Source organism: Candidatus Dependentiae bacterium (assembly GCA_003511165.1).
GTDB lineage: Bacteria > Babelota > Babeliae > Babelales > UBA12411 > UBA12411.
Genome location: DOJW01000007.1, coordinates 1 through 57,671 on the forward strand (window position 1 = coordinate 1; position 57,671 = coordinate 57,671).

A 57,671-nucleotide genomic window follows, 5' to 3' on the forward strand; every position below is an offset into this window, starting at 1 on the left:
TAATTATCGAGTTCGCGTTAATTATCATTTTTTAAGGAGTTCGCACCCATTCGACTCCGTTTACTAGAAGCTCACTTCGCTCAGGGCGAACGGATTGCGAATATTTGACTTTCTCATGGTTTAGTTTTGAATTACAAGAATAGTTTCAGAAGAGGTCTAATGAAAATTATTTATAGAGATTATAAATAAATAAAAATGGGAAGATACAGCTGCCAATTTTTCTCGTTGCTTCCTTCCGGACCTGGCGAATTAAAAAATCGCACACTTACCTTCCCAATTTTCTGGTGGAGAGAGAGGGATTCGAACCCTCGATGCACCTTTCGATGCATACAAGATTTCCAATCGTGCGCCTTCAGCCACTCGGCCATCTCTCCACGGTAAATTTCAATTAACCTTTAGAGGTTGTTCTTTTTCTTACAGGAGCTGTTGGTCTTGTTGTCTTTTTTCTTTCTTTAGAAGATTCGTCTTCATCACCGATGATTCCTGCTTGAATTAGCTCTTTTTGAAGATTTTCATCTATTGTTGGAGCTGCTGCAACTTCAACTGCAACTGTTTCTACGGGTGTTGTAGCTTTTTTAGATTTTGCTCGGCTTTCTTCAATTTTGGCTTGATTATTTAGTTCGTATTCTTCATGACCTGCTTTTACTGCTTGGCCAAGATAATTAATGATGACGTCGATTGATTTGGTAGCATCATCATTTGCTGGAATTACAAAATTTATGCCTGCAGGATCTGTGTTTGTATCGATCATAGCAACGACTGGAATTCCAAGGCTTAAAGCTTCCTTAATAGCAGCTCTTTCTTTTTGAGCATCAATTACGACTACTGCGCCTGGTTTGCTTGTTAAATTTAAAATTCCACCAACATTCTTTTCTAAACGTGCGATTTCTTTTTGGATTACGCTGGCTTCTTTTTTGGTAAATCTTGAAGCAGATTTATTTAGAGCATCTCTTAGATGTAATAAGCGAGTAATAGCTTTTTTAATTTCGCTAAAATTGCTTAATGTTCCGCCTACCCATCTGTGTACTACATAAGGCATCTTTAATTCTGCGGCAGTAGATATGATTGTTTTTTGAGCAGCTTTTTTAGTACCTACCCATAGAACTAATTTTCCTTCGCTTGTAACTTGCTTCAAAAAATCAGCAGATCTTTGTAGCAAAATTGCAGTTTTGGAAATATCTATTAAATGAATTTTGTTTTTTGCGCCCCAGATGAAAGGAGCCATTTTTGGAGACCATTTACATGTTTTGTGTCCGAAATGAACACCTGCTTTGAGCAGTTCTTTGATATCGATCATTTTTATCCTTAAATTAGGGTTACACCTGTTATCTCTTGGGCCTTCTTCTTTTTTGAAGTTACCACCCTACAAAAGAGATAAGTTTTTTACTAAAAGTTATTTAATTTTACCAAAAAAGTTAAAGATCACAAGATATTTGTTTATAAGGCTTTTTTATTAAGAAGCATCTTTTTCTAACTGACTTCCAATAACTTCATCTGCATCAATTGTATTTTTATATTTTTCGCCAACCATTTTTGCTACGAATCCCCAAACAAGCGCAAGTGTAATGATAATAGGATACGCAATTGGGCCCTGCGAAACAATGTTGATAGTTGAGCCTGAAAGTTTTGAAAAACTTCTACCCATGGAGTCGATCCATGCTTTTGATTTGTATTTGATATCTTTTACCGTAGGGATATAAAGCATTTCTCTAATAGGCATATTGAAGCCGTAGTTTAAAGCGCGCAAAATTACCATGATGACAAAAAATAGTATAAGTGATGAATTGATAAATAACGCAGCTACAGCTAAACCTATTGTGACTAGTGGCGGTATTAAAAGGCATCGCTTGACACCGAGTAATTTGGGAAGTGTTGTTGTGCCAAAAAGTGCAAACAATAGGCCCAAACCTTGAAATGCTGCTGTGTAATAAAAATTAAAATGAGTCATATCTACTACACGATTGTTTTTGGCAAGTGAAATCAAACAATTCATTCTGTAGTCGAGAACTGCTGAGGTAAGCTCATATCCAAAAACCATGATAAATATTCCGAAAACGTAAGGTTCGGATATCATCAAGGAAATACCTTCCCAGCTACCACGCATGAAATGTTTTGCTTTGTGATACATTTTTTTTGCAAAACAGATTTCTTTGTCTATCAAATGTTCTTCAATTATATCTTGTTTATGTTCTTCTTTGCTTTTTGCTTTTTCAAATTGGTAAGCAGCTTCATATCCATGAAGTTTATATCCAGGGATTTTCTTTTTTAAGAGTAAAATTGTTAGGGCGCCAAGTATAAGAAATATCGAGGTTGTGATTATTAACATGCTGATAGAGTCTGTAGAGTTAAAGTTTTCAGTTTGACCTAGCCAATGTGCTCCGAATAGTGGTGTTAAAACTCCTGCAATATTTGATCCTGTAATTAAAAATCCATATCCTTTTTTTGCAGAGTCAGGGGAGCTTATTGAGTTGGTAAAAGACCAGAACGCGCCGACCACAAATGCTTGGTATTGGTCTAAATAAAAATAAAATGCCCAGCCTAATATTCGACAAGGACTTGTGACGGTATTTGATAATCCATAAACGGGATGCATGAAAAAGTATGCAAATACAAAATTTATAGCTGCGTAAGAAAATAAGAACATTGTTAAAATTTTGTATCGACGTAAGCTGTCTACAAGTTTGGAATAAGCTACTATGCTAATAATTAGAAATGGAATTTCAGCCCATCGTATGTACGGTTGCCAATATTTTCCGACCGTTGCAAAGAAAATTGGATTTTTCAGAGGTTTTAATATTGAAAATGTTCCAATTATAAAAATGTAACAAATTGATAGTAGAGTAGTTTTTAATATTTCGTATCTATTGGTTTGGTACCATAACTTTAGTTTATGTAACATTAGCTTCCTAATTTTTATCAAAGCAGCTTGTAAAGAAAGAGCTTAATAGATTTATATTTTATTTTAAAGCTTCTTTTTCTAAATCGCTTCCAATTACGTCATTAGATTTTATAGTTTTTGCATATTTATTACCTACAAAATTAGCAACTAATCCACATATACCTGCGACTACAATGATAATAGGATATGCAATAGGTCCTTTGGAAACGATATTGACGGTTGAGCCGGTTAATTTTGATAAACTTCTACCCATAGAATCGATCCATGCTTTTGATTTATATTTGATATCTTTTACCGTAGGAATATAAAGCATTTCTCGAATTGGTTGATTGAAGCCATAATTTATAGCTCTTAAGATCACCATGATGATGAAAAATAGGGAAAGCGTTGGATTTATTATTAAAAGAGCTGCAGCGAGTCCTACAATAGTTATAGGTGGAATGAGTAAGCATTTTTTAAGGCCAAGTAATTTTGGGAGAGTTGTCGTGCCGAAAAGGGCGAATAATAAACCCAAACCTTGGAATGCTGCTGTATAATAAAGTTGGTATTGAGACATATCTACAACGCGATTATCTTTTGCTAAGGAAATTAGCAAATTCATTCGATAATCCAATATAGAAGATGTAACTTCGTATCCAAATACTAAAATGAATATTCCAAAAACATAAGGTTCAGATATCATTAAAGATATGCCTTCCCATGTTCCATGCAGAGAGTGTTTGACTTTATGAGCGGTTTTCTTGAAAAAGCCAATTTCTTTTTTGATAGAGAGTTCTTCTTTTTCATCATAAACAAGCTCTAATTTGCTTTTTGTTTTTTCAAATTGATAAGCAGCTTCATATCCATGAAGTTTATAACCAGGGATTTTCTTTTTTAGTATTAAAATTGTCAATGCACCTAAAAATAGCAATATAGAAGTTGCTATGACCATTATTCCTATTGAATCTGTATTATTAAAATTTTCAGATTGTCCTAGCCATTGAGCTCCTAGTAATGGTGTTACTACTCCGGCTACTTTTGATGCTGCTACAACAAATCCGTACTGTTTTTCTGCAGAAGAGGGTGAGCTGATAGAGTGTGTGAACGACCAAAACGCACCAATAACGAATGATTGATATTGGTCTAAGTAAAAATAAAATGCCCAACCTAATATTCTGTAAGGGCTTGTGACTGTGTTTGATAATCCATAAACCGGATGCATAAAGAAATATGCGAATACTAAATTTATAGCTGCAAATGCTAATAAAAATATTGTAAGTATTTTGTATCTTCGCAATTTATCTACCAGCTTGGAGTAAATAATCATACAGATGATTAAAAAAGGTATTTCTACCCATCTTGTAAATGGTTGCCAGTCTTTTCCGACTGTTGTAAAAAATACAGGATTTTTAAATGGTTTTAAAATTGAGAATGTTGCTACGATAAATACGAAGCAAGCACCTAGCAAAGCTGTTTTTAAGATTTCATATTTATTAGCGTTATACCAGGATCTTAGTCTTGATATCATTAACTTCCTTTGGGTTTAAGATTTGTTAACATTGGACACAAACAAAAAATTGAAAAAATTGTATGAAAATAAATTGGTGATAAGACTTTTTTGAAAAAAGTTGAAAACTTATGAAGAAAAAAGCGGTTTTTAATATTTTTATCTTTTTTCGTGTATTCCATCTTTTTCTTTGAATTTTGCGAAAATAACCTAATATTTCAGGGTTTTATTTTAAATGAAGTATAGGGGGGAAAGATAGAAAGTCAATTAGATATGCAAGTTTTCCTTTGATTTAGGCGAAAAGGTGGAGTTTTTGAAAAAATTTTTTATTTTTATTACTCTACTTGCAGTTGAGCTATTTTTTAACTAAGATTTACCTTATAATAGATGCTAATTTGCTAATATTTTAGGCCAAAATCTAATAAATTTTAAATTAAATGGGAGTTTTAAAAAGCATGAATGATAATGCTCAAAAGAAAGCAAAGTTTTTTTCAGTTCTTCCTTTGAAAAATGTTGTTGCTATGCCTAAAAATGTTATGCCTGTAATTGTTGGGCGTGAGGTTTCTATTAAGGCTGTTGAATACGCACTTTCTAAAGACAAAGAAATCTTTGTAACTTCTCAGAAAAATTTTGATACTAAAGTTCCAACTGAAAAAGATATTTTTTATTTTGGAACAAGAGCTATAATTTTACAAGCAACAAAGCTATCAAACGGTACTTTAAAGATTCTTATTGAAGGAGTTTGCCGTTCAAAAATTGCTGAAATTCAAAAATCTGAAGGATTCATAGGTGTTTTAGCAGAAGATGTTGAGTCTATTTATCCAGAAAAAAATTCAGAAACAGAAGCTTTGTGGCGAACTTTACGAGATTTGTTCAAAGAATACGTAGAATTACACGGTAAAATTCCTGCAGAACTTCTTACTATGTTTGAAGAGTTTAGCGATTTAGAGTTTTTGGTTGATACCATTGCAGCTCATTTACCACTTAAGCTGGAAGATAAGCAAGAATTGCTTGAAATGGTTGATGTAAAAGAAAGAAGCGAAAAAGTTATTTCTTTGGTAAAACATGAACTTGAAGTGATTAAAACAGAGCTTAAAATAAAGAAGCGAGTGCAAGATCAGATTGAAAAACATCAAAAAGATTATTATCTAAATGAGCAGATTAGAGCTATACAACATGAATTGGGACGAGATAATGTTCAAGAAGAATTAGAGCAACTGCGCAAAAAAGCTAAAAAATTAAAATTACCAAAAGAAGCTTATGATAAAGTAGATGCAGAGCTTAAGCGTTTAGAGCTTATGCAGCCATCTTCTCCCGAAGCAACTGTAAGTAGAAATTATGTTGATTGGATATTGTCTATCCCTTGGCATGAAGAAAGCAAAGATACAGTAAGTTTGGAAGAGGCAGAAAAAATTTTAGAACAATCTCATGCCGGAATGAAAAAGGCAAAAGAGAGAATTTTAGAATTTATAGCTATCAAAAAATTTGCTAAAAATAATTTGAAACGCTCACCTATTATTTGCCTTTCAGGTCCTCCTGGTGTTGGTAAAACAACTCTTGCAAAAAGTATCGCGCAAGCTTTGGGTAGAGAATTTATTAGAATTTCTCTTGGCGGAATGCGCGACGAGGCTGAAATACGAGGCCATAGAAAAACTTATATCGGGGCAATGCCTGGTAAACTTATTCAATCGATGAAAAAGGCACAAACTATAAATCCTGTTATATTGCTTGATGAAGTAGATAAAATGTCTTCTGATTTCCGAGGAGATCCATCTTCTGCATTACTTGAAGTTTTAGATACAGAAACAAACAGCACATTTGCAGATTATTTCTTGGAAGTAGATTATGATCTTTCAAAAGTTATGTTTATCACAACCGCAAACGTAATGGATAATATTCCTTATCCGCTTCTTGATCGTATGGAGATTATCTCTCTTCCTGGTTATACATCTAGCGAAAAAATGAAGATTGTAAAAGAATTTTTATTTCCTAGAGTTTTGAAAGAACACTCGCTTACTGCAGCGCAAATCGAGATTAGCGATGAAATTTTTAGAAAAATAATAGATGAGTATACAAAAGAGTCAGGTGTAAGGCAGCTTGAACGAGTAATTGCCAAACTTGCTAGAAAATCTATACAAGATTTACTTGAAAATAAAAAACTTAAAAAAGTTAAGGTTGATTTAGATAAAATTGCAAAATGGCTTGGAACTCCAAAATATAAAAAATCAGAAAAAAAGCTTGAAGAGACTGTAGGCCTTGCAACAGGACTTGCATGGACTGAAGTTGGCGGAGAAGTTTTAGAGATAGAAGTTTCTATTTTAAATGGAAAAGGATCACTATCACTGACCGGGCAGCTTGGAGAAGTTATGCAAGAGTCAGCGCAAGCCGCTTTGAGCTATGTAAGATCGCGGGCAAAAGATTTTGGTTTAAAACCAGATTTTTATGCATCAACTGATATTCATATTCACGTTCCTGAAGGTGCCATTCCAAAAGATGGTCCTTCTGCGGGAATAACTATTACAGCCGCTTTGATTTCAGCCCTTACAAAAACTCCGCTTCAAAAAGATGTTGCGATGACCGGTGAAGTAACACTTCGAGGTAGAGTATTGCCTGTTGGCGGTTTGAAAGAAAAACTACTTGCAGCAGTGCGTGTTGGTAGCAAAAAAGCAATAGTTCCAAAAGAAAATCAAGATGAAATTAAGGAATTTGAAAAAGAACTTAACTTAGATAAAGATTTGAATATCATCTATGCAGATGTTATGGATGTGGTTATAGACAATGCATTTGTTAGAAAACCATTTTTAGTGGAAGCTTCTAAAAAAGCTGTTAAAAACTCTTCGAAAAAAACTGCAAAGAAAAAATCTAAAAAATAGGTATATTAAGTTAGATAAAAAAGGTCGCTTTTTAAAGCGGCCTTTTTTGTTTTTTGGGACTTCTTTTGGAGGGACTTTATGTTCAAAAAAATATTAGTAATGGCTTTTGTGGGAACAATTTTTGGTTTTGTTAAAAGTTAACCGGAATTTGTTTAGGCATGCGCGTGACCTTAACGCTGTTTATCAACAGGCGGTTCGCATTAATATTCCAAAACAAAAAGCAAAAACCAAGAAGTTGACGGTTGCTTGGTTGCTTATAATTCCATATCCAGCTTACTGAAGTACATTTAAAAATTATTTATTTATTGCATCGATACTTATTTGATATAAATTAGTGGAAATCTGTTTGTAAGGGTTTAACGAAGTTATATAGTTTTAAATAATTTGGAGAGGAGTTCTATATGTTCAATTTAAAAAAGACAATTTTGGCAGTAACTTTTGCAGGGGTAATATTTATAGGTTCAATTCAAGCAGTTCCACAAGGCGTCGCTGAGCTAGCTCAGCAGCTTGCGGCTAATCATTGTTTTCAGACTTGCGCTGACGATTTAAGTGTTTTAAATTCACCTAATGCTGCACTATGTGAAAATCTGAAGCGTGCCATTCTTTATGCATTTAATTCATCGAAACAATCGGTTTTGCAAAGTTTTAGGACCGATCCTGTCTGGTCGGAAGTAGTAGCTTCTTTGTTAATGAGTTTATTGATTGATTTACCTTTTCTAAGTGATCCAGATATAATTCCATATCCAGCAGATTAATTAAATTTTTAATAAATTGTTAAAAAGGCGTAATTTGAAAATTAAGTTACGCTTTTTTTTGTAAAAAATTCTCATAAAATTATTATCTTTTTTCTATTATGAAATTTAAATTACGAAATCGATCTTTTTTGCTTATTTTTATTTTTAAATTAGGGCATTTGTAAAACTTTGGTTAAAATTTATACTTCTTTTAATGATTATTTTGGTTGATAAAAGAGGATTTTCATAAGTTTATGTCAAAAATGTTAGAAAATAGCACAATAAATCTTTTGGCCGAGAAGAAACAAAAAGCAACTTGTGGTGGTGGAGTTGATAAGTTGCAAGCGCAATCTAGTTTGGGTAAAAAAACAGCTAGAGAACGTATTAATTTGTTTTTGGATGAAAACTCTTTTGAAGAGATCGATCAGTTAGCGACTTCTCCATTCTTAGAAGAAAAATTTTATACCGACGGCGTTATTTGCGGTTTTGGTAAAGTAAATGGACGTAAAGTTGCTGTTTTTTTTCAAGACTTTTCGATCAAAGGTGGCTCGCTTGGCTTTAGACATGCACAAAAGATTTGTAAAATAATGGATTTAGCTGCCAAAATCGGATGTCCGGTTATTGGGGTTTTAGATTCTGGTGGAGCAAGAATCGATGAAGGAATTCATGCACTTGCAGGTTTTGGTGAAATTTTTATGCGCAATAGTAGATTTTCTGGTGTTGTTCCTCAAATTTCTGTAGTTTTAGGTCCTTGTGCTGGTGGTGCAGTTTATTCTCCTGCATTAACAGATTTTATTTTTACTACTGAAAAAATTAGTCAGCTATTTATTACAGGCCCTGATGTTATTCGAAATGTCTTGCATCAAGAGGTTACAAAAGATGATCTTGGTGGAGCGCGAGTTCATGCTGAAAAAACGGGACTTGTTCATTTTTTGACACAAAGTGAAGAAGAGTGCTTTTATAAAGTTAAAAAATTATTGTCATATTTGCCTGATAATTACTTATCGGTAACGGGCTTACATGATTCATATGAAAATTTTAATGACGACCTACAGCAAGTTATAAACTGGGATTTGTTAATTCCTCAAAATCAAAACCAATCTTATGATGTTAAAGCTGTGATTGAAGCTATTTCGGATCGCGATACTTTTTTAGAAGTTCAAGCAGATTTTGCACAAAATATTGTTGTGGGATTTGTAAGAATCGCTGGAAGAGTTGTCGGGATTGTTGCAAATCAAAGTTTAGAAAAAGCAGGAACTCTTGATATCGATGCATCATGCAAAGCTGCAAGATTTATCAAAACCTGTAACAATTTTAATATACCAATTGTTTCTCTTGTTGATGTTCCCGGATTTTTACCAGGCATAGAGCAAGAACATAATGGAATAATTCGTCATGGTGCAAAGTTAATTTATGCTTATGCGGAAGCAACTGTTCCAAAGATTACTGTTATTTTACGCAAGGCTTTCGGTGGTGCATACATTGTGATGGGTAGCAAGCACTTAGGTTCAGATTTCAATTTTTCACTTCCAATGGCACAAATTGCAGTTTTGGGAGCTCAAGGCGCTGTTAACATTTTGCATAAGCGCAAAATAAATTCACTGCAAACAGCGGAAGAAAAGTTTTTAATGGAAAATGAACTTAAAGAAAAATATACAGAAGAATTTTTGAATCCTTACGTTGCTGCTGAATTTGGTTACATAGATGCAATTATAATGCCAAACGAAATTCGAAAAAAATTAATTAGTTCTTTAGAGATTGCTGAAGAAAAAGTTGAGCATTTGCCAAAGAAGAAGCATGGAAATATTCCATTGTAATATTTTCTAACTAATTTCAATTTACTAAATTTATTCTTTTAAATAATATTCAAAACTATAGTGTTTTAAAATATTAAAAAGGATGGTTTTGAATAAAAAAGTTTTATTTCTTTCTATCTTATCTATTGTAGTTATAATTTTTTTAAGTTTTCGGGGAGAAAATGTGAAAAAAAGAGCTTTGTTTATATTAATGCCTCAAGATTTTCAAGATTTAGAATTTTTGGAGCCTTATAAAATTTTAAAAGAAGGTGGAATTGAAATAGATGTTGCTGGTTTAAAGCCAGGAATTGCTAAAGGAATGTTTGGACGTACTTTTGAGCCAAACCTTTTGCTGGATGATTTAAATAATGAAAAATTTGATGTTTACGATGCACTTGTTATTCCAGGTGGTAGTGGTTCTACAGAATTTTTGTGGGAAGATCTAAAGGTTTTAGAAACCATAAAATATTTTCATTCTAAAAACAAAATTGTTGCTGCGATTTGTCATGCTTGCGCTGCGGTTGCAAATTCAAGAATTTTAACAGGTAAAGAGGCAACGGTTTTTCCTAGTGATGAAGCTTTAGATGTTTTCAAAAAAAATGAGGTCAAATTTGTTGATAAAGGTGTAGTTATCTCCCAAAAAGATAAAATAATCACATCACAAGGACCAAAATTTGCAAGAGAATTTGGAAATGCTATCTTAAGCATGCTTAAAAAATAAAATTAAAAAAAATCAGAAAGAAGCTTATGGCTAAAAAATCGATTTCAATTGAAGATATCCGTCCTAAAATTTTACTTTTGGGAATTTATACACCGCAAAATAAATTCAGAGATATGGAAGCATATTTTGAAGAATTTGTAAGTCTTGTTGAAACTCTTGGAGCTGTTTATGATGAAAAATTATTTATAAAATTACGAAATATAGATCCTTCTTATTTTTTAACAACTGGAAAAATAGAAGAAGTGACAGCATTTTGTGAAGAACATAAAATTGATGAAATTATTTGTTCTGAATCATTATCCGCATTGCAGGAACGAAATTTGACCGATGCTTTTGGATGTGTTATTTCAGATCGCGCTCGTTTGATCTTGGAAATATTTAAAAATTCTGCTCATTCAGCTGAAGGTAAAACTCAGGTAGAAATTGCAGAATTGGAATATTTGAAAACGAGAATGTCGGGTCGTGGTATAGATATGGCGCAACAAGCAGGATTTATTGGATCTCGCGGTCCGGGTGAAACGGTAAAAGAAGCTATTCGAAGAACTTATGCAACCAAGATTCGTCAAGCGCAAAAGAGACTGCATATTTTGGAGAAATCTAGAGATGAGCAGAGAAAAAGAAGGCTGCAAAGTAATATTCCATTAGTTTCTTTGATTGGTTATACAAACTCTGGAAAATCCAGCATTCTCAATCGTCTTACAAAATCAAATGTTTTGGTAGAAAATAAGCTTTTTGCAACGCTCGATACAACAACAAAAATTTATTATCCTTCGCCACAAAAAAAGATTTTACTTTCAGATACTGTTGGTTTTATAAGTGAACTTCCTCATCATTTGATAGAATCTTTTAAATCTACTCTTGATGAGTTGAAGTATTCAGATTTATTGCTCATTGTAGTCGATATAAGTAATAATATTTGGAAAGATCAAATAGAAGTTGTCCGAGATACTTTGCATAGTTTAAAAATTGAGAAGCCTTACATTTTTGTTTTTAACAAAATTGATAAGATTGCAAATATTGAAGAGATAAAACCAGATTTAGAAGAGTTTAAACCTTATATTTTGACTTCAGTAAAACCAAAAGATGGTTTAAATGATTTAGTTACTTATCTAAAAGATTTTGAGTTTAAAAAATAAATTTAACATTTTAATTAATAGACTTCTTCTGAAACTGTTTTTATAGTTCGGAACCAAACGTTTTGCCTAACTACATGTTTAATATTTATAAACCGTTCGCCCTGAGTGAAACGAGCTTTTAGCGAGTGCAGTCGAACGGGTGCGAACTTCTTTGAAATTTATTTTATAAGGGCCGTCCGTACCCATTCGACTCCGCCATAAAATGGCTTCGCTCAGGGCGAACGGACAATAATATCAGGTTGCAGAAGAAGTCTAATTAAAAAGGGCTGGAAATATTTCCAGCCCTTTTTAATTTTGATCTGTTAATTTTTACAGAGATTTTAGTTCGGATTCTTTTTTACTGTTTAGTGCATCTGTTTTTTCGATAAATTTATCGGTAATTTTTTGTAGAAGATGAGATAATCTTTCTGCAAAATCTTCAGAAATCAATTTTTCTTTTTCTGCTTCACGAAGGAAGTTATGTGCTTCTTTTCGCACATTTCTGATAGATACTCTGCATTCTTCAGTTTTTTTGCCTAAGACTTTTACCAATTCTTCGCGGCGTTGTGATGAAATCATTGGGAATTGTAATCTAATAAGTTGTCCGTCATTTACAGGAGTAATTCCTATATCGGAAGCTAAAATTGCTTTTTCGATATCTCCGATGATGCTTTTGTCCCAAGGTTGGATTGTGATTAATCGTGCATCAGGAGCGGATAAAGAGGCTATTTCTTTGATGCCCATTAATTGTCCGTAACATTCTACTTTTAGTCCGTCAAATATTGCGGTTGATGCTCGGCCTGTGCGGATAGAGGTAAGTTCTTTATCAAAATGTTTTATCGCTAGGTCCATTGCTTCGTTTACGGAGTTTTCAAAAGTCTTCGAATCTCCTTCAGAAAAGATAATTGGTTTCATAAATTTTCCTTTATTATTTGTTTTAAAAACTTAAAAAAGTGCGACATTTGCAAGTATATCAAGAACGAGATCTATCTCAAGTTTTCTTGTTTATTACTTATTTATATTGTTTTTACAATCAAAGTTTAGTTAAGGTTATTGACGTGAATTAATTGAAATGTGGATGTTATGATTTTTATATTAGACCTATTCTGAGACCTGTTATAAAAAAATCCGTTCGTCCTGAGCGGAGCCACTTTTGTGGCGCAGTCGAACGGGTGCGGACGGAATCTAATATTATTTAAAAAATAAAAATGTAATTATAAAAAACAAAATATTGCTCTTTTAAAAGAGTTCGCACCTGTTCGACTGCGTTAGCCAAAAGCTCACTTCGCTCAAGGCGAACGAACTAAGGAGAAGTTATGATAATTTTACTTTTATTTTCTTTGTTTGCTGGTTTTATAACGGTTTTGTCACCATGCATTTTGCCAATTTTGCCTATTCTGCTTGGATTGGGAGCTGCTGTAGAAAAACGTAGAGCTTGGGGCATAGTCATAGGATTAATTTTAAGTTTTACTTTTTTTTCTTTAACTTTAAAATTCATAGTTTCTTTGACAGGCATTTCTCCTAATGTTTTACGTTATATTGCTTTAGCATTAATAGGTATATTGGGTATTTCAATGTTATTTCCAAGGCTAGAAAAGATATTTGTTATTATTTTTTCTGGATTTAGTCATTTAGGTGAATTGGTTCAGGAGAAATCCAAATTTATTAGGAGTGGATTTATCAGCGGTTTAGTTTTAGGAATAGCTCTTGGATTAATATGGACACCTTGTGCTGGTCCCGTTCTTGCTACTGTAATAGCTATTGTCGCTTCAAGTGTTATTAATCTTAAAATTATTTTGGTTTTACTATTTTATAGTATCGGCTGTGCTATACCTATGTTTTTAATAATGTATGGTGGATCTACGATTTTAAATTCGGTAAGTTTTTTTTCAAGAAATGCAGCAGTTATAAGAAAAATATTTGGCATTTTGATTGTGATAGGATCTGCTATGATTTTTTTTAATTTGGATATTGTGATGCAGCAATCAGTGTCTAAATATTTAAACAGATTTTTTGTTGAAGATAATGGTGTTTTAAAAAAAGAATTAGAACGTTTACAAGATAATGAGAATTTGATCACAGAAATAAAATTGGAGAGTAAAGCTCCAGAGTTAGTCGGAATAAATCATTGGATAAATTCTTCACCGCTTACGCTTGCATCTCTGAAGGGTAAAGTTGTTTTGGTTGATTTTTGGACTTATAGCTGTATTAATTGTGTTCATTCTTTGCCATATCTAAATCAATGGTATGAAAAATATAAGGGCAAGGGTTTTATAATTATAGGCGTTCATACACCTCAATTTGAATATGAAAAAGATGTTAAGAATGTGGAAGCTGCTGTAAAACGTTTCAAAATAACTTATCCTGTAGCCTTAGATAACGATTATAAAACTTGGAATATATACAACAATAGATATTGGCCTTCTCTTTATTTATTGGACAAAAAGGGTGTTGTTAAAAAAATATATTTTGGTGCAGGTGATTATTTGAAAACTGAAAATATGATCCAAAATCTAATTGATATATAAAAGAACTTTTAAATATGCCGAGTTTTAGGATGCTTTTCATTTGCTAATAAGTATTTTAATGTTTGTTCAAATGTGAATTGCAAAATATCTAGCGTTTGATTTTTTGAAGTTAATTTTGTTTTTGAACTTTTTATCATTAGGTCTACAGGTGTTTGTTGTTGCCCATTTGTTATCTGTAACAGATTTTCAAAATCTTTTGAGGATGTGAGTTTCCAAACTCTTATTAAATCTAGAGAATCTAAATTTTTAAAAATTAGATGCATTCTACTATTTCCATTTTTATCTACTGGTTGGGAGTATATTTTAAAATAATCCCTTTTTGCATTTAAGCTTGTTATAAGTGCTAAGGTTAAAATTAAAAATATTTTTTTCATTAAAATTCTTCGTTTTTTTGATTAAAATAACAGAACAAAGAATATCAGCATTCATATTATTTTCAAGCTTTATTGGTGATTTTATTGATTAAAATTTTAATATAAATAAACTTGCGAAAGTTTGTTTATATATTATGAAAGGATGCAGCTATGCAGTTATTTAATTGTAAAAAAAATATCAAAAGTTTAGTTTTTTTGTTGTGTTGTTTTTTCTTGATTGTTCCGGTACATGCTGGATGGCATGATATTGCATCAATAGAAAAGTTAAGAAATTGCGCGCGATTATATAAGCAAGATCAAAAAAGTTGTTCTTTGCCTGTAGCAATAGGATGTATTTATAAAAATGGATGGGATTCTAAAGATCCTTTCGGAGATTCTTGCGGTCCTTTAGTTTCCGAAAAGTTTAATGATGAGATAGAACGTAAAAAGGTAAATGATCGAATAGATGAATTAGTTAAAATGGTTTATGAATTTTTAGATTGGGATGATGCATTAATTAGAAAATTGTATTTAGATTCTGGGAGGAAAGATTGGATGAAGTATTCCTTGGGCAGACTTGGAATATATAGCGATCCGGTAAACAGCGATTTATTTGCAGCTGTTAGGCCGTATAACTATAAAAGCGTGCCGGTTTTAATTGAAAAATGTGCGGATGCATCTTGTAAGCAGCTACCTGGAGGATTCACCTTTTTGCAGAAGGTTCAACCTTGTACAGATTTAGTTTCAATTAAAAACACAATTGAAACTCTTCTTGCAAATGGCGCGAATAAAGAATTATTTGATGAACGCGGTTTTACGCCGCTTATGTGTGCTACTTATTTTTTAAATTTACCCGCGGTTTATATTCTTTTGAAGAATGGTGTTGATGTGTCAAAAAGAAGTTTACGAGGATGTATGACGGCCTTAGATCTTTTGCGTGAAGGCGCATGTCTTACGTCTTTACAAGAGGAGAATGTTAAATTCGCAGCGCGTCTTAGAGAAAGCAATTCACAAGATATATTAGAAAAGCATGTTTTAATGATTGAAAAATTGTTGCGTGGTAAATATACCCCAGAAGAATTTGATGCTTTAGGAAGAGAGTTGTTTGGAGAATAAGAAATAGCTTAATTTTAAGTTAGTAAATTTTAAGGAAATCAATATGCAATTATTTAATTATAAAACAATTTTTTTTAGTGTTGTTTTGTTATGTTGTTTTGCGGATAAAGATTTGAAAGCTTTAAGACCTTTAAATCCTCAAGATATTATACAGATCAGAGAAGCTACCATGGCATGGAAAAATGAACAAAATGTAACTTTGCGTGAAAAAATTTGCATTGCTTTATCACAGACTCTAAATAAGCTTGTGTTTGGTGCTAATCCGCCCAGTTGTGATGAAATAGCGAGTGTTTTGTATGTAGCTTTAGATAGGAATGATGCTTTGATTATGCAACTTTATTGTGAATCTCCAGAGATTTATTGGATGTTTGGTCTTATTTTGAAACTAGGAGTTGATATAAAGACTCCTTTATATTTTAGTTATAAATTTCAGAATGGGGCTTTATTTTGTGCTGCTGGGAACAACAACGCACGAGCGATTGAACATTTATTTGAAAAAGGTGGTATAGATGTTTCAATTAGATCGTGTGATTTACAGGATACAGCTTTACATTATGCTTGTTGTAATCGAGGAAATCTTAGCTATTCGTCTAATAGAGACATTAAGAAATTGATAGAGTTTCTTATTAATAAGGGTGCTGAGATAGAAGCTGTTAGCTCGAAAGGATTTACCCCGTTGTTCGTTGCTGCTTATCAAGTGAATTTGCCGGCGGTAATTATTCTTTTACAGCGTGGTGCAGATAAAAATAAGAAAATGTCTGACGGTAAGACTGTTTTCGAGTTAGTAAATGAAGGTGTAGAAAATTCGAGAATTTCCTTTCCTGCTGGTTATGTTGATAAATTGATAAAATTGTTAAAAGGGGAATATGATGAACATCAAGTGAAAGATTTAATTGAAGAATTGTTTTTTAAAGATTTTAATGAGATGGATCCTTTTGGTTTTTGACCACTAAAAAAGAAGAGGCGACTTTTTAAAGTCGCCTCTTCTTTTTTGTAAATAGTTATTAATTATTTTTTTTGCGTTCGAAAGCTTTGCGGAATTTCTTTCTTAAGCGAATTGCTTTTGGAGTAATCTCTATCAATTCGTCGTCGTTGATCCAATCAAGCGCATTTTCGAGTGTAATAATTCTTGGTGGTGCAAGTAAAACTGCATCGTCTGTTCCTGTTGCTCGCATGTTTGTTAATTTTTTCTTTTTGGTTGGATTTACTTCGAGGTCATTGTCTCTGCTATGTTCACCAACGATCATGCCTTCGTAAACTTCTACTCCTGTTGTAACGAATAAAACACCACGTTCTTGCAATGTATTAAGTGCATAACCTGTAGTTGATCCGTTGTCCATGGAGATTAACGAACCTTTATTTCTTCCGCTGATTTCGCCCATGTAAGGTGCATAACCTGCGAATCTATGTCCCATTAAACCTGTTCCGCGTGTATCCATAATGAATTGGCTTCTAAAACCAATTAAGCCTCGAGCTGGAATTTTGAATTCTAGTTGAATTCGTCCATTTCCAATATTCTCAAGCTGTAGCATTATAGCTTTTCGCATTCCTAAATTTTTAATTATTTCGCCTTGATGTTGTTCTTCAATATCAACTGTTAAATGCTCCATTGGTTCTTGTTTTTGTCCTCCCATGGTATGCATAATTACTTCTGGTGCCGAAACTTCAACTTCAAATCCTTCACGACGCATTGTTTCGATCAAAATTCCAAGATGCAACTGGCCTCGGCCAGAAACTTTGAATGTTTCAGGTGTACTTGTATCTTCGACTTGCAATGCAACGTTTGTTTTGAGTTCTTTTTGTAATCTTTCACGAATTTGGCGAGATGTTAATAAATTTCCTTCTCGACCCGCAAATGGTGAACTGTTAACGGAAACATAAATGGAAAGGGTTGGTTTATCAATTTCAACATAAGGAACTGGCAATGGTTTTTCTGGTAAACAAATTGTTGTTCCAATTGTTAACTCTTCTTCAACTCCAGCTATTGCTACGATATCGCCGAATGTTGCTTCATTAACTTCTTTTCTGTTTATTCCTTCAAACTGATACAGTTTTAAAACTCTTGTAGGTTTGCTTACGTACCCATCTTTACAGCAAATAATTTGTGATCCGAGAGTGATAGTTCCACTTAAAATTTTTCCGATTCCAATTCGACCTAAATAGTCTGAATGGTCTAAATTTGTGATAAGCAATTGTAATGAATCTGCTTTTTCTACAGGTGCTGGAATATGTTCTAAAATAGCGTCAAAAAGTGGGGTTAGTGTGCCTGATGTTGCATTTGGATCGGAAGATGCAAATCCTAATTTTGATGATCCATAAAGTATTGGAAAATCTAAATGAGATGTATCATGTGCAAGTTCTAAGAATAGATCGTGAATTTTTGCTTCAATTCTTGGAACGTCCGCATCTTTTCTATCAATTTTATTTATAAGAACTATTGGTTTGAGATTGAGTTGAAGTGCTTTTTGAAGCACGAAACGTGTTCCTGGAAGTGGACCTTCAGCTGCATCGACTAAAAGTAGAAAACCTTCAACCATTTGAAGTGTTCGTTCAACTTCTCCACCAAAATCCATGTGGCCAGGAGTGTCGACGATATTTATTCTAGTCTTTGAGTTTGGAAGGTATACGGATGTATTTTTTGCTAAGATCGTAATACCACGTTCTTTTTCGATATCACCGCTATCCATCACTCTTGAGCCGGATTCTGCATTCGGTATGAATGTTCCGGATTGTTTTAACATTTCATCGACTAAGGTTGTTTTGCCATGATCGACGTGAGCTATAATTGCGATGTTTCGTAAATCTTTTCTCTGTTTGTTCATTTGAATTCCTACAAAATAAAATTAAAACTAACTTTTTCTCCATTTTTGGCTTAAAAAATGTTTGAAGTTTAAAAGAGCCCCTAAAACAATAAAAATAAGCTAAAAATCTCTTTAAGTAAATTTAAGTATTGCTAAAAGTATCATACTTATTGCGAAAATTCAAATAGAAATCAAAAATATCTAAAAATATTTGAATTTTCGCTAAAATCTAAAAAATGTTGAATTTTACAAATTTTAATAAAAATTTTTGATTAATATAGTGAAAAGGTTAAATTTATGCCGAAATCTCGATTTGTTGCTTGTCTTTAAATTTTGTTCTGTTACTATTAATTAGTTCAATTAGCAATTAAACAATTATTTTATTTCGGAGGCTTAAGAATTTATGAAAAATTTAAAATTATTTATTGGGCTAGTGTTAGCCATATCGTTTTGTTCTGCAAATATAAAAGCAGAAACGGTTATTATTGCAGAGCAGGTTTTGCAAGACGCAATGTCAGAAGTTGTATATAAAAAAACAGTTAATCGAGAAATTATATTAAAAGTAGAGACATTTAGAGATGAACAAGAAATTAAAAGTTATCTTTAGATAAAGCGAATTCTAGATTAATACAAGTTGGCGATCATTATGAGGTGGTTAGTTAAAGTTGATTAATCATTTTTATCAAAAAAAGCCTGAAATAAATGATTTTCTTGTGTTCGATAGGCTTATCTGTTATAAATCTTAATTCTTAACTTTTTAAAAAAAACGAATAAATGGAATTTTTTAGATGAACGAAAAAATAAATTTTCAAAATTTGGGGTTATCGGCCGAAGTTTTAAAAGCAGTTTTAGACTTGGGGTTCGAAGAAACAACTCCTATTCAGTCACAATCTATCCCACATGTTTTAGCAGGACATGATTTTATTGGTCAGGCTATTACCGGATCTGGTAAAACTGCCGCTTTTGGTTTGCCAATAGCAGATATGGTTGTAGCTAATGTGAAATCACCGCAGGCATTGGTTTTGTGTCCAACAAGAGAACTTGCAATACAAATTTCAGTAGAATTTGCTAAGTTTTTAAAGTACAAAGCTGGTGTAAAGGTTCTACCAATTTATGGTGGACAATCAATTGAAAAACAATTTAAAGATTTGAGATCTGGACCACAAATTATAATTGGTACTCCAGGTCGAGTAATTGATCACTTACACAGAAAAAGTCTTGATTTTAGCTTAATCAAAATGGTTGTTTTGGATGAAGCTGATGAAATGTTAAAGATGGGCTTTAGAGAAGACTTAGAAGAAATTTTACAAAAAATACCAACTGCACGTCAAACAGTGCTGTTTTCAGCAACTATGCCACATGCAATATTGCAACTTGCTCAAAAATATCAGAAAAAAGATGTAAAAATTGTAAAAATTACTCATGAAAAATTAACTGCTCCTGATGTTGAACAATTTTATTTTGAAATAAATCACAAAGATAAAATAGAGCTTCTTTCTCGACTTATCGATCTTTATAATCCTAAACGCTCAATTGTTTTTTGTAATACAAAAAACAAGGTTGACGATGTAGCTGTTGCTATGCGTGCTAGAGGATATAAAGTTGATGGTATTCATGGAGATCTAAATCAGTCGCAGAGAGATCGGGTAATGGCTCGATTTAGAAGTTTTAATGTAGACGTTCTTATTGCAACTGGAGTTGCTGCTCGAGGGCTTGATATTCCAAGCGTAGAGGCTGTTTTTAACTATGATATACCACAAGATGAAGAGTCTTACGTACATAGAATAGGAAGAACTGGTAGAGCTGGAAAATCAGGACGAGCTTTCAGTTTTGTAGGTGAACGAGAACATTACGAATTGCGTGATATTGTTCGTTATACAAAAGCAAAAATTACACAGTTACCTCTTCCAACTTTAAAACAGATCCAACAGATCAAAGAAAGTAAAGTATTAGAAGATGTTAAGGCTGTTTTGACTCAAGGACATCTTGAAGGCCAAGCTGAACTTGTGGAAATCTTGAATAGAGAAAATTTCTCAATTGAATTGATAGCCGCAGCTTTACTTAAAATGTTACAAGAAAAAGAGCTTAAATATAAAAAAGTTGCCACTAAAGATACTTTTGAAAATTACTCAGACAATAGACGATCTATCGATTTCGACGGAGATAGAGATGGTCGCCGAAATGATAATAGAAGAAGAGATTATAGAGGCGGAGGAAGCCGTGGCCGAAGCAATGGCGGTAAATTCCCTCGTAGATCATCTGGTGGTCATTCAGACAGCAGAGGCCAAGGTTACAGCTCTGGAAGAAATAGCAAATAAATAAAATAAATTATTTATGAAATTAAACTGCCGCAGGAAGAGTCTTTTAAGGCTTTTTCGAGGCAGTTTTTTTGTGCGAAATTTAAAACTCTGATTTTCAATTTATTTTGTTTTGCAAAAACGATAGCCGTTTGGTCTAAAACCAAAAGATTTTTTTTGAGAAATTCATCATATGAGATCGATTTGATTAATTTAGCATTTTTATGTTTTATAGGGTCTTTGTCAAAAATTCCATCAACTTTTGTTAATTTCCACATTTCATCTGCTTCGATCTGAAGCGAGCGTATTACTCCATTGGTATCGGTCGAGAAACCAGGATTTCCTGTTCCGCCTGCAAATATGATGATTTTATTTGCTTTAAAAGCATCGTTAATTTTTTGCTGGCTTATTTGATCTGTGTACTGAGGACAGGTAATTGTGCTTAAAATGGTAGATTCAATATTGTTTTGATTTAGTAAATCTTGCAATATTTTACTATTCAAAATAGTTGCAAGCATTCCGATTTCATCTCCGACGCAACGTGAGAGCCCAAGTTCTTTTCCTTGAATTGGTCCTCTGAAAAGGTTGCCAGCGCCAATGACAATGGCAAAGGAGCAATTTTTTTGAAGCTTTTTAATTTGGTTAATTAGTTCAATGTGAGGTTTATTGGTTGAACCTTGTGAAAATATTTCACCGCTTACTTTTAGAAGAATTTTTTTCTTATTTTTCATTTATAGAACTCCTTTTTTAAGTAAAAGAAAAACCCACCGGAAATGGTGGGTTTTGTTATTTAGCCGATTTGATATCTTGCGAATTTTTTGATTTTGATGCTTTCACCAATTTTTGCAATTAAATCGTTTAATAAATCTTGAATTGAGATTTTGTCATTCTTGATGAATTTCTGCTTTAGTAAGCATGAAGTTTCATAGAATTTTTCAAGTTTACTTTCTGCAATTTTGTTAATCAAATTTTCTGGTTTGCCAGCTTGTTTTAGTTGTTCGCGAATTATTTCTAATTCTTTTTCGATTAAAGAGTTATCAACTTCTTCTGGAGAAATGCTGATTGGGTTAGCAGCTGCGATTTGCATGCAAACATCTTTTGCAAAAGCATGCATGCTTTCTGTATTTGCTGCAAAATCTGTTTCACAGCTAATTTCTAGTAAAACCCCAACTTTTGCTCCAGGGTGGATGTAAGCATGTATAAGACCGTTTTTGGCTTCATTGCCAGATCTTTTTGCTGCGACAGCGGCGCCTTTTTTTCTTAAGAATTCAATTGCTTTTTCAATGTCGCCTTTTGATTCGATGAGTGCTTTTTTGCAATCCATCATTCCAACGCCAGTTTTCTCTCTGAGTTGTTGAATGAGTTCCGTGGTAATTTCAGCCATTTTTGACTCCTGTTATGGTAAAAAATCGATTTAATACTTTGTTAATTAAATTTTTCTTCAAATTAATAAAGAATCAGTGTAACTTTTAGTTTGCCAAAAACGGTTGATTTTACAAGAAATTGAATCAAATTTTGACAAAAAACGTATGAAAAATTACCCTAAATAAGCTTTTTTAAAATATAGTGTAAATTTTTAAACAGTATTTTCAAAGAAAAACTTTATTATATAACAAAAATTAGGAGTTACTATGCCAGTACCAAAACGTAAGGTGTCCAAATCAAGAAGAGATAAAAGATCTGCAAATAAGAAAATAGCTGTTAAAGCAGTTTGCGTATGTTTAACATGCCAAGCTCCAATATCTTCACATCAAGTTTGCTCCGAATGTGGTTATTACAAAGGCAAAAAAATAATTCAAACAAAAACAGATAGAATGTACAAACGTGGTGAATCAAGAAGAGCAAAAGAAGCTGTAGTTGCAAAGCATAATCCTGCAGAGGAAACTTTCGAAAAACAACAATAAATAGTTTAACATGATAGCCATTGATGTTATGGGGGGAGATTTTGCGCCTTTTGCAATTTTAGAAGGTGCAATAAAATCTGCTCAAAGCGGAATACCTATTCTACTTGTTGGTCCAAAAGATTTAATTTTGGATTATTTAATTTCATTACCTTGCGATTGGAAATCTTTGCCACTTGAAATCGAAGATTCTCATCAAATGATTGAGATGGGCGAGGAGCCTGTTAAGGCAGTTTTAAGTAAAAAGCAATCTTCTTTGGTTTTAGCTGTAAATTCTGTAAAGGTAGGGAAAAGTAGAGCTGTTTTATCAGCGGGTAATTCAGGAGCATTAATGGCTGCGGCTACTTTTATTTTAGGACGAGTTGAAGGTATAGATCGTGCGCCGATAGCAGGTTTTCTTCCCGGATTAAAAGGAGGGGTTTTATGTTTAGATCTTGGTGCCAATACTGAGTGTAAGCCGACGTCTCTGGAAAAATTTGCCGAACTCGGAAGTAAGTATCTTCAAACATCTTTAAATATTAAAAATCCCAAAATTGGGTTGCTTTCAAACGGATCAGAAAATGGTAAAGGATCCGCTTTGGTCAAAGAAGCTTTTAAGCTGTTAGAAAAATCAAACTTAAATTTCATAGGAAATGTTGAACCTAAAGATATTATTGAGAACAAAGCGGATATAGTTGTTTGTGATGGATTTTCAGGAAATGTTTTGCTTAAGTCGTTTGAAGCTATGACTTTTATGTTTAGAGAAATGTTTGCTTTGCAATTAGCAAAAGAGAATGATCCTGCTAAAAAAATTGTGATTGATAATTGGGGAAAATCTTTTTGGGAAAATGTAGCGAGTTTGGCAGATTGGACAAAACAGGGCGGAGGATTGCTGCTAGGGGTTAACGGGACGGTTGTTGTTGCTCATGGCTGCTCAAACGCGATTGCTATCGAAAATGCAATAAATCTTGCATGGAGCGCATCGAATAAAAAATAGAAATTGTTTTATGATTTTAAAAACTTTTTTAGGAGAGGTTTATGAATAATTTTGAATCATTTGTAGTAACAATTAAGCATTATGTGTTGAAGCAAAAGAAAAGCTTATTAATATCGGTAGCAAGTATATTTTTGCTTGTTTTGATATTTGGTTCTTATAAATTTTATAGAAATAATGTTGAAGAGCGTGCATATGCGTCATTTGCAAATTGCATGAAATATTATGATGCAGAAGTACAGCAAGCAGACAAGAAAGAAAATTTAGGATTTAGAGAAATCGATCCATTTCATACTCAAGAAGAGAAATGGAATAAAGTTGTAGAAGTTTTTCAAAAAGGATTTGATGAAAACAAATCATCATCAATCGCACCTATGTTTTTAGTTTTCAAAGCTGATGCTATGCAAAATCTTGGAAAATCAAGCGAAGCTTTAGAGTTAATTAAAAACGCTACAAAAATGATTAAAGAATCATCATTGCGTGATTCATATAGTTTGAAGCTTGCATTAATGCAAATTGATAGCAATGATGAAGCTCAAAAAACTGAAGGTTTAGCTCTTTTAAAAAGTTTGGCAGAAAAATCCAAAAGCCCTGTAAATGATATAGCTTTGTATAGGTTGGGTGAATATTTTTGGATTTTAAAAGATTATAGTTCTGCACAAAATTATTGGAACATTCTGGTAGTAGAGCATGGTAAAAAGCAAGAAGCTGTATCTTATTGGGCTAATTTAGCAAAAGAAAAATTAAAATTAATTTCAAACATTGATGAAACATCACAAAAAGATGAAAATTTAAAAGTGGCTAAAGCACAAGTTCCTCAATCGTCCAAAGATGATGCAGAGAGTGAAGAGAGTTAAAATTTTCTAAGGAAAAAAGGATTACAAATGGTTTCGTCAGATATCAGAGTCAGGTTTGCGCCTTCACCAACCGGTAATTTGCATGTCGGTGGAGCGAGAGTTGCGATTTTTAACTATCTTTTTGCTAAAAATTTGGGCGGAAAATATTTATTAAGAATAGAAGATACGGACGTTGCAAGATCAAAAAAAGAATATGTAACATCTATTCTTGATTCGCTAAAATGGCTTGGATTGGAATCTGACGAACCCATTGTTTATCAACTTTCAAGAATAGAAGATCATAAAAAAGCTGTGCAATATTTGCTCGATAAAGGGTTAGCATATCCGTGCTTTTGTGAGCCGCAAAGTTATGAAGACAAAATGGAAAGTGGACATACATCAGGAAGATATGAAGGTACTTGCAGAGATAAAAAATATACAGCAGAAGATTTGAAAAAACCTCATGCAATAAGATTAAAAGCTCCACAAGGAGAAGGTTTTATAAAATTTCATGATTTGGTTCGCGGTGATATTTCATTTGATTACAATCAGATTGATGATTTTGTTCTCATTCGTCGAGACGGTATTCCAACTTACAATTTTGTTGTCGTTATAGATGATATTTTTATGAAAATATCGCATGTGATTCGTGGTGAAGATCATATCTCAAATACACCCAAACAAATTTTACTTTATGAAGCGTTAGGTGCAAAAATTCCACAGTTTGCACATTTGCCGATGATTTTAGGTGCAAGTGGTAAACCTTTAAGTAAGCGCGATGCTGCAACATCTGTTACCGATTATCGTGATGCGGGAATAATGCCAGAAGCATTATTTAATTTTTTAGTAAGACTTGGTTGGGCGCATGGCGATCAAGAAGTTTTTACAAAAGAAGAGATGATAAAATATTTTACTCTTGAAAAGGTTGGCAAAAAGGGTGCAGTTTTCGATCTGAAAAAGCTTAGTTGGATTAGTGGCGTGTATATTCGTGCAACTTCTGAACAAGAATTGTTAGCACAATATGAAAATTTTGAAGGTAATTATCAGCAGCAAATAAAACAACTTTGGACAGATGAGCAATTAAAGAGTTTGTTATTTTTGCACAAAGAGCGTGCGACAAATTTAGTAGAAATAGCAACTGCAATTATAGAGCTAGCATCTGATCCTAAAAGTTTAGATCTTAGTTTGATTTCTAAATGGCTTACATCTGATAGTGCAAAATTGATTGAAACTTTCATTGAAAAAAGTGAAAAAGATTCTACGTTTGATCACCATTCTTTGCTTTCTCTTGCTAATGAAATTTGTAATTTGTTAAATGTAAAGCTTGTAAATTTAGCTCAGCCATTACGTCTTGCAATTGTCGGTAAAGTTCAAAGCCCAGGAATTTTTGAATTGATGGCAATTTTGGGTAAAGATAGATCTATCAAGCGAATTAAATTTTTATGGCAGCAAATTTTAAATTTGAAAATAGTCGAAAATTAAAAAATTTTTAAATTAAGGTGAGTTGATGAAAATAGGAATGATTTTTCCAGGACAGGGTTCTCAATTCGTTGGAATGGGTAAAGAATTTTATGACAACGAAAGAATTTTCCAAGAGCTTTTTGAAGAAGCATCAAGCTGTCTGAATGTTAATTTTACACGACTTTGTTTTGCATCATCTGAAGCAGAATTGATGGGCACGATAAATGCACAAACATCAATTTTTTTAATAAGTTGTGCAACAGCTAAACTGCTTGAAGAAAAATATAAAATAGTTTCAAACATTGTCGCGGGACATAGCTTGGGAGAATACAGCGCGATTTTCACTGCGGGTGGTTTTAGTTTTCCGGATGGAATTTATCTTCTTATGAAGAGAGCATTATTTATGGAAGAAGCAACAAATGATGAAAATAGCGGAATGATAGCTGTTTTGAATTGTTCGCAGTCGCAGCTTCAGGAGATTGTTTCGCGTAATGATGTTCCTGGTTCTGATGAATCGGTTGTTGAAATCGTTAATTTTAATTCACCCAATCAATTGGTTGTTTCTGGAACGCTCAAAGAACTTGAAAAAGTAAGTAGTGATATAACACTGGTTGGTGGAAAGAGTATTCCTTTAAAAGTTGCAGGAGCTTTTCATTCACGACTTATGAAAAAAGCGCAGGAAAAATTTTCTGCATATTTATCAAAAGTAAATTTTAAAGATTTATCAGTTCCACTCGTAAGTAATGTGGATGCAAAAGAGATAAAAACAGCAGATGAAATTAGTTTTGAGCTTGTAAAGCAAATAGCATCTCCTGTTCAGTGGTGGCCTTCAATGCAGCGATTTGCTGATTGCGATTTGATAATCGAAGTCGGGCCAAGTGGAAAGTTTGCAAAAATGCTTAGCCGTGAGTGGAAAGATAAAAAGATTATTTCTGTTGCGTCGCCAAAAGATATTGAAAATTTATTGCAGTTGATTTAAACAAATAATAAACAAAAAATTTAGGGGCTTTTTATAATGACTCAAAATAAAAATTTGGCTGTAGTTTCTGGGGGAGTTGGCGGCATTGGTTTCGCGATAGTTTCTAAGCTGTTAGATCGTGGCGATCATGTTGTGGTTTTTGATTGTTTAGAAGAAAATGACAATGCTGTTTTGAATGCAAAAAAAATCGGAGCAGAGTATATAAAAGTTGATATTTCAAATGTTTCTTCCATTGAGAATGGATTTAAAATATTGCAAGAAAAATTCAATGGTGAAAATCTAACAATATTTGTTAATAACGCCGGAGTTGCTAGAGATAATTTAGCAGTAAGATTGACAGAAAAAGATTGGGATTTTGTTTTAGATGTGAACTTAAAAGGAACTTTTTTCTGTTGTCAGCAAGCTATTAAATCTATGATGAAAAAGAAAAAAGGTTACATCGTAAATATAAGCTCTATTGTTGGGATAGAAGGAAACGCAGGGCAAGTAAATTATGCAGCAAGTAAAGCAGGAATTATAGCTTTAACAAAAAGCTTATCTAAAGAGTATGCATCAAGAAATATTTTGATAAACGCTATAGCTCCTGGATTCATTCAAACAAAGATGACAGAAAGCTTGCCGCAAAATTTGAAAGATTATGTTTTAGATAGAATTTCGCTAAAAAAATTAGGGCATCCTGAGGATGTTGCAAATTTGGTAGAATTTCTTACTTCAGGGAAAGCTGACTATATTTGTGGTGAAATTATTCGCATTGACGGAGGATTAAGTTGAAATTAATCCCATTTTATGGTTATATTTTGTTCTTGTATTAATTAAAATTTATTTAAGTTAGGAGTTTTTAATGGCATTTCAAAAAAATGATACTTTAAATAAAGTTATCGAAGTTATTTCTGAAAAACTTAGCATTCCTGCTGACAACATTAGTGAAACTGTAACTTTCAAAGATTTGGGGGCAGATTCTTTGGACATTGCTGAAATTATTATGTCTTTTGAAGAAGTTTTTGGCATTGAAATTAAAGATACAGATGCTGAAAAAATCAAAACAGTTGGCGACGCAGTAGAATTAATTCATCAACACAGAACTAAATAATAAATTTTATATGGCGGAAAAGAATAGGGTTGTTATCACAGGAATTGGTCTTGTAACTCCTACTGGTAATGATACAAAACAAACTTGGCAATCAATTCTGAATGGAAAAAGTGGAATTTCACAGCTTGATGATTCTATAGATGCTGGCCTAATGCGGTCTCATTTTGCAGGATCTGTTAAGGGTGAACAAGAAATTTTAGATCTTGTTTTTCCAAAAGTAAAACAGCGAAAAACTGGTAGATTTATTCATTTGGCGGCGATGGCAGCACACGAGGCTGCAAAAGATGCCAAAATTAATGGAGAGTTTCCAGCGGAAAGATCAAGAATTGGAAGTTATGTTGGAGTCGGAATTGGGGGGCTTGATATAATAGGGAAAGCTGCCATTACACTAAAAGAAAAAGGTGTAAAAAGTTTATCTCCTATTCTTTTACCGCAAGCTTTAATTAATGAAGCGCCATCGTGGGTTGGCATGGAATTAAATCTTCAAGGTCCAATGGTTGGTGTTTGTAACGCTTGTGCTTCAGGCGCAGACGCGGTAGGTCTTGCATTTAGATCTATAAAAGATGGTTATGCAGATTATATGTTTGCAGGTGGATGTGAAAGTAGTATTACACCACTAGCTTTTGCATCTTTTGGTAATATGCGAGTTTTATCAAATTGGCAAGGTGAAGCATCTGCAGCATCGCGTCCTTTTTCGCAAGATCGATGTGGTTTTGTTTTGGCCGAGGGGGCTGGTATTTTAGTTCTTGAAAGACTCGATTTGGCACTTGCACGAAATGCAAAAATTTATGCAGAGATTGTTAGCTATGGTTCCGCTGCAGATTCTTATCATGTTACAGCAATGCATCCAGAAGGAAGAGGTGCAGAATCTGCTATTAGAAAAGCTTTAAATGAGGCAAATATTGAAGCGGATAAAATCGGTTATGTTAATGCGCATGGAACCGGCACATTAATGAATGACTCGATAGAAGTTTTAGTTCTGAAAAATATTTTTGGCGATCGTGCCAAAAAATCTAATGAAAATCATGTTTTAGTCAGTAGTACGAAATCAATGACAGGCCATATGCTTGGTGCTACGGGTGCTGTCGAAGCCGCATTTTGTGCATTAGCTTTAAATGATCAAAAAGTTCCACCAACGATTAACATTTCGCAAACAGAAGAATCATTTGATTTAGATTTTGTTCAAGATGTTTCTAGAGATTTGAATTTTGAATATGCGCTTTCAAATTCTTTTGGATTTGGTGGTGGAAATGCTGCTTTGATTTTCAAAAAATTTAAAAAATAACACCTAATTTCATCCAAAGCTCTAGTTGAATCAATCTTGAATTTGTTTGTGGAAGCTCTACAGCTGAACCGCCGCTTAAAAAATATGACCGATTTTTTTCATCCCACACATATCCCAAAGATGCAAAAATTTTGTGCGAAACTACAGAAGGTGTTTCAGCTTCTGCCTCATCTACTTGTGCGGCCGAAATTGTTCCATAATTACTTGTGTCATCAGAATAGTTTGGATAAATCCTTGAAATGGTATTCTTTTTACTAGAATCATTTAATGCGAAATTTGCTTCAAGTTGCTGGGTTGTGCTTGTAGAAATTATTTTTTGTAAATCTGTTAAATAACTGCTTGATGCAAATCCATAACGGTTATCTTCCCATGATCTTACGGGTGAAATATCATCTCTTTGTTTAAACCAAAAATCATATCCGAGTTGTGCGGAAAGATGTTTTTTGTTGTATGAGAACATAAACATTCCTTCCACTCTGCTTTGAGGTCTTACTGCAACTCGTTGTGCTAAAATGTTTGCTGCGGGAATCACTTTGGGAGATTCGATTTGCCCTAATAGCATGTATGGTTCCCATTTTAACTTTTCATTTTTATAATTTTTTAGTCCTAAAATTCGTTGTTCATTTGCTCGTAATAAATATTTGTAGCGAAGGTCGTAAATCAGTTGAACTTTATTTGTGTATTGAATAGAACCATCAAATCCGACTCCAATTTGCCAGTGTCCAGCGGTTCCTATCCTTGGTTCAAATAAATATTCGGCATGCGGAGTGCTATTTGTTGGTACGGTGAGAAATCCGTTTAGATTAAATGCATAATCTTTTTTGTTTGTTGTTTTGTAACTAAAAATTAAATTGATGTCAGCTAAACCTGTTTTATCAATTGCGATATTCGCGATTTTTCCATGTTCTAGTGGATCTTGTAATGTTCGCAGAGTGTCTTCACCTGGGCGTAAACGTTGAAACATTATTTCTCCGTTAAAATAATCTAAAATTGTTTTGTTGTCTTCACTAGAAGGGGTTGCGTTTATAGTTTTTAGACCTGTTTTAAAACGTACGTAAACAAAAGGAAGATTTATTTTTACAAAAAAATCTTTTGAAATAGGTCTTAGAGGTTGGTGATAAGAGATCATTAATCCATAACTGTTTATTTGTGGTTTTAGTTTTATTGTTCCGGCAAGGTTTGTTGCGCTTGTTTCATCAAATTTTAAATTTCTGTTATCAATGTCTGTATTTCGTCCGACATTTAACGATGTTCTATTGTCAAACATTAGATAGCTTGCGAGTTTAGAATGGTTTAGTGAAAAGTCTGCAAAAGGAGTTATGAAAAGTTTTTCTGTCGGTTTTTTTTGCAGCAGAAGATTTTTGGTAATTATTTCTAGTGGAATGTTATCGTTTTGCGGTCTGTGAGAATAATAAGTTTTATCTGTTGATGATTGCAGGTTAGACGCGATAGTGAAAAATAAAAATAAAATGACATGAAGAATTTTAGATTTATTTTTTTTTATTTTGAAATGATTTTTGGTTGTCAATGTATAACGAGCCATTTTATCTCCTTTTCCTTTGGCTGCGTTTTTAGATAAAACTTTAAATGAATTTTGTAAAATTCTTTTAACTTGAAATAAAGGATATCAAAAATCGATTGAAAAAAAGAGAAATAAAAAAATAAATAAGGCTCGGCAATTGCCGAGCCTTATTTTATCTAAGTGAGTATTTGTTCTAACAAAATATTTTATTAGAAAGAAATACCAACTTTACCCCATAGACCCCATTGTTCAAGAGCTTTTTGTTTTGATGCGAATTCGAAGTCAGCTCCTAAGCCAAGAAGAAGAGGTGTTTCCCATCTATTGAAGCAATATCCAATGCCACCATAGATTTTGTGTGTTACATAAGCAGGCGTTTGTGCACATCCTGTGTCAAAGTCTGAGTTGAGCAATTGTGCACCTGTAGCAGCACCGACATATGTTTGACCAATTACAGGAGAAGTTTTTACAGCGGCATTAGTAAGTGCGAATGCTGAAGTTGCATTATAATCGTAACCTGCTAGAGCATATCCAGTTGCGGCTGTTTCATCGATAGAGAATTTCTTAGAAACTTTTTCTCTTTCTCTGCCGTATAGGTTGTATCCAAGATCGAATGTGAATCCGCCGTTCTTGTATGCAAGACCAGCTAAGAAGTCTACTTGGTTACCAGGGGTTACATCACATTTTCCTGTTGAGATATTTGCTAATGGTTGTACTCCTGCTGTACCAACATGACCAACTAAGAAATAACGGCTCCAGTCAGCATGTGTGCTATTGTTACCAAGTTGAAGCGTTCTTGTTTCAGAGTTTTTGAACAAGTATCTGTAATCAAGTACTAACAATATGTCAAGAGCTTGTTCGTGATGCTTCCAAGGTTCAAACTTGGTATCGATTCCGGCGCCAAGACCCCAGTGTTGACCATTTCCGCCACCAAGTGGTTCAAATAGGTAAACAGATTTAGATTTTGGACCTGTTGGGAATGTTATACCAATATTGATACCGGCATGTTGTGCTTCTCTGACCCAGAAGTTCCAGCCTAATTTTAGAGGAATTTCTGAAAGAGCAGTTTTACTTCTATTTCCAGTGATTCTTGAATAGTTTAATGCTGTTTGTGTTGCAAAGCTTACGCCTGTTTGTGTGATGTTACCCGAGAAGTAGTCAGCTACTGATCTTGAAGGATAACCACTTGCGTCTATTGATTGAGTTTGACTGCTTGAAAGGTTAAGACGAGATCTTGTTTGAGACCAGACTATTGGTGCGCTTACTTGGAAGTATAAACCTTTTAGTAATCCATCAAGAGCTTGTCTGTAGTATAGATGTACGCCACCTTGTCTGTGTGAGAATTCAAGGTTTAAGTTACCAGCTAAAAGTGGATTTGGTAACATGATGAGGGTTGGATTGTAATATAATGTGCCGGCTGGACTTAATGAGTTATGGATTAAATGTCTTCTGTCTACTCTTCCTGCTGTTGTTAATGATCCGGTTCCGACTGTTAAGCCGTTCATGTTGTTAAATCCGAAGTATTTACCCATTCCTGTTTTGTTTGTTGAGAATTCTGCGAATGGTACTGCTACGATGCTTGCGCCGAATTTGTCATCTTCTTTGTGGTATTTATGATCGATTTGTGTATGCCAAGTTGTTTTTTCCATTGCAAGGTTAACTGCAGCTGGACGAGGTGTTAGGTGAGTTTTGTTTGTGTCACCATGAACTTGTGCTATTCCAGTCAATGTGACAAGAGATGCAACAAGCAATTTTTTGGTGAGTTTATTCATAGAGAAATCTCCTTTATTACTTTATTACTACACTTTTAATGTTAAGTGCCAATGAATGGCACTTACGATAAACTAGATGAATTATATGCTACTACTACTTAACATTATTGCATTAGTTCCTTATTCTCATACACTTCATTTTGTATGTTTTAAATATCTGCAATTTCAAAAAGTAAGTGAATAAAAATATTATATGAAATTAGATCTTGCTGCACGTGATTTTGCAATTCAATTTTGAATATTTCAAATGTTAAATTTCACATAACAGGTCTTAGAGTAACCATCCTTAACGAAGATTTCAAGTATTTTGTAAAAACATTTTTTTTGAATAAATCTGCTACACGTAGAAAATGCTTATTTATAGATGTGAAATATTATTATTTGTAGGCTTTTTGAAATCATAAAATTATATGTTAATGCTTGTAAATTAAATGTAATGGATAAATTTTAAATGAAATAATTGGCGAGAAAATTTCATTATTAAACCATGAGAAAGTCAAAAATTCGTAATCCGTTTGCCCTGAGCGAAGTGAACTTCTAGTAAATGCAGTCGAACGGGTGCGAACTCCTTAAAAAATAATAATTCAGCGCTTTCAGTTAAAAATGATAATATCCGCCTGTACCCGTTCGACTGCGCCACAAAGTGGCTACGCTCCCACCTTCGCCAAGGCTATGGCGGGCACACAGGGTGAACGGTATTTTCATGTTGGAATTAAGTATTAATAAATTGGTTACGTTTTTAAATTTTCAGAAGAAGTCTATAGAAAAGCAGAAGAAATAAAAAAATAAATAAGGCTCGGCAATTGCCGAGCCTTATTTTATAGGAGTGAGTATTTATTCTAACAATATATTTTATTAGAAAGAAATACCAACTTTACCCCATAGACCCCATTGTTGTAGAGCTTTTTGTTTTGATGCGAATTCGTAGTCAGCTCCTAAGCCTAGAAGAAGAGGTGTTTCCCATCTATTGAAGCAATATCCAAGACCGCCATAGATTTTGTGTGTTACATAAGTAGGCGATTGTGCGCATCCTGTGTCAAAGTCTGAATTTAGCAATTGTGCTGCTGATGCGCTATAAGCAGATGTTGCGCCAATTGTAGGGGCTGTTTTAAGTGCTGCGTCGGTAGCTAATGCGAAGACGTGGGTTGCATCATAACCATTTGCGGCTAGACCGTAGCCAGTTGCGGCTGTTTCATCGATAGAGAATTTCTTGGAAACTTTTTCTCTTTCTCTGCCATATAGGTTGTATCCAAGGTCGAATGTGAATCCGCCGTTCTTGTATGCAAGACCAGCTAAGAAGTCTACTTGGTTACCAGGTGTGACATCACATTTTCCTGTTGAAATATTTGCTAAAGGTTGTACGCCTGCTGTGCCGACATGACCAACTAAGAAGTAACGGCTCCAATCAGCATGTGTGCTATTGTTACCAAGTTGAAGAGTTCTTGTTTCAGAGTTTTTGAACAAGTATCTGTAATCAAGTACTAACAATATGTCAAGAGCTTGACTATGATGTTTCCAAGGTTCAAATTTGGTATCGATTCCGGCGCCAAGACCCCAGTGTTGACCATTTCCGCCACCAAGTGGTTCGAATAGGTAAACTGATTTAGATTTTGGTCCTGTTGGGAATGTTATACCAATATTGATACCAGCATGTTGTGCTTCTCTGACCCAGAAGTTCCAGCCTAATTTTAGAGGAATTTCTGAAAGAGCTGTTTTGCTTCTATTGCCAGTGATTTTTGAATAAGCAAGAGCTGATTGAGTTGCAAAGCTGCTTGATGATTGTGTGATGTTACCTGAGAAGTAATCAGCTACTGATTTTGAAGGATATCCGCTTACGTCAACTGATTGTGTTACACTGCTTGAAAGGTTAAGACGTGATCTTGTTTGAGACCATACTATTGGTGCACTTATTTGGAAGTATAAACCTTTTAGCAATCCGTCAAGAGCTTGTCTGTAGTATAGATGTACGCCACCTTGTCTGTGTGAGAATTCAAGGTTTAAGTTTCCAGCTAAAGGTGTACCTCCTGTGGAAAATGGGAAGCCTGTGGCACCATATGCTGTGGCTAAAGCTGCGGTCAATGGGTTATGAATTAAATGTCTTCTGTCGACTCTTCCTGCTACTGTTGAGCTTGCTAGTCCGACTGTTAAATTATTATAATTGCTGAATCCGAAGTATTTGCCCAGTCCTGATTTGTTTGTTGAGAACTCTGCGAATGGTACTGCTACGATGCTTCCGCCGAATTTGTGATTATCTTTGTGATGTTTATGATCGATTTGTGTGTGCCAGGTTGTTTTTTCCATTGCAAGATTAACTGCAGCTGGACGAGGTGTTAGGTGAGTTTTGTTTGTGTCACCATGAACTTGTGCAATTCCGGTCAGAGTGACAAGAGATGCAACAAGCAATTGTTTGGTGAATTTATTCATAGAGAAATCTCCTTTGTTACTTTATTACTACACTTTTTATAAGCATCAGTGAATGACACTTATATTAAACTAGATGAATTATATGCTACTACTACTTAACATTATTGCATTAGTTCCATATTCTCATACACTTCATTTTGTATGTTTTAAATATCTGCAATTTCAAAAAGTAAGTGAATAAAAATATTACATGAAATTAGATTTTGCTGTAGGTTGTTTTTGTAATTCAATTTTGAATATTTCAAATGTTAAATTTCATATAACAGGTCTTAGACTAACCATACCGAACTTAGATTTCAAGTATTTTGTAAAAACATTTTTTTTAAATAAATCTGCTGCACGGGGAAAATGCTTATTTCTACATATATATTGATTGTTTAAACAGTCGCCTGGGAGGGTGAATTTTTGTTTAAATTTTTTATTACATGTTATAATTTTCTCATCAGAATGTAGTTTCGAAATTTGTTTTTGGAGATGAAAATGTTTTTAATAATTTTTTATGCATTGATTCAAATTGTTTTTGAAGCTTTACCTATAAGCAGTTCAGGGCATGTTCTTTTATTTTCTGTGATTTTAAAAGAAAAATTTGCACAATATCTTTGTGTTCCAGATTTTTTCGACCATTTTCTTCACTTGCCCACTGTTTTGATACTTTTAGTTTTCTTTTTTAAAGATTGGTTTACTCCATTTTCGATGCTTTTTAAAAATTTAGGCTTTGGTGGCAAAGCGAATGCTGCGCGTGCAAAAAATCTTTTTGAAATTTTTTATAAGATTGTAAAGCTTGGTTTGGTGGTGGATTTGATCACGGCTATTTTTTATTTTATAAATCATTCTTTTTTCGAAATGTTTATCAATTCTCATGCAAAGTTTTTTTTATTATTTGGATTTTGTATCACAGCAACAGTTTTATTTATGCTTCATCTTAAAGAAAAAAATAATAATGAAAAAATTGAATCTTTCGATTTGAAAAAAGCAGCAATTTTAGGCGTGGTGCAGGGGATTTCACTTTTTCCTGGTATTTCTAGATTTGGTGTAACTTATTCTTGTTTAAAATTTATGAATTTATCCTCACGCCGTGCTTTTCAAGTTTCTTTTTTGGTGCAGTTTCCGCTAATTTTGGCAGCAGCTTTAAAAGGAACTTACGATTTATTTAAATTTGAAAATGTAAAAATATTTTTATCATTTTCATTTTTAGCTGCATTAGTTGTTGGTTTGTTTATTTCTTATGCATTATTTAAAATGTCATACAAACTTGCGCTCAAAAATAAACTTTGGTATTTCGCATTCTACATTTTACTTTTAATCATAACCTTTAGTTCTTGGTTTTTTATCTTCTAGATTGCTCAAATCATTGCATATTTAAACTCTTTTTGGCGATAATAAAAACAGATTTGAAAGTCTCATTTATTTTGTAAAAAAGGAGAATGTGGCGATGCTTGGTAGAAATGAAAAAAAAGATATTGTAACTGCTGTATGTAGCTATAAAAGAGAAATCTTTGCGGCGATTTTGATTGTTTTTACTTTATTTCTTTTTATCTCTTTAATTTCTTATTCATCTTTTGACAATACTTTATTTAATTATTCATCTGCAAACCAAAATGTTAAAAATTGGGGAGGCTTTATAGGCGTTAATCTTGCCGCGTTTTTGTTTTATCTTTTTGGTTCTGTTTCTTTTTTGTTCTTTTTGTTTTTTGCATATTTTTCATACTTGATGCTTTTTAAAATTTCATTGCGCTCAGAGCTTGGAAGGTTAATTGGTTTTTCCTGTTTGATTATTTCGCTAGGCTCTTTGTTTTTTGCTTACGGAATAGATTTTACCCAAAGTCATCCGGGCGGATTTTGCGGATATCATTGTTATAATTTTTTTAATTTTTTATTTGGTAATGTTGGTGCTTTTTTATTTTTGTACGCGACTCTTTGGGTTGGATCAGTATTGCTTTTTAAAATATCTTTTTTTAGTTTATTTGCACGCGCTTGGCAAGCTTATGGCGGCCGATGTAGCGAATTCTTTTCTCCAGTTTGGAATTTTTGTAAAAAAGTAATTTTGTATCCATTTAGACTTATAAAAAAATTGTTTGGATTTAAATCTTCTAGTGATTTTTCTTTTAAATCTGCAGAAAGTAGTGATTTAACAAGTCTAAATGAAAAAGTCGATCAGGATGAAAGTTTTTGGCAAGGTATTGGACAAGATGTTAACAGTGAAAATGTTTTGCAGAAAGCTAGCGGTAAACAAATTAAAAAGTTCGTGGATGCAGCCGTGTTCAATGGATCTTGCGAACGTAAAATTACGTTTGTGAAAAGTTTTGACTGGGTTCGAAATTCTGTTTTGTCCAAAAATATTGTTAATGCCATGTCATTACATAAAAATTCTTTTGCAGCGCAAAAAATTGTTAAAAATAAAAAATCTTATAAACTTCCTGATTTCTCAATTTTTGAATCTGTAGCTAAAAATGAAACAAGCAAAAATAATAAAAAGCTGATAGAAGAAGAATGTAAAATCAAAGCTAAAAAACTTGAAGAAAAATTACTGAATTTTGGTATCAAGGGTTCAGTGACACAAATTAATCCAGGGCCAGTTGTAACTCTTTTTGAATACACTCCAGAGATTGGCACCAAAATTAGTAAAATTTTAGCATTTGAAGATGACCTTGCGATGGTGCTTCAAGCGACTAGTATTCGTATTCTTGCGCCGATACCTGGTAAATCTGCAATTGGTTTTGAAATTTCAAATCAAACTCGAGAATCGGTTTCATTTTTAGATATATTATCTGGCAAAAATATTTCACAATCTCAACTTACTTTGCCAATTGTTTTGGGCGTGGATATTGCTGGTAATACTGTGATCGAAGATTTAGTGAAAATGCCACATTTACTTGTTGCTGGTTCCACAGGATCAGGTAAATCGGTTGCGCTTAATGTGATGCTTTCAAGTTTACTTTGCAAGTTTAGCCCAGAGGAATTAAAACTTATTTTGGTTGATCCAAAGCATCTAGAGTTTTCTTCATACAAAGATATTCCACATCTTTTGTACCCGATCGTAACTGACAGTCGAAAAGCTGCGTTAGTTTTGAAATGGGTTGTATCGCAAATGGAAAGTCGTTATGAAAAAATGGCTGCTTTGGGAGTACGCAATTTGGTCGATTATAATTCAAAAATAGAAGAACAAAATTTAGATCAAGATAAAGAACCATTCATTGTTGTAATGATTGATGAACTTGCAGATCTTATGATGGTGGCAGGTCGTGAAGTTGAACTTTGTATTACCCGAATTGCACAAATGGCGCGCGCTGCGGGAATCCATTTGATAGTTGCTACGCAGCGTCCTTCGGTTGACGTTTTAACCGGCCTTATAAAAGTTAACTTTCCATCGCGAATTGCTTTTCGCGTTACTTCCAAGATTGATTCGAAAGTTATTTTGGATTCTACAGGTGCTGAAAAATTACTTGGTCGAGGTGACATGCTTTATCTCAATCCTCGAGGTGCGGATTTGCAACGAGTACATGGTGCTTATGTTTCAGATAATGAAATTGAAACTCTTGCAAATTATTTGCGATCTTGCGGAGAGCCAAATTATTTGGATTTAGAAGAGTTATCAGCTTTGGGTAATGGATCAAAAGCTGATGATTTAGAAGACGAACTTTTTGGTGATGTTTTAAATTTTGTAAAAACAATTGACGAAGTTTCTATCTCGATGATTCAGAGAAAATATCGAATTGGTTTCAACCGCTCGGCAAGATTAATTGAACAACTTGAACATTCAGGGATAATCGCTCCAGCGCAAGGTGTGAAAGCAAGGAAGGTTCTGCGATAAAACAGATTTAGAAATTAAAAGACAAAATTTTTAAAATTGATAATTTTATACGCATCTATATAAAAGTTTATTTTGTAAAGATGCGTATGAAGTTATGAAGAGAACGACAAAAGTATTTTTTCTTTTATTAATATTTGTTTTTAGTATTAATGCATCAAATTGGTATGGACCATTCTTTTTTGATGATGGAAAAAGCGTTACTTATTATAAGGGAGATGGTTCAGACTCATATCGATTTAGCGATGCTAATTCAATACCAACGCAACTAAATCAAATCAATTCGCATAGCTCGATTGAAGATCAACAAAATGTCTTGCTGCTTTTTATGCAAAATACTCGAGCAGAGAATAGCTTATCTCCTTATTATCCAAATTATTATCAATATACAAATGAAGAGCTGCACAAAGAATCAAAAAAAGAAATTAGAAGAAGAATACAAAGAGAGTTGCAAGCTAAAGAAGCTGAAATAAAAGATTTAAAAATCGAAAAAGATCAGAAATTTAAGGATTTAGTTTCAAAAGCAGAAAATTTTAGAAATAATTTGGCTATAAAAAATTTTGAAGAAATATCAGTAGCGGATTTGTATCTAAAAGAACATAGTTTTGATTCTAAAAAATTGGAATTACTTTCTGCAGATCCAAATCAATCACAAACGATTAAAAATTTTACAAATATTTTAAATAGAGCGGCCAAATTAAGAGAACTTGCTGGGATATCGACTCAAGTAAAAAACACAACAGATATTGTTTTTGAAGAGGCAAAGTGTGTTTCAAATTGTTTTGAAAATAATGATTCGAAAAAAGCTGAATTACATGCAGAGTTTTGTGAAAGTTTGGTTGATGTTGGAGAAAGATATGTTGATTTGCTTGCTAAAGGTATAGAGGTTTGCGATATTCCGCCAGAACTTCATGTCGAGAGCTGCGAATGTTTTGATTATCTTTCACGCATTGTTTATAAACCCGCATTTGAAATTCCCGATCGTTTCCGAAATGGTATTGCTGATAATGTTAAATATAAAGATTTAACATTAAATTTTATAGATGCGTGTAAAAAAACATCTAATAATTTAAGCGAAATAATTTTGTCAGAGTGCAGAGATCTTGAAGCTTTTAGTAAATCTATAATTGATCAAAAAGAGGATTGTGTAACAAGGTATGAAGCTTCATATATAACAAATGCAAATAATAACATTTTAAAAGTTGTCCAAATTTTATTTCCTAATGATCCAAATTTGCAAAATCATATTATTTCCATTGTTAATTCAGAAATGGAAATAGCAAGGCATGCAAGTTTTGATTCAAATATGCACACTGTTTATGCGCCTACAAAAACTGTTTTTTATGAAGCGGCGAAAGTTGCAAAAGAAAAAATAAATTTAGATTTGGAAAAGCGCAAAATTGAAACAGAAGGTCGAGATGCTTACAACCAAATTAAAATTAAACATGAAAATTGGTTTAACACTAATCGCATAAATCATTTAGAAATAAGAAACAATCAAAAATTTGATTCTGATTTAGATGAAGAAATCAAATATCTTGAGGATTATTCGAAATCTCCTAAAACAAATGCGGCATTAAAAAAAGTTGCAAATTTGGCTATTCAATCTGCGAATGATGCCAAAATTATGAATTGCGAAGGAATTGAGCAGTTTGAACAAGCAGATATTTTGAAGGAACGAGTAGAAATAATTTCCAAAACGTTTAAAAGTAATTCGTTTCAAAGGCAAGAAACCAAAAGATATGAGCTTTCAGCATTAGCAGAAAAACAATTATCTTTAGAAAATATTAAAAGTAATTTGAAGAGCTTTAGTGGAAATGCAATTGCTCAAAAGCTACACAAAGAAATTGTCTATACATTAAACGAATCGGCAAAAATTAATGATTCTTTTGAAGATTGCTTTCCTGTTTCAAATTTAACAAAAGCAATCTATTTTTCTTCAGATCAAGCGTTTTCTTTTAATCAAAACAAAAACCTAGAGCGGGGATTTGCATTTGTTGATTTTTCACATTCCCTTCTTGATTTGCAACAAGAGATTGCTAAAGATATTGCGTTAGGCGGAGAAATTGCTTTTCGTGTTGCATGGGCTATTTCAAAAGGGGTTGGTCTTGGAATTTATAATGCTGGACATGGGGCTTTAAATACATTTTTGCATCCGATTGATACTGTTGTCCAAACCGGTGAAGGCCTCTACAAAATTGGTTATCTAACTTGCATAGCATCTGCAAAAGCATATAGGGCTTTTAATTTAGCATATGATAACCCCGAAGAGTTTTGGAGAAAATATGATCAATATAAACAGGCACTAAAAGCTTTTACTAAACAAACGGCGCAATATGTTTATGAAAATCCAGAGCAAGCGTTAATGCAATCGACCGCTTTGATTACAGAATTTTTAGTCGGAAGCAAACTTCCTACATCCGAAAATGTGATTCTTGGAAAATTCAGTAGCATTGCAAAATGTTTAATCGAAGAACAAAAAGTTGCTAAAGCTCTGAACAAAACCTCACTGAAGCCATTACTTACGCCAATTAGAGAAATTTTAAAAGGTAGTGATGCTTTAGTAGATGCAAAAAAGCAGCATGGTGAAAAAGTTGTAGATTCTCTCCTTGATCTGATAAAAGAAGAGCCGGCAATTGTAGGAAAAGGAAAATTAAAAGATTTTTTTAAGAAATCAACAATTGATGATGCTAAAAACGTGGCGCAAGGAGATTTAAAATTTTTGGAAAATGATGCCACGCACATGTTTAAAAATGAGTCAGGCCATTTAGGTATGGATACTCTCGGAAATAGAAGTTTGTTAGAGTCCGTAGTAAGAGATAAAGTAAATTTTGTAGATAAAGATATGTATGGAACCGAGTGGTTTGCAAAAATTACGGAGGATGGAAAACAAATATGGGTTAAAGTGCGAGATAATAATATAAGGGCCGGTGGTATAAATGATGTACCAAAAATTTGGGATCCTCAAACTGGTTTTTGTAGAAATTTAAAACCTAAAAAATTTAAGGAAATTTAAAATGAATTTAAATGTAAAAGAATCATACAACACAATGGTTGATTTTTTAGATAAATTATATTGGGAAACACGTGCAGATGAATTTGCAAATTTTTTAAGTGGGCTTTTGCTTTTGTCTGACGGAAGTACTGCCGATCCTGCTGAATGGTACGAGTGGATTGATTCTGTAAATAATATTAAAAAGTTATATGGCATAAGAGAAGAAAATGAGAATGTTACCTTTACTTTAAAACAGGCGTATGAAATTGCACAAAATTTCTTTGATGAATATTACAAAATAACAAATTCAGCATATGAAGACTTTGGAAATTTAATAAGAGGTATGACGTTATTAGAAAATGAAAAATCTACAGATCCAAGATGTTGGCAAGATTGGGTTGATTCTGCGAATAAAATCAAAAAACTTGGTGACAAGGCAGGCATAATGTTTTGGACTAAAAAATAACAAAATAATATGAATTTAAACGTTAAAGAAGCTTACAATGCGATGGTTGATTTTTTAGATAAATATTATGAAAAAATACATTCAGACAATGTTGGAAGTTTTTTAGGTTGTCTTGTACTGTTAAACGACGGAATGCCTGTTGATATTGCGCTTTGGGAGGATTGGATTGATTCTGTAAATAAAATGAAAAAGCAATATAAAAAAAATGAAGAAAATGAACCTATTAATTTTACTTTTACGCAGTCATATGAGATTGCAGAAGATTTTTTAAATGAATATTACAAAAGAACAAATTCAGCATATGAAGATTTTGGAAATTTAATAAAAGGTATGACTTTGTTAGAAAATGGGAAATCTATAAATCCAGAATATTGGGAAGAATGGGTTGCTTCTGCAAATAAAATTAAACAACTTGCTGATAAAGCTGGAATAATGTTTTGTGATTAATTTGTGCAAAAATAAAAGAATTTAAAATGAATTTAAATGTAAAAGAATCGTACAACACAATGGTTGATTTTTTAGATCAGTTATATTGGAAAACTTATTCAGACGATTTTGGAAGCTTTCTAGGAGGGCTTATGTTTTTGCCTGATGGAGGTACCGCTGATCCAGCTGAATGGGAGGATTGGATTGATTCTGTGAATAATATTAAAAAACTATACGACATGAAAGAAGAAAATGAGAACGTTACCTTTACACTTAAACAAGCATATGAAATTGCACAAAATTTTTTTGACGACTATTACAAATTAACAAATTCTGCGTATGAAGATTTTGGGAATTTAATAAAAGATATGACACTTTTAGAAAATGGAGAATCTACAAATCCAGAATATTGGAAAAATTGGATTTTTTCTGCGAATAAAGTTAAACAACTTGGTGATAAAGCTGATAAGATGCTTATTTTTTTAAGTAGAAATGTTTAAAGGTGCTTATTTAAAGCCATCCATATTCACTAAAAAATTTTCCATGCTTAATATCTTGCAATGCGAACATGTTTAAGTGAAAAGTATTTTGTGGTAAGTGATCGAATTCAAACCAATCTAACTCAGCATGTTTATGAGGTTCCAGGTTTTGAGGTTCTCCATCCCATTTGGTTGCTTGAACAAAATAGAGCATTAGGATTTGTTGTGTTATACCTGTTTCCTTATCATATTTTTCGCGCAATCGTAAAACATGGACAATAGATAGATCATTTTCAAGAATTGTAATTCCAATTTCTTCAGCAGCTTCCCGGCAAATTGCTTGTTTGATAGTTTCATTATGTTCGACCGTTCCACCCGGTAAGCAAAAGAAACCGAATGCAATTTTGTTTGGAATGTTTCTTTTAAAAAGCAAAATTTTGTTATTATTTTTTAAAATGAGAACTGCTCCTGTAACAATTTTACAATTTTCTAATGACATTTTGTTTCCTATTATTTTGTTGCGCTAATAAGGTTTGTTATAGCTTTATTTTTTTCATTCGGTGTTAATTTAGTTTTTATAACAGCTTTTCTTAATATTTCTATTGTTTGGTCGTATGTTTTTTTATCTACAGGGTATGGCGTCGCATCTTTCCCGCCATGAGCAAAACTGTAGCGAGCTGGATCTTTGTAAGATGGTTCGGCTCCATAAATTACTTCTCCGACAAGTGCGAGTGCTCTGACTGTTTTGGGACCAACGCCTTCTTGCGCAATTAACTCTTTGTATGTCTTTGGTTTATTAGCGCAGACTTTTGCGAGCACTTTTTCCAAATATAAACTTTTCGAAAAATCTTCATTGATAACAGGATGTTTTGTGAATTCGGTATTTGCTAACTCGAGAAATGATAATTGATGTTCGCCATTTGAAAAGCTCATCATTTTAGAAAGTCGCGAAGAATGTTTGCGAAGTAATTGAATGTCTTTAATAACAGAGTTGTAACCGGCATCAACCATATCAACAGAAAGATCTCTACTTTGTTGACTTGTCAAAGCTGTCATATTTAATACCGGTGATTTGAGTTTCAGGTCCGATACGATTCCTTTGTGTGGTTCAATAATTAAATCATTTGCAGATTCAGAGCTCCAGTGGTACCTTCTTGCGGTTTGGTTGCCTGTGTTCATTCCCTGTTGAACCACCGCCCACGCGCCTTTTTTGGAAAAAAAGAAAGCGTGATGATAAATTTGGTATCCATCTTGGATTAAAGCACTATCAACTTTGGCACTCATCTTTGAATTATAAATAAGATTTTCAGTTTGATTTGTTTGTAGGTAAAGTTTTTTGCCCCAAAGAGCTATTTCATCTGGAGTTTTTCGCGATGTTTTACCTTTACCGCCGCAGATGAATATTCCTAATTCTTTTTCATGTCCGCGAATAGCTTCTTTAAGAGCGGCTGTTAAAATCGTTGTTAAGCCACTTGCATTCCAATCGAATGCTAAAACTGTGCCTAAAGATTGAAACCATACAGGATCTGCTATACGTGCAATAAATTCATTAGGGCCATATTCGTCTATTAAAACACGGACCATTTCCTGTCCTAGTTTTACCATTCTTTCAAATAGCCAACGAGGACAAGTTCCATAATCTAACGTAAATGTTGCAATACCGCGTTTCATAATTTTTTAACCAAAAATATTTATAGTGTTTAATAGAACAAAATCAACTAGAAAGTTAATAGTAGCATTCTTTTATTGTCAAACTTTAAGTGTTTTCAAAATCCCAATAAAATCTATCAAAAACAATCGGTTTGTTTCTTAATTTACGACATAGTTTTTTTGTGTAAAAATATAGAACATTATGTTTATTTAGATAAAAATAAGTTTGGAGTTGCAAATGATTTTGGATAATCAATTTTTTGATCATGTTTTCAAATCTGACGATGTTTATTTTGGCCTTGCAAATAAAATAAAATCTTTTGATAAAATTTCTTTTTTGCAAAATAGTGAACTTGCAGTATCCATTGATAGTAGAACAATTAATAAAAACGAAATTTTTCTTGCGCTTAAAGGCGATAAATTTGATGGTCATGATTTTTTACTTCAAGCGCTGCAAAATGGTGCGATCGGTTTAATCATTCAAAAAAATAAAATCGATTATTTAGATAAATTTCCAAAAAATTTATTAGAAAATAAATTGATTATCGCAACTGATGATACATACAAAAAACTTGTTGAAATGGCAAAATATTGGAGAAATTCTTTTGATATTCCTGTGGTTGGTATCACCGGATCGGTTGGTAAAACTACAACAAAAGGAATGATCGATTCGATACTTTTTGCTGCAAATATTCCACATTTTACTTCCTATAAAAATCAAAATAATGAAATTGGTTTACCTCTTAATATTTTAAAAATCCAAAAAAGTGCAAAAGTTGCTGTTTTTGAGCTTGGTATCAATAGTGTTGGTGAAATGGATAGACTTGTTGATATTTTAAATCCAACAATTGCGCTTATAACAACAGTTGCGCATGTTCATACAGAGGGTCTTGGAAATTTATCCTCAATTGCTCGTGAAAAACGCAAAATATTTAAAAACTTTAATTCAAAAAATGTCGGAATAATTTTTGGTGATAAAGATATTTTGGATGAATTTAGTTATTCACATCCGATAGTTCGATTTGGTTTTAAACGCAAAAATAATATTCGCGCAAGTAAAGTTAATCTGATTTGGGATGAAAGTGGTAATGGTCTAATAAAATTTGTTTTAAATATTTATGATGAAAAATTCCCAGCTCATCTGAATGTTGATAATGAAATATTGGTTCATAATGCCCTTGCTGCTGCGGCCATAGCAAAAGTTTTAGAAGTTTCTGCGGATGCAATATTACTAGGTCTTGAAAATTTTAAACCTGTAAGTGGGCGTTTTGAAAAAAACGTTTTGAAAAATAACAAAGGAATAATAATAAATGATTGTTACAATGCAAGTCCTGAAAGTATGAAAAAATCACTGCTTGCATTTAATAAGATGAAAGCTAAAGGTTTAAAAATTGCAGTTTTGGGAGATATGCTTGAGCTTGGGCAAAAAGAAATGTACTGGCATCGGCAAATAGGGCGAACACTTTGTAAAACTCCAAACATAGATCGATTGATTTTGGTTGGAATAAGAGCAAAAGAGATTTCTTTAACAGCTCCTTTAACTTTAAAAATTGATTTTGCTGCCGACTCTCAAGAAGCTTTAAAAATTTTAGAAGGTATGCTAGAGGAGAATTCGCTAGTTTTACTAAAAGCATCTCATGGAATGGGCTTTTCCAATATTGTAAGTGGCTTATTGTAGGTTTTCTAAAAGCTTTTTTGCTAGATTTTTTGTTGCTTGCTTCGCTATCTAAAAATGTATACCTTAGAAATATATTTTATTAATATTTCAACAGTTACTGGCGGAGGGTATATGACACAAGCAAATATACCAATGGAACAAGGGTTATTACAGAAGGTCACCGATATTCCAAGCAAGATTTTACTTCATCACGAAGTCCAAAATTTACCTCAAATATTACTTCATTATCTAGGGCACGAAGATTGCTTTGGTCTAAAGCATGCGGCTTATTTTGTAGACAATCCAGATTTCGACCATTTAATTGGTGTTGCAGGTTATTCAAATCAGGATCATTGCTCTAAAGCAGCAGAAGATTTGTGGAAAGATCCAAATTCATTTCATGAAGCGATTACAAATTTGGATTTTAATAAAAAGGTGAGAAGTTATTTTCAAGATAGCTTAAAACGTAAAAACTCTGCGGATCATGATTCTGTTTTAGTTCATAAAATTGCAAAAGATATTGGAATAGAAAATCCACAAATGTTTTCTTGGAATGTAAAACATGGAAATCATGGATTATTTATTTTTGAACCAAAATCAGAGTTATCAGATTTTTCAAAATCACTTTTAAAAAATTCTGCAATGCTTCTAGGATTTTGTGCGATAATCTAAGTTTCAACTAAAAGGAAAAAATGGAGAGTAATAAATGGGTTTCCTGCTCTGTGCAGGAAGCATTATCTGTGTTGAAAACTTCTCAAAATGGTCTATCGTCAGATGAATCTTCTAATCGATTAAAAATTTATGGACTTAATGAAATAAAAGAAAAAGAGGTTGGTTTATTAAATCTTTTATGTAAACAATTTCAATCTCCATTTTTATATTTTCTTGTATTTGCTGCTTTGTTATCTCTTGCTGTTGGTGAACATATTAATTTTTTTGTTATTTTAAGTTTTATTTTTTTTAATGTTTTTCTTAGTTTTTATCAAGAAGCAAAAGCCAATTTAGCGCTTAAACATCTTAAAAAATTTCTCAAATTTACTACCAAAGTAATGCGTGATGGTAATGTTCAAAGTATTGATAAAACTCTTTTAGTTCCGGGTGATATTGTTTTACTTGAAACTGGAAATATTGTTCCGGCAGATATTCGTGTTATCGAATCTAAAAATCTTTTTGCAGATGAATCTGTTTTGTTTGGTGAATCTATTCCTGTTGCCAAAATCGCTGATGGTGAAACTGAGCAAAGAGATGTTTCTGAATACAAAAATATTTTGTTTGCAGCTTCAACGGTAGTTTCTGGAAGTGGCATCGGTGTTGTTGTGGCAACTGGTAAAAATAGTGAGTTTGGGGAAATCGAAAAATTGGTTAGTAACATTTCACGTGAAAGTATTTATGCACGAGAGCTTGCAAAGTTTTCCAAAATAGTTTTAGTTTTGGCGGTTTCTACGATTTTACTTATTTTTGGTATGAATGTTTGGATAAAAGGCGGTGCAAATTTTATTGATTTTGCAAACTTTTTTATCGTTTTGCTTGTTGGGATTGTACCGGAAGCGTTACCCGCTGTTGTTACTTTTGCGCTTTCGCAGGGTGCACTTGCTTTGGCCAAAGAAAATGTCTTGGTGAAGAGATTATCATCTATTCAAGATTTGGGGGATATTGAAATTTTATGTAGTGATAAGACCGGAACATTAACTGAAAATATTTTGATTTTGGAAGATGTTTTTGCAGAAAATAAAGATGAATGTTTATTTAAGGGTCTATTAAGTTCTTCGTATTTAAAAAACAAAACAAAACCCATTTCAGGTTTTGATAGTGCTATTTTTAATTATTCTAAACAAGATTTAATTTCTAAAGTTGAAGATTTTAAATTGATTGCTGAAAATCCTTTTGATCCTGTAAAAATGCAAAGCAGTGTGGAAGTGCAAAATGAAAAAGGAGAGCAATTTTTAATTGTTAAAGGCGCAGCAGAACTGCTTTTAAATTCTTGCAGTTCTTTTTTAAAAAATTATTCCAAAGAATCGATTGAAAAAGAATTAAACAAATTCGGTCAAAATGGTAGAAGAACTCTTGGAATTGCTATTAAAAAAATTGATAACGATTCTAAAAAATTAGAGTATTTGAAAGACTTGCAATTTATTGGATTTTTTATTTTTTATGATCCTATAAAAGAGTCAGCAAAAGAGACTACAACTCTAGCTGCAACTTTGGGCGTAAAAATCAAAATTATCACCGGTGATGCGAAAGATGTTTCTTGCGCAGTTGCAAAAGATATCAATTTAATTTCCGATGATTCGCTTGCTGTGGTAGGAAAAGATTTGGAAAATTTATCACAGGAAGATTTTGCGATAGCGTGCGAGAAGTATGCTGTTTTTGCACGAATTTCTCCTAGCTTGAAGTATAAAATTATTGAATCGCTGCAAGCAAAATATGAAGTAGGTTTTTTGGGTGAGGGAATGAATGACACACCTGCGCTTAAAGCTGCAAATGTTGGTATTGCAGTTGAAGGTGCGATAGATGTGGCAAAAGATGTTTCTGATATTATTTTGCTCAAAAAAGATTTGCTTGTTTTGATAAAGGGCATCAAGGAAGGGCGGGCAATTTTTTCAAATATTAATAAATATATCAAAGTAACGATCGCAAGCAATTTTGGTAATTTTTATTCGATGGCGCTTATATCTCTTCTTTTTCCATTTTTACCAATGCTTCCTATTCAGATTTTATTACTTAATCTTTTGTCCGATTTACCGTTAATTGCTATTGCAACTGATAGTATAGATCTCGAAGAGCTGCAAAAACCAAAACTAAATAAACTTAGCGCATCAATCTTTTTGATACTCATTATGGCATTAGCAAGTTCTATTTTTGACTTTATATTTTTTGGATTATTTTATAGCAGTGGCGTTGATAGATTGCGAACGATGTGGTTCATTTTAAGTACATTTACAGAAGTGGCTTTGATTTTTTCACTGAGAACTACACATTTTTTTGCTCGTGCAACACGTCCAAGTTCTTTTTTGATTGGAATTTCTGCTTTTACAATTTTAACAGCAATAGTTTTGCCATTCAGTTTTGTCGGTCAAAAATTATTGTTTTTTGTTCGACCTCTGCCCAAAGATATTTGGATAATAGTAATGCTTGGAATTTGCTATTTTGTTGTCAGCGAGATTGCAAAACAACTTTATTATTTCTTTGCTAATTCTCGGAAGAGAAATCGGGTTTTAAGCTGAAGGTTGTTGAGTTTCTTGAGATTCACATTCAATGATTTGTTTGTAATTAGAAATTATCGTTATTAGTCCTTCAAAACTTTCAAATTTTAAAGAACTATTTAATTCTTTTTGATCTGATATATATTTTTCAATCATTTGTTTTAATTCTAGAAGAAGTTGTATTGCTTTTTGATTTGTAATCTTTTTTGCAGAATGTTTTTTTTCAATTTGGGCAATTAAACTTTCAAATAAATGATACCTTTTTTCTAAGGTTTGTTGATTGTCGGGTTGTCTATTAGCTGCTCTTTTTTGTTGTTCAGTTTGAATTTGAGCTCTTACATCTGGGCATGCTAGCGGATGTGCAGTTCTTGCGGCAAGTTGTGCGGAAAGAGTTTGTAATAGTTTTTGACTTGCGGCTAGCTCTTGTAAGTTTGCAGCGAGGTTACCATCTTTTTGTAATGTTTGTGGTGATCCTGCTAATAAAGTGTAACGTTTTGTCATTTTATTGATGTTTGTAATCATTTCTGTGACAGCTTTACGCATTTCTTCTAATTCATAAGCTACTGTTCCACTACCATCGGGCTTAGGTTTGCCCAAAGATTGTTGTAAGCGTTCATTTGTTACTTGAAGTGATTTCATTAGTAATTGAGTTTCTGCCATTATACCATTAATTGTTGTTGGTTTTTCTGTTGGTTTTGCCAATTCAGCCAAACCACCCGTTCTAGAAATAATACCTTGAGTATTGTATCCAGATATTTGTTGCATTAATGAATTACCTGTTCTTAGAGAGCTTTTAGCTTCTTGAGTAACTTCGGCAAATTGTTGTAAAATCGTGTTGATTGGAGGTACAAGTTGTTTCATTGTTGTTAATAACTCAGAAACTTGCTTAGTTACCTCGGCCGCGTTATCAACGGCTTTAGATACACTTTTGCTGGATGTGAAATACCATCTAACAGTTGCTGCGATTGCTAAAGTTATTCCAATGGCAGATGATGCGTATGCTAAAGTTTTCCAATTCCATCGTGATGGTTGTGGAACTATTTTTACAGGTGTTTTTACAAAATACGCCGCTAAATGGGATAAAAATGGATGATTTTTTCCGCATTGAAGTGGAATCGATGTTGAAATACCTAATGCAAAGATAAGCATTATTAAATTAAATTTTTTAAAATTAAACATTTTATGCCCCCACGAAGCAACTTTTAAATTTTCAATTTGTTATTATTTGTTACTAGGCTAAAGTTTTTAGTAAAAAGTTCAACAGGGTGAGGGGAAAATGATCAAAAACAGTGAAAATTGATATTTTTTGGTTGATTAATAAAATTTTGCTTATTTTTGCATAGATTTAATTGCTACAAAATCTTCGTTTTTGTTACTTAAAAAGTCTAAAGTTGCTCCGCCGCCTGTGGAGAGATAGTCAATTTTATCGGCGACATTAAACAAAAAAGCTGCTGCAACACCATCCCCGCCGCCAATCACTGTGTAAGCATCACTTGTGGCAACAGCTTCTAAAATAGTTCTGCTTCCTGCTGCAAAATGGGGATGCGTATAAACGCCTGCTGTTCCGTTTAAAAATATTGTTTTCGCAGACTTAATTTCGTTGCAAAACATTTCTATTGTTTTAGGTCCGATGTCAAAACCTGCTAAATTATTAGGAAAATTTTTGTGATCTATTAAAATTTTTGTTTGTGATTGCAAATTTTCGCTTCCATAGCTATCGATTGGCAAAATTATGTTCACATTTTGATTTTTGGCTTTTTGCATTATGTTTTGTGCGATTTCAAGTGATGCAATTTCAACTAACGATTTACCGACTTCTTGTCCTTGAGATTTAAGAAAAGTGTATGCCATAGCGCCGCAGATTAAGATTGATTGTGGGCGAATGGCTTGTGGTTTATCCAAAAAAGCTTCGATGAGAGGAATTTTATCTGCGACTTTGTTACCTCCCAAAATTAGGATAAATGGTTGTTTGGGGTTATTTTTTATCTTTTGAAGATTGTTAAATTCTTTTTCCATGAGTAGGCCAAAAGCTTTTTTATTTTTTTCAAAAAGCTCGGGTAAGAGAGTGATTGATGTGTCATTTCTATGTATCAGTGCAAATGCGTCATTTACATAGAAGTTTGCAAGCTTCTTTAACTTTGTTGCAAATTGTGGATCGCTTTTTTGTTCGCCGCTGAAGAATCGTAAATTTTCAAGCAGTACAATATCGCAATCGTTAAAAGTTGGAGTTTCATCGATCGTTGATAAATATTTTATTTTATAGTCTTTTGCTGCAAACCAATCGATAAAAATCGATGTTGAAAGTGATTGATCGATATTGAAATTTTTGTTTTCTAATTTTGGTCGTCCGAGGTGTGATGCTAGTACTATTTTGCATTTTTTGTTTAATAAATAATCGATGGTAGGTAAAATTGATTGAAGTTTATAATCTTCTACGATTTTTCCGATTTTTAGAGGGACGTTTAAATCTGCTCTTAAAAAAACAGTATCGTTTTCCTGTAAAATCAAATCTTTTAGTGTTGGTTTAAGCATTTTTAACCTTTTTTAAATTGAAAAAACTAACTTTTTTGTGAAATTATGACAATTTTTAATACTACCGTTTGTTGATAACTTATTTATTTTATAAAATCAATTAAATTACGATAATTTAGCGTTTTTGAAAGACGAGCTGTTTGTGAAAAAAAATTCTAATTTGATTTTATATCTAAAAACATTTTTATTTTTGATGGCAATAGGTTTTTGTCTAATTTTGTGTTCATGCGGAGATCCTGAAGTTAAAGTTGTAGATGCTCCAAAGCCTAAAATTTTACCAAATTCGCAAGCGCCACGACAACTTTCTTTGTATAGTCAATATTCAAATCCTCAAATGCTTTTTGGAGATGAAAATGATCAGCCCGAGGGGCTTGGGCGATCTAAATTTAAGCGTGAAAAATCATTGAAAAAATCTTTAGTAGATGATGATATAGCAAAAGCAGTAGCTTTGAGTATTGCGGATGAAAGGCGTAAAAAAGAGGAAAAACAAAAGGAAGATGAGTTTTTATCTCAAGCGTTAGAGCAATGTTTTCAAGAGCAACAACGAACATTTACAAGTTTATTCGACGAAAATGAAGCTCTTCGGTCTAATTCTGAAAATATTTTAATGTTAAATCCTTTTAAAGATCCTAGAATATTTTATGTTCGAAGTATTAGGCAACCAAATGGATGGTTATGCGGTTATTTTGCTTTGTTTAATGCTTGGATGATTGAAAATTGTGTTGAGCAACCTCAACAAATTCCTTTACAAGAACAATTCTCAAAGTTTTTCTCTCCTGTAAATTATAATTTTGTGAAATTTAAAGAATTTTATGATCAATCATCGGTGCGCGCATATGCTCAAAAAGGTTTGCCGGCAATACAACCAGATTTTTACTCAGAAGAAATATGTAAAAAATTTGCATTTCAAATATTATGTCCAAGTGCAACCAATGAAAATAATATTAATTATTTGGAGAATGATGGGATGGGCTGTGTTTGGGAAAATTTGCATAGAAGTTGTAATGAAAGTGAATTTTACTTTTTATGTTTTGTTAGGGGCTCGGTACAAGATTTGAGAATAGATAAAGTAGGTACAAATTTTTCAGGAAGCAATATTGTAGAAGTTTGTAATGTTATTAAAGACAAAATTATAAATGATAAATCAAAAATTACATTCTTTTTTTGTAATACAGGAGATCATTGGTTTTTGGTTGCAATTTTAAATTATCCAGTAAATCCATCCATGATAATAATGGACTCTTTAAATAGGCAATTACATGAAACAAACGATCTAAAAATTGTTATATTTTTGAAACAACAATTTTTAGATGATGAATTAGAAGTTTGTTTTTAAATTTATTCCATTCTTAAAACTTCTGTAATTTTAATAAACTTTGTTCGTTTTGCCGGAATCCATGTTGCCAAAAATCCAAGCAAAATTGTGCAAACAAAAACTACAATAAAAATTTCAATATCCATTCTTGCTGGAAGGTGTGAAACATAGTAAACATCATCTGGAAGTTTAAAAATTGGATATTTTTCAAGTAAATAACCGGCAATTCCTGCGAAAAATAATCCTAAAGAAGTTCCCAAAAATGTTATTGTCATTCCGATCGCAAGAAAAATATTCTGAATTTTTTTGTTATTCATTCCCATTGTTTTGAAAATGGCGATATCACGTCTTTTTTGTTGGATCAAAATAAAAAGAAGCGAAATCATATTCATACTTGCAACAAGAACTATCAGCGCAAGCAATAGAGACATTCCATATTTTTCAAGCTTCAGAGAAGAGACAAGGGCGGGATATAGATCTTGCCATGTTTGAACATTAAATCCAGGTAATCGCTTTTTAATTTTTTCTAAGATCAAATCTGTTTGCGATTTGTATGAAAATAGATTTGCAAAAAAGTTTTTATAAAATTTTAATGTAAAAAGTGAACTAAATAAAAAAGATTTATTTTCTTCTTTGAGTTTTAGTGAAACCTGATCTGCTCCTTGTTCTTCGAATAGTTCATTTAAAAATTTTAAATTGCAAAAAGCACATCCGCTATCGTACTCTTCAAGTCCTACTTTGAAAATCCCGGCAATAATGATATTAACTTTTTTTAGATAAATTTTGGTTTTAGTACCTTCTTGTGGTACCAAAGCAGAAACGGTATCGCCAACTTTGAGTTTGAAAGCAGATGCAATTTTTTCACCGATTATTATTTGATTTTCTTTTAATAACCCTTCTAAATTTTTGTAGTGTGAAATTATTTTGGATGAGATATTAGTAACATTTTGTTCATGAGCTGGTTCAACACCTTTTAGCAAAATTAGAGTTTGATTTTTATCATGGTTTAAAATTATTTGACGGTCGCTGCCTCCGCTGCAGTCTTCGACCTGTGATGAAAAATCTTTTGCAAACATTTGGCGCAGGCTAGCAGGGTCAAGTTTATTTGCAGGGTAGTTGATTATGACTTGTGCGCTTATACCTTGAATTTTTTCATGGATTGCTTTTTCGAATCCATTTGTGATGATGAGCGTCATCATTAAGGCGAAAGATCCGATCAAAATACCAAGAAAACAGATCTTCATCATGATCGAAATATTTTTATCTTTTTTTTTGAATCTTATGTATCTCCAAGCTATGGAAAGAGTTAGAAAATTCATAGTATTTCCTTTTGTTTTAGATAATTTTTTATTTCATTTTGTCGTGCTTTTATTATTTTGTATAACTTTAGTATACTAAACCGACTTGTTGTAAATATAAATTTTATGAATTTGAAAAATTTCGGAGGCATGCAATGTCTTCTTTTAAAGTTGTTGATTTTGCAAAATTGAGTTTTGTTTTTGTTTGTCTATTTTTATCTTCTTGTGTTAAATATTACGATGTTTCTAAAGATGAGTTTCCTCAGGGGGAAAAGAAAGCAATAGATAGAGACATAGTCGCAGAAAATCTAAAATCTCAAAGTGTTTATGATCAATTTTCAACCGAGGCAAAATTTTCTATTTTGTACATGTCTGATGATATGAGAGAACTTTATACAGAAAATTATTGCTGGCAAAATGGAAAAGATGAAAATTTTAAAGTTGCAATGATGAGACGTCAGTTTGAAGAAAATCGTGTTTGGAAATCATTTTATATTCATGCAAAGATTTATGATGAAGATAATAGATCTCTTGCAGACAAAGATTCGCTTTGGACATTTTATCTTGAGACAGAAGATGGGCAACGTATAGCTCCAGTGGATAGAATAGAAGTTGATCCTATTCCTTCAGAAATAATGTCGTTTTTTGGAGATATTTATTCTTCATTTAGACGAACATATTTGTTTAAATTTCCGGCTAAAGATACAACTGGTAAATTGTATGTTGCAGAAGGTGCAAAATTTAAAATGGTTATAAGTTCACCAGATAAGCAATGTGCGATCGAGTGGCAAGATAAAATAGATAAAAAACTTTTTTCAGAGAAAAAGAAAACTAAAAAAACAAAATCATTAGGAGCGTATGAAGATATCTATTGGATGTGACCATCGTGGTTTTGAATTAAAAGAATTTTTAAAAATCGAAATAATTCAAAAATCAAAAGAGCTTTTCGCAGATAATTTTGCGATAGCGTGGAGTGATATAGGCGCTTTTAATGATACTCGAAGTGATTATCCATTATTTGCACAAAAAGTATGCAAAGAGATTTTAGATAAAAAGGCGGATTTTGGAATTTTGATCTGTGGTTCTGGTGTTGGAATGTCGATTGCTGCGAACAGATTTAAAAAAATTTATGCAGCACTTTGTTGGAATGAGCAGGTTGCCAAGCTTGTTGTTTGCCATGATGGCGCAAATGTTTTAGTTTTACCTTCAGATTTTGTTTCAAAAGAGGAAGCTCTTAAAATTATTTCTATAGTTTTAAAAGAGTGGCATTCCAAAAAAAACATCGAAAAGAGATATAAAGATCGTTTAAAAATGATAGAAAGTTTTTAGATAATTTTTTTATTAATTCTATTAATATCATTTATATTGTTTGAAAGTTTTAATAAAATCACGTAATTTGCATATCAATGGCAAATTTATTCTATTTAACTATCTCTAAAAAAAATTATAAGTTGTATGAAAAAATTATTCTTATTTGTGCTTTTAATTTCAGGTCTAAATTTTCAAAGTTTATTTCCAGGTTTTCAGCTTTTTAATGAACAAACTATTGCTAATTTTATATTATCAACAAGAGAAAATCCGCAACAGATATCGCAAGCTATAAGCTTATTCAAAGATTGCATTAAAGATGGGTTTACACATGCGGATTGTATGCTTAGTCGATCTGATTTGCTAAGAATGATTGATTTGGGAAAAAGTAGTTTTCCTGGTAATTATTTGGAACATACTCATTGTGATCAATATTTCTTTTTATTTTTAAATTCGTTTAACAAAATTTTGAGAGATTTTAATTTTATAAATGAAGATTTTGTTGAGGCTTTTGTTTATGGTTTGGGTAATGAATGTAATTTATCTGCTAGAATTCATTTGAAAGATTTGATAGAAAAATTTCAGCAAAATATTATAACTGATAAAAGAAGAGAGGTTCGGCGAGTTATTAGTCAATCTGTTGAAAGTATTATTTTATTTATGCCATCAGAAGCAGGATTAAATATTTCGGATGATGAAAAGGCAAACGCTTTTAGATTGTTTAGAGATTGTATTCAAGGCAACTTTCTTAGCATAAATTTTAAATTGAGTAAGTTAGACATTGAAAGAATGCTTAGTTTAATAGAAAAAAAATTTCCTAATTCATATTTTCGTAGATCGCATACTTGGGATTATTTTTTCAATCTTTTGTCTTCATTTAATTTTATTTTGAGAATTTATAATTTTGATCAAACGGATTTGGAAGAAGTTTTATCTCCTTATTTTGAAGATACAGGTTATATGACATTTTTGATAAACGAATTTAAACGTAGAATTATTAATGAAAAAAGAATTATTTTTGAAGAAATCATTAGTAGATGTATTCCGGTTATTTTATCTACGGATCCAAATGATTTAGATGTTTTACCAGAAGCGCAGGTATCGAGGCCTTTAAGGTCAGAGCAAATTGGATTTATGTTAAATGAAATTATCATGAAATTGTCTATCGCGTCATTTTCTCGAATCGATTTAATTGAAGGGGCTGTCATAACCGAGCTAAGGTTGTTAAATAAAAAATTAAGAACCTATGGTTTTGATTCAAATGATCTTCATGCTGTTCTTTCTAGATATTGTAAAGGAAATTCATACATGTTACCTGGACTTGTTTATAATTTAAGCTTATGTGTAGGCAGAAATGTTGAATCAGCAGAGCCGCTGTCTCAACCAAGATCCATTCCAGGACAGGATCCTTTTGTACTTGAGTCAAGAGAAAAGCATGCTTTTTTGCAGCGCAAGCTTGCATTAGATGCTTTGGCAGAAGAAAATACATTAGTAAGAAATGCAAAAATATTTAATCAATTAGCACAAGAAAAACTAGCTTTACGGGCTTCAGATGGAAGAGCATCGGGTGTATTT

46 protein-coding genes, 1 tRNA gene, 1 other RNA gene and 1 pseudogene (1 of these 49 running past the window's edge) are annotated in these 57,671 nt (G+C 32.8%); 31 read left to right on the forward strand and 18 right to left on the reverse strand.

The window, feature by feature from the left end:
* Positions 1 to 190: 190 nt before the first annotated feature.
* From ffs to DEA20_02800, 5 genes are all read right to left on the reverse strand, one after another.
* An RNA gene (gene ffs, locus DEA20_02780) (signal recognition particle sRNA small type) lies at positions 191 to 279 on the reverse strand.
* Positions 280 to 282: 3 nt separating this feature from the next.
* A tRNA-Ser gene (locus DEA20_02785) sits at positions 283 to 374 on the reverse strand.
* Between the two features lie 14 nt (positions 375 to 388).
* A complete protein-coding gene (gene rpsB / locus DEA20_02790; GenBank protein HBS48095.1) occupies positions 389 to 1,297 on the reverse strand; it encodes a 30S ribosomal protein S2 in 909 nt (302 codons plus the stop codon).
* A 156-nt stretch (positions 1,298 to 1,453) separates the two neighbouring features.
* Entirely contained in the window at positions 1,454 to 2,899 is a 1,446-nt protein-coding gene (locus DEA20_02795; protein ID HBS48096.1) for a hypothetical protein, read from the reverse strand.
* Positions 2,900 to 2,957: 58 nt separating this feature from the next.
* Entirely contained in the window at positions 2,958 to 4,406 is a 1,449-nt protein-coding gene (locus DEA20_02800; GenBank protein ID HBS48097.1) for a hypothetical protein, read from the reverse strand.
* 434 nt (positions 4,407 to 4,840) lie between these two features.
* On the opposite strand from DEA20_02800, the gene lon reads away from it, so the two are divergent.
* From lon to hflX, 5 genes are all read left to right on the forward strand, one after another.
* Complete coding sequence (lon, locus tag DEA20_02805; protein ID HBS48098.1) at positions 4,841 to 7,258, forward strand: endopeptidase La; 2,418 nt, start codon at positions 4,841 to 4,843, stop codon at positions 7,256 to 7,258.
* Between the two features lie 401 nt (positions 7,259 to 7,659).
* Positions 7,660 to 8,013: a hypothetical protein gene (locus tag DEA20_02810; protein ID HBS48099.1), complete on the forward strand. Its 354-nt coding sequence runs from the start codon at positions 7,660 to 7,662 to the stop codon at positions 8,011 to 8,013.
* Positions 8,014 to 8,255: 242 nt separating this feature from the next.
* Positions 8,256 to 9,809 (forward strand): methylmalonyl-CoA carboxyltransferase, encoded by a 1,554-nt coding sequence (locus tag DEA20_02815; protein ID HBS48100.1) that lies wholly within the window; start codon positions 8,256 to 8,258, stop codon positions 9,807 to 9,809.
* Positions 9,810 to 9,891: 82 nt separating this feature from the next.
* Positions 9,892 to 10,509, forward strand: a complete 618-nt coding sequence (locus DEA20_02820) for a hypothetical protein (protein ID HBS48101.1) — start codon at positions 9,892 to 9,894, stop codon at positions 10,507 to 10,509.
* A 26-nt stretch (positions 10,510 to 10,535) separates the two neighbouring features.
* Entirely contained in the window at positions 10,536 to 11,645 is a 1,110-nt protein-coding gene (gene hflX / locus DEA20_02825; protein ID HBS48102.1) for a GTPase HflX, read from the forward strand.
* A 309-nt stretch (positions 11,646 to 11,954) separates the two neighbouring features.
* Here hflX and DEA20_02830 read toward each other — a convergent pair whose 3' ends face one another.
* Positions 11,955 to 12,539, reverse strand: coding sequence for a ribosome recycling factor (locus tag DEA20_02830; GenBank protein ID HBS48103.1), 585 nt, complete (start codon positions 12,537 to 12,539; stop codon positions 11,955 to 11,957).
* Between the two features lie 401 nt (positions 12,540 to 12,940).
* Here DEA20_02830 and DEA20_02835 point away from each other — a divergent pair, with 401 nt between their 5' ends.
* The gene (locus DEA20_02835; protein HBS48104.1) at positions 12,941 to 14,152 is read left to right on the forward strand and encodes a cytochrome C biogenesis protein; all 1,212 of its coding nucleotides are present in this window, start codon (positions 12,941 to 12,943) and stop codon (positions 14,150 to 14,152) included.
* 8 nt (positions 14,153 to 14,160) lie between these two features.
* Here DEA20_02835 and DEA20_02840 read toward each other — a convergent pair whose 3' ends face one another.
* Positions 14,161 to 14,526: a hypothetical protein gene (locus DEA20_02840; protein ID HBS48105.1), complete on the reverse strand. Its 366-nt coding sequence runs from the start codon at positions 14,524 to 14,526 to the stop codon at positions 14,161 to 14,163.
* A gap of 150 nt (positions 14,527 to 14,676) precedes the next feature.
* Here DEA20_02840 and DEA20_02845 point away from each other — a divergent pair, with 150 nt between their 5' ends.
* Positions 14,677 to 15,621, forward strand: a complete 945-nt coding sequence (locus DEA20_02845; GenBank protein HBS48106.1) for a hypothetical protein — start codon at positions 14,677 to 14,679, stop codon at positions 15,619 to 15,621.
* Positions 15,622 to 15,664: 43 nt separating this feature from the next.
* Positions 15,665 to 16,567, forward strand: a complete 903-nt coding sequence (locus DEA20_02850; GenBank protein ID HBS48107.1) for a hypothetical protein — start codon at positions 15,665 to 15,667, stop codon at positions 16,565 to 16,567.
* 58 nt (positions 16,568 to 16,625) lie between these two features.
* On the opposite strand, the gene typA is transcribed toward DEA20_02850, so the two are convergent.
* Entirely contained in the window at positions 16,626 to 18,443 is a 1,818-nt protein-coding gene (typA, locus tag DEA20_02855) for a translational GTPase TypA (protein ID HBS48108.1), read from the reverse strand.
* Positions 18,444 to 18,825: 382 nt separating this feature from the next.
* Here typA and DEA20_02860 point away from each other — a divergent pair, with 382 nt between their 5' ends.
* Both DEA20_02860 and DEA20_02865 read left to right on the forward strand, forming a co-directional pair.
* Positions 18,826 to 19,029 (forward strand): hypothetical protein, encoded by a 204-nt coding sequence (locus tag DEA20_02860; protein ID HBS48109.1) that lies wholly within the window; start codon positions 18,826 to 18,828, stop codon positions 19,027 to 19,029.
* 181 nt (positions 19,030 to 19,210) lie between these two features.
* Positions 19,211 to 20,740 (forward strand): ATP-dependent RNA helicase, encoded by a 1,530-nt coding sequence (locus DEA20_02865; GenBank protein HBS48110.1) that lies wholly within the window; start codon positions 19,211 to 19,213, stop codon positions 20,738 to 20,740.
* A 14-nt stretch (positions 20,741 to 20,754) separates the two neighbouring features.
* Here the strand turns inward: DEA20_02865 and pyrH are convergent, their stop codons facing one another.
* Positions 20,755 to 21,450 carry a UMP kinase gene (gene pyrH, locus DEA20_02870; protein ID HBS48111.1) on the reverse strand — a complete coding sequence of 232 codons (696 nt, stop codon included), beginning with the start codon at positions 21,448 to 21,450 and terminating at the stop codon, positions 20,755 to 20,757.
* 59 nt (positions 21,451 to 21,509) lie between these two features.
* Positions 21,510 to 22,103, reverse strand: coding sequence for a translation elongation factor Ts (tsf, locus tag DEA20_02875; protein ID HBS48112.1), 594 nt, complete (start codon positions 22,101 to 22,103; stop codon positions 21,510 to 21,512).
* 247 nt (positions 22,104 to 22,350) lie between these two features.
* Here tsf and DEA20_02880 point away from each other — a divergent pair, with 247 nt between their 5' ends.
* The 8 genes from DEA20_02880 to DEA20_02915 all read left to right on the forward strand — a co-directional run bounded on the left by DEA20_02880 (position 22,351) and on the right by DEA20_02915 (position 29,244).
* Positions 22,351 to 22,623: a 50S ribosomal protein L32 gene (locus tag DEA20_02880; protein ID HBS48113.1), complete on the forward strand. Its 273-nt coding sequence runs from the start codon at positions 22,351 to 22,353 to the stop codon at positions 22,621 to 22,623.
* 10 nt (positions 22,624 to 22,633) lie between these two features.
* The gene (locus DEA20_02885; protein HBS48114.1) at positions 22,634 to 23,596 is read left to right on the forward strand and encodes a phosphate acyltransferase PlsX; all 963 of its coding nucleotides are present in this window, start codon (positions 22,634 to 22,636) and stop codon (positions 23,594 to 23,596) included.
* A gap of 41 nt (positions 23,597 to 23,637) precedes the next feature.
* Positions 23,638 to 24,450, forward strand: coding sequence for a hypothetical protein (locus DEA20_02890; protein HBS48115.1), 813 nt, complete (start codon positions 23,638 to 23,640; stop codon positions 24,448 to 24,450).
* Positions 24,451 to 24,477: 27 nt separating this feature from the next.
* Positions 24,478 to 25,911 (forward strand): glutamate--tRNA ligase, encoded by a 1,434-nt coding sequence (locus DEA20_02895; protein HBS48116.1) that lies wholly within the window; start codon positions 24,478 to 24,480, stop codon positions 25,909 to 25,911.
* A 25-nt stretch (positions 25,912 to 25,936) separates the two neighbouring features.
* Positions 25,937 to 26,869, forward strand: coding sequence for a [acyl-carrier-protein] S-malonyltransferase (fabD, locus tag DEA20_02900; GenBank protein HBS48117.1), 933 nt, complete (start codon positions 25,937 to 25,939; stop codon positions 26,867 to 26,869).
* 36 nt (positions 26,870 to 26,905) lie between these two features.
* Positions 26,906 to 27,640 (forward strand): beta-ketoacyl-ACP reductase, encoded by a 735-nt coding sequence (locus DEA20_02905; protein ID HBS48118.1) that lies wholly within the window; start codon positions 26,906 to 26,908, stop codon positions 27,638 to 27,640.
* A 70-nt stretch (positions 27,641 to 27,710) separates the two neighbouring features.
* Positions 27,711 to 27,959, forward strand: a complete 249-nt coding sequence (gene acpP, locus DEA20_02910; GenBank protein ID HBS48119.1) for an acyl carrier protein — start codon at positions 27,711 to 27,713, stop codon at positions 27,957 to 27,959.
* Positions 27,960 to 27,969: 10 nt separating this feature from the next.
* Positions 27,970 to 29,244: a hypothetical protein gene (locus tag DEA20_02915; GenBank protein ID HBS48120.1), complete on the forward strand. Its 1,275-nt coding sequence runs from the start codon at positions 27,970 to 27,972 to the stop codon at positions 29,242 to 29,244.
* Here the strand turns inward: DEA20_02915 and DEA20_02920 are convergent.
* The 3 genes from DEA20_02920 to DEA20_02930 form a co-directional block, all read right to left on the reverse strand.
* Entirely contained in the window at positions 29,234 to 30,787 is a 1,554-nt protein-coding gene (locus DEA20_02920) for a hypothetical protein (protein ID HBS48121.1), read from the reverse strand. The two genes, DEA20_02915 and DEA20_02920, sit on opposite strands and share 11 nt — an antisense overlap.
* Positions 30,788 to 30,975: 188 nt before the next feature.
* Positions 30,976 to 32,535 carry a hypothetical protein gene (locus DEA20_02925; protein HBS48122.1) on the reverse strand — a complete coding sequence of 520 codons (1,560 nt, stop codon included), beginning with the start codon at positions 32,533 to 32,535 and terminating at the stop codon, positions 30,976 to 30,978.
* 855 nt (positions 32,536 to 33,390) lie between these two features.
* Positions 33,391 to 34,959 (reverse strand): hypothetical protein, encoded by a 1,569-nt coding sequence (locus tag DEA20_02930; protein HBS48123.1) that lies wholly within the window; start codon positions 34,957 to 34,959, stop codon positions 33,391 to 33,393.
* 474 nt (positions 34,960 to 35,433) lie between these two features.
* Between DEA20_02930 and DEA20_02935 the strand changes: the two genes are divergently transcribed.
* The 6 genes and pseudogenes from DEA20_02935 to DEA20_02960 all read left to right on the forward strand — a co-directional run bounded on the left by DEA20_02935 (position 35,434) and on the right by DEA20_02960 (position 42,881).
* Complete coding sequence (locus tag DEA20_02935) at positions 35,434 to 36,297, forward strand: hypothetical protein (protein HBS48124.1); 864 nt, start codon at positions 35,434 to 35,436, stop codon at positions 36,295 to 36,297.
* Positions 36,298 to 36,385: 88 nt separating this feature from the next.
* Positions 36,386 to 38,770 (forward strand): hypothetical protein, encoded by a 2,385-nt coding sequence (locus DEA20_02940; protein ID HBS48125.1) that lies wholly within the window; start codon positions 36,386 to 36,388, stop codon positions 38,768 to 38,770.
* A gap of 94 nt (positions 38,771 to 38,864) precedes the next feature.
* Positions 38,865 to 41,783, forward strand: coding sequence for a hypothetical protein (locus DEA20_02945; GenBank protein ID HBS48126.1), 2,919 nt, complete (start codon positions 38,865 to 38,867; stop codon positions 41,781 to 41,783).
* A 1-nt stretch (position 41,784) separates the two neighbouring features.
* Positions 41,785 to 42,228, forward strand: coding sequence for a hypothetical protein (locus tag DEA20_02950; protein ID HBS48127.1), 444 nt, complete (start codon positions 41,785 to 41,787; stop codon positions 42,226 to 42,228).
* A 9-nt stretch (positions 42,229 to 42,237) separates the two neighbouring features.
* On the forward strand, positions 42,238 to 42,675 hold the full coding sequence (locus DEA20_02955; protein HBS48128.1) for a hypothetical protein: 438 nt from the start codon (positions 42,238 to 42,240) through the stop codon (positions 42,673 to 42,675).
* Positions 42,676 to 42,701: 26 nt separating this feature from the next.
* Positions 42,702 to 42,881, forward strand: a pseudogene (locus tag DEA20_02960) (hypothetical protein).
* A 283-nt stretch (positions 42,882 to 43,164) separates the two neighbouring features.
* Here DEA20_02960 and DEA20_02965 read toward each other — a convergent pair.
* Positions 43,165 to 43,632, reverse strand: a complete 468-nt coding sequence (locus tag DEA20_02965; protein HBS48129.1) for a hypothetical protein — start codon at positions 43,630 to 43,632, stop codon at positions 43,165 to 43,167.
* An 11-nt stretch (positions 43,633 to 43,643) separates the two neighbouring features.
* Complete coding sequence (locus DEA20_02970; protein ID HBS48130.1) at positions 43,644 to 44,804, reverse strand: DUF763 domain-containing protein; 1,161 nt, start codon at positions 44,802 to 44,804, stop codon at positions 43,644 to 43,646.
* A 217-nt stretch (positions 44,805 to 45,021) separates the two neighbouring features.
* Here DEA20_02970 and DEA20_02975 point away from each other — a divergent pair, with 217 nt between their 5' ends.
* The 3 genes from DEA20_02975 to DEA20_02985 all read left to right on the forward strand — a co-directional run bounded on the left by DEA20_02975 (position 45,022) and on the right by DEA20_02985 (position 49,664).
* Entirely contained in the window at positions 45,022 to 46,461 is a 1,440-nt protein-coding gene (locus DEA20_02975) for a hypothetical protein (GenBank protein ID HBS48131.1), read from the forward strand.
* Positions 46,462 to 46,572: 111 nt separating this feature from the next.
* Positions 46,573 to 47,112 carry a hypothetical protein gene (locus DEA20_02980; GenBank protein ID HBS48132.1) on the forward strand — a complete coding sequence of 180 codons (540 nt, stop codon included), beginning with the start codon at positions 46,573 to 46,575 and terminating at the stop codon, positions 47,110 to 47,112.
* A gap of 20 nt (positions 47,113 to 47,132) precedes the next feature.
* On the forward strand, positions 47,133 to 49,664 hold the full coding sequence (locus DEA20_02985; protein ID HBS48133.1) for a hypothetical protein: 2,532 nt from the start codon (positions 47,133 to 47,135) through the stop codon (positions 49,662 to 49,664).
* Here the strand turns inward: DEA20_02985 and DEA20_02990 are convergent.
* Together DEA20_02990 and pgk are read right to left on the reverse strand one after the other, a co-directional pair.
* Positions 49,656 to 50,822: a hypothetical protein gene (locus DEA20_02990; protein ID HBS48134.1), complete on the reverse strand. Its 1,167-nt coding sequence runs from the start codon at positions 50,820 to 50,822 to the stop codon at positions 49,656 to 49,658. The genes DEA20_02985 and DEA20_02990 overlap by 9 nt on opposite strands.
* Before the next feature lie 150 nt (positions 50,823 to 50,972).
* A complete protein-coding gene (pgk, locus tag DEA20_02995; protein ID HBS48135.1) occupies positions 50,973 to 52,175 on the reverse strand; it encodes a phosphoglycerate kinase in 1,203 nt (400 codons plus the stop codon).
* Positions 52,176 to 52,317: 142 nt separating this feature from the next.
* Between pgk and DEA20_03000 the strand changes: the two genes are divergently transcribed.
* Positions 52,318 to 53,511 carry a hypothetical protein gene (locus tag DEA20_03000; GenBank protein ID HBS48136.1) on the forward strand — a complete coding sequence of 398 codons (1,194 nt, stop codon included), beginning with the start codon at positions 52,318 to 52,320 and terminating at the stop codon, positions 53,509 to 53,511.
* Positions 53,512 to 53,513: 2 nt separating this feature from the next.
* Here DEA20_03000 and DEA20_03005 read toward each other — a convergent pair whose 3' ends face one another.
* A complete protein-coding gene (locus DEA20_03005; GenBank protein HBS48137.1) occupies positions 53,514 to 54,809 on the reverse strand; it encodes a hypothetical protein in 1,296 nt (431 codons plus the stop codon).
* Between the two features lie 134 nt (positions 54,810 to 54,943).
* On the opposite strand from DEA20_03005, the gene DEA20_03010 reads away from it, so the two are divergent.
* The 3 genes from DEA20_03010 to DEA20_03020 form a co-directional block, all read left to right on the forward strand.
* Entirely contained in the window at positions 54,944 to 55,669 is a 726-nt protein-coding gene (locus DEA20_03010) for a hypothetical protein (protein ID HBS48138.1), read from the forward strand.
* Positions 55,647 to 56,117 carry a ribose-5-phosphate isomerase gene (locus tag DEA20_03015; protein ID HBS48139.1) on the forward strand — a complete coding sequence of 157 codons (471 nt, stop codon included), beginning with the start codon at positions 55,647 to 55,649 and terminating at the stop codon, positions 56,115 to 56,117. Before DEA20_03010 ends, DEA20_03015 begins: the two co-directional genes overlap by 23 nt.
* Positions 56,118 to 56,243: 126 nt before the next feature.
* A protein-coding gene (locus tag DEA20_03020) for a hypothetical protein (protein HBS48140.1) crosses the window boundary here: on the forward strand, positions 56,244 to 57,671 show its 5' portion. Its footprint extends 48 nt past the window's final position; 1,428 of the gene's 1,476 nt are visible here — the first part of the coding sequence; its start codon is at positions 56,244 to 56,246; its stop codon lies off the right edge, out of view.

Coding starts and splice junctions, on each gene's coding strand:
- rpsB (HBS48095.1), bottom strand. CDS start 1,297: ATGATCGATATCAAAGAACTGCTCAAAGCAGGTGTTCATTTCGGACAC.
- DEA20_02795 (HBS48096.1), bottom strand. CDS start 2,899: ATGTTACATAAACTAAAGTTATGGTACCAAACCAATAGATACGAAATA.
- DEA20_02800 (HBS48097.1), bottom strand. CDS start 4,406: ATGATATCAAGACTAAGATCCTGGTATAACGCTAATAAATATGAAATC.
- lon (HBS48098.1), top strand. CDS start 4,841: ATGAATGATAATGCTCAAAAGAAAGCAAAGTTTTTTTCAGTTCTTCCT.
- DEA20_02810 (HBS48099.1), top strand. CDS start 7,660: ATGTTCAATTTAAAAAAGACAATTTTGGCAGTAACTTTTGCAGGGGTA.
- DEA20_02815 (HBS48100.1), top strand. CDS start 8,256: ATGTTAGAAAATAGCACAATAAATCTTTTGGCCGAGAAGAAACAAAAA.
- DEA20_02820 (HBS48101.1), top strand. CDS start 9,892: ATGGTTTTGAATAAAAAAGTTTTATTTCTTTCTATCTTATCTATTGTA.
- hflX (HBS48102.1), top strand. CDS start 10,536: ATGGCTAAAAAATCGATTTCAATTGAAGATATCCGTCCTAAAATTTTA.
- DEA20_02830 (HBS48103.1), bottom strand. CDS start 12,539: ATGAAACCAATTATCTTTTCTGAAGGAGATTCGAAGACTTTTGAAAAC.
- DEA20_02835 (HBS48104.1), top strand. CDS start 12,941: ATGATAATTTTACTTTTATTTTCTTTGTTTGCTGGTTTTATAACGGTT.
- DEA20_02840 (HBS48105.1), bottom strand. CDS start 14,526: ATGAAAAAAATATTTTTAATTTTAACCTTAGCACTTATAACAAGCTTA.
- DEA20_02845 (HBS48106.1), top strand. CDS start 14,677: ATGCAGTTATTTAATTGTAAAAAAAATATCAAAAGTTTAGTTTTTTTG.
- DEA20_02850 (HBS48107.1), top strand. CDS start 15,665: ATGCAATTATTTAATTATAAAACAATTTTTTTTAGTGTTGTTTTGTTA.
- typA (HBS48108.1), bottom strand. CDS start 18,443: ATGAACAAACAGAGAAAAGATTTACGAAACATCGCAATTATAGCTCAC.
- DEA20_02860 (HBS48109.1), top strand. CDS start 18,826: ATGAAAAATTTAAAATTATTTATTGGGCTAGTGTTAGCCATATCGTTT.
- DEA20_02865 (HBS48110.1), top strand. CDS start 19,211: ATGAACGAAAAAATAAATTTTCAAAATTTGGGGTTATCGGCCGAAGTT.
- pyrH (HBS48111.1), bottom strand. CDS start 21,450: ATGAAAAATAAGAAAAAAATTCTTCTAAAAGTAAGCGGTGAAATATTT.
- tsf (HBS48112.1), bottom strand. CDS start 22,103: ATGGCTGAAATTACCACGGAACTCATTCAACAACTCAGAGAGAAAACT.
- DEA20_02880 (HBS48113.1), top strand. CDS start 22,351: ATGCCAGTACCAAAACGTAAGGTGTCCAAATCAAGAAGAGATAAAAGA.
- DEA20_02885 (HBS48114.1), top strand. CDS start 22,634: ATGATAGCCATTGATGTTATGGGGGGAGATTTTGCGCCTTTTGCAATT.
- DEA20_02890 (HBS48115.1), top strand. CDS start 23,638: ATGAATAATTTTGAATCATTTGTAGTAACAATTAAGCATTATGTGTTG.
- DEA20_02895 (HBS48116.1), top strand. CDS start 24,478: ATGGTTTCGTCAGATATCAGAGTCAGGTTTGCGCCTTCACCAACCGGT.
- fabD (HBS48117.1), top strand. CDS start 25,937: ATGAAAATAGGAATGATTTTTCCAGGACAGGGTTCTCAATTCGTTGGA.
- DEA20_02905 (HBS48118.1), top strand. CDS start 26,906: ATGACTCAAAATAAAAATTTGGCTGTAGTTTCTGGGGGAGTTGGCGGC.
- acpP (HBS48119.1), top strand. CDS start 27,711: ATGGCATTTCAAAAAAATGATACTTTAAATAAAGTTATCGAAGTTATT.
- DEA20_02915 (HBS48120.1), top strand. CDS start 27,970: ATGGCGGAAAAGAATAGGGTTGTTATCACAGGAATTGGTCTTGTAACT.
- DEA20_02920 (HBS48121.1), bottom strand. CDS start 30,787: ATGGCTCGTTATACATTGACAACCAAAAATCATTTCAAAATAAAAAAA.
- DEA20_02925 (HBS48122.1), bottom strand. CDS start 32,535: ATGAATAAACTCACCAAAAAATTGCTTGTTGCATCTCTTGTCACATTG.
- DEA20_02930 (HBS48123.1), bottom strand. CDS start 34,959: ATGAATAAATTCACCAAACAATTGCTTGTTGCATCTCTTGTCACTCTG.
- DEA20_02935 (HBS48124.1), top strand. CDS start 35,434: ATGAAAATGTTTTTAATAATTTTTTATGCATTGATTCAAATTGTTTTT.
- DEA20_02945 (HBS48126.1), top strand. CDS start 38,865: ATGAAGAGAACGACAAAAGTATTTTTTCTTTTATTAATATTTGTTTTT.
- DEA20_02950 (HBS48127.1), top strand. CDS start 41,785: ATGAATTTAAATGTAAAAGAATCATACAACACAATGGTTGATTTTTTA.
- DEA20_02955 (HBS48128.1), top strand. CDS start 42,238: ATGAATTTAAACGTTAAAGAAGCTTACAATGCGATGGTTGATTTTTTA.
- DEA20_02965 (HBS48129.1), bottom strand. CDS start 43,632: ATGTCATTAGAAAATTGTAAAATTGTTACAGGAGCAGTTCTCATTTTA.
- DEA20_02970 (HBS48130.1), bottom strand. CDS start 44,804: ATGAAACGCGGTATTGCAACATTTACGTTAGATTATGGAACTTGTCCT.
- DEA20_02975 (HBS48131.1), top strand. CDS start 45,022: ATGATTTTGGATAATCAATTTTTTGATCATGTTTTCAAATCTGACGAT.
- DEA20_02980 (HBS48132.1), top strand. CDS start 46,573: ATGACACAAGCAAATATACCAATGGAACAAGGGTTATTACAGAAGGTC.
- DEA20_02985 (HBS48133.1), top strand. CDS start 47,133: ATGGAGAGTAATAAATGGGTTTCCTGCTCTGTGCAGGAAGCATTATCT.
- DEA20_02990 (HBS48134.1), bottom strand. CDS start 50,822: ATGTTTAATTTTAAAAAATTTAATTTAATAATGCTTATCTTTGCATTA.
- pgk (HBS48135.1), bottom strand. CDS start 52,175: ATGCTTAAACCAACACTAAAAGATTTGATTTTACAGGAAAACGATACT.
- DEA20_03005 (HBS48137.1), bottom strand. CDS start 54,809: ATGAATTTTCTAACTCTTTCCATAGCTTGGAGATACATAAGATTCAAA.
- DEA20_03010 (HBS48138.1), top strand. CDS start 54,944: ATGTCTTCTTTTAAAGTTGTTGATTTTGCAAAATTGAGTTTTGTTTTT.
- DEA20_03015 (HBS48139.1), top strand. CDS start 55,647: ATGAAGATATCTATTGGATGTGACCATCGTGGTTTTGAATTAAAAGAA.